We start from the raw sequence: 49,524 nt of genomic DNA on the forward strand, positions 1-49,524 counted from the left end.
GCGGCATGGCGGTGCAGCAGGCCACGGCGCGGCTGTGGCTGGAGAAGACGGGCTGTCCCATCGTCGAAGGCTACGGGCTGTCGGAGACCTCGCCGTCCGTGTCCTGCAACCCGGTCAACAGCACGCAGTTCAACGGCACGATTGGCCTGCCGCTGCCCAACACCGAGCTGGCGCTGCTGGACGACGCCGGCCAGCCCGTGCCGGCGGGCCAGCCCGGGGAAATCGCCATACGCGGCCCGCAGCTCATGGCCGGCTACTGGCAGCGCCCGGACGAGACCGTCAAGGCCATGACGGCCGACGGCTTCTTCCGCACCGGCGACATCGGCACCATGGACGAGCGCGGCTACTTCCGCATCGTGGACCGCAAGAAGGACATGATTCTGGTGAGCGGCTTCAACGTCTATCCGAACGAGGTCGAGGACGTGCTCACCCAGTTGCCCGGCGTGCTGGAGTGCGCCGCGGTGGGCGTGCCCGACGGCCGCGCGGGCGAGGCGGTGAAGGTGTTCATCGTGAAGAAGGACCCGGCCCTCACCGAGGAGCAGGTGCGCGGCTTCTGCGAGGCCAACCTCACCGGCTACAAGCGGCCCAAGGTGGTGGAGTTCCGCAGCGACCTGCCCAAGTCGCCCGTGGGCAAGGTGCTGCGCCGCGAGCTGCGGGACGTGCAGCCGCCGCAAAAAGTCGGTTCCTGACGGCGATTGCGCCGGACCGGCTCAATGCATCAGCATCTTCACGCCCACGAGCACCAGCACGATTGAAATCGCGCCCTGCACGAATTTCATCGGCAGCCGCGTGCCCACCAGCGAGCCCAGCAGCACGCCGGGGACGGAGCCCAGCAGCAGATTGGTCATCAGCGTGGTGTCCACGTTGCCTATGAGCAGGTGGCCCAGGCCCGCGATCAGCGCCAGCGGGATGGCGTGCGCCAGGTCCGTGCCCACCAGCTTGTGCGAGTTCATGCGCAGCGGGTAGAGGTGGACCATCATCACCGTGCCCAGGGCGCCGGCGCCAATGGAGGTCAGCGTCACCAGCACGCCCAGCACGGCGCCGGCCACTGAGGTCAGCCAGCGCTGCAGCCGCCGGAACCACTGCGGCCGCTTGATGCGCTCGCGCTTGCCCACCTGGTGCAGCCAGGACTTCAGCAGCATGCCCACGGCCGTGATCATGAGCGCCACGGCCACGGCCTTGATGATCAGCCCGTCGCCCACGCGCTCCGCGCCGGACCACTGCATCCACGCCAGCGTCAGCGCCGCCGCGGGCAGGCTGCCTAAGGCCAGGCGGCGAACGATCTGCCAGTCCACCGTGCCGTGTCGCTGGTGCACGGCCACGCCGAAGAGCTTGGTGACGGCGGCCACCAGCAGGTCCGTGCCCACGGCCGTCTGCGGCGCGATGCCGAAGACCAGCACCAGGATGGGCGTCATCAGCGCGCCGCCGCCCACACCGGTGAGGCCAACCACGACGCCCACCAGCAGACCGGACAGGGTCGTCGGTGCATCCAAACTCATGCGCATCCTCCGGGTCATTGCTTCTGGACAAGGGCCGTCATGCTAGGGCCGGGATTGGCGTGCCCGGCCCCGCGACTGGGGCACACTTGCGCCGCGATGAATCCTCGAATGCATGTGGCGCTGGCGATCTCGGCCGGTGCGGAAATCGATTTGCCCGACAGCGCGGCCCGGCACGTTCAAGTGCTGCGGCTGCAGCCGGGCGCGGAAGTGACCCTCTTTGACGGCCGCGGCGGCCAGTGGCGCGCGCAGGTGCTGCACATGGGCAAGCGCTCGGTGAGCGTGCAGGTGCTGCAGCACGTGGCGCTGGAGCGCGAGCTGCCCATGGCGGTGACGCTGGCGATGGGCGTGCCGGCCAACGACCGCATGGACTCCCTCGTCGAGAAGGCCACCGAGCTGGGCGTGGCCGCCATACAGCCGCTGCTCATGGAGCGCTCCGTGCTGCGCCTGGCCGACGAGCGCGCCGCGCGCAAGGTGGCGCACTGGCAGGCCGTGGCCGAGGCCGCGTGCGAGCAGTGCGGCCGCAACCGCGTGCCCGTGCTGCTGCCCATGCGCACGCTGCACGAGTGGCTGCAGCTCGACCCCGAGCCCGCCCAGCGCCTTGTGCTCAGCCTGGGCCCGGACACGCAGCCCCTGCCCCGCGTGGTGACGCAGCCCGCGGCGCAGCCGCTGACGCTGCTCAGCGGCCCGGAAGGCGGCCTCTCCGCGGTGGAGGAAGCCACCGTGCGCGACCACGGCTTCCAGCCCGTGACGCTGGGCAGCCGCGTGCTGCGCGCCGACACGGCGCCGCTGGCCGCCCTGTCCTGGCTGGGCGTGGCCGCCGTCGCCGCGGGCTGAGCCGGCGGGCAGCAAGGCCTTCTACAAATCGCGCGCAGAACCGCGGCGGGGTCCGACCGTCTTGCAGGGTGCATCGTTCAGAAATCTGAACAATGCCGCCCATTCAATGGGGCCCCAACGGGCACGTGAGTGAACAGTCGGCAAACGGTGGGCTGCGGCTTATTCGCCTGAGGGCGGATTGGCGTCCGCCTCGCGCCGCGCCGAGCCGGCCACGAGGTCAAACCGGAACAGCCGGCACTCGATGGGGCCGTTCCACATGGGCACGCGGCGGCTTTCCTTCAGCCGCATGAGCGAGGGCAGCTTCATGTCCGGCGTGAGCACCCAGGCGGTCCAGCCGGCGTACTGGCGCTTCCAGTGCGAGGCCAGCCCGGAGAAGAAGGCCGAAGAGGAGCCGCCGCCTTCGAAACTCTCGCGCGCCGCGGCCGGTGCCTGGCCTTGGCCCTTGGGCGCCAGACGCTCGCCGTAGGGCGGGTTGAGCATGAGCACGCCCGCATCGGCCGGCGCCGGGCGCTGCAGCGCGTCGGCGGTCTTGAACTGGATGGCGTGGGCCACGCCGGCCCGCTCGGCGTTGCGGGTGGCGAAGTCCGTCATGCGGAAGGCCACGTCGCCGGCGAACACCTCGACTTTCGGCGCGTGCACCGCCGCGCGCGCGGCCTGCTGCAGCTCGCGCCACTGCGGCAGCAGCTCGTGGAAAGGTCCAAGGCGCTCAAAGGCAAAACGGCGCAGCGAGCCCGGCGCCACGCCGCAGGCCAGCTGCGCCGCCTCGATGGCGATGGTGCCCGCACCGCAGCACGGGTCCAGCAGCGGCGCGTCGCCCTCGAGGCCCTGCCAGCCGGCGGCGGCCAGCATGGCCGCGGCCAGCGTCTCCTTCAGCGGCGCCTCGCCCTGCACCTCGCGCCAGCCGCGCTTGAAAAGCGCCTCGCCGGAGAGGTCCACGTACAGCATGGCCTGCTCGGGGCCCAGGTGCAGGGCCAGCGGCAGGTCGGGGAATCGCGTGTCCACGCTTGGGCGCTCGCCCGCGTGCTCGCGCATCACGTCGCACACGGCGTCCTTGATGCGCAGGTTGGCGAAGTTCAGGCTGCGCAGCGGCGAGCGCTGCGCCGTGCTGTCCACGCGCAGCGTCTGGCGCGGCGTGATCCATTCCTCCCACGGCACGCTGCGCGCCATGTCGTAGAGGTCTTGCTCGTCGTGATAGGGGCCCCAGACGAGCTCCAGCAGCACGCGCTGCGCCAGGCGGCTGTGCAGGTTGAGCTGCATGGCCACGCGCAGGTCGCCGTGCACGCGCACGCCGCCGCGGAGCGTCTCGATGTCGCGCTCGTCCAGCGCGGTGATGCGCCGCACCTCGTCGGCCAGCAGCGGCTCCACGCCGGCGGCGCAGGGCAGGAAAAGAACAGCAGCGGCGGTCATGCGGCAAACCTCGGCAACAGCGCCCGGCCACGCCTGCGGCCGGGATGGGCTGCCTCGGCAGCCCGGGAAATGATCAGGGCCGGCAGGCCACCCGCGGCGCGGGCGGCCGGGCCGGCGGCAAACGGCAATGCGCGCGGCCGCGGATTCGCGGCGCACGCCCGGGGGCTTACAGCTCCTTGCGCAGGTTGGCCGGCGCGATCTTGAGCGCTTCGCGGTACTTGGCCACCGTGCGCCGTGCCACCTGGATGCCCTGCTCCTCCAGCATGGCGCTGAGCTGGCTGTCGGAGAGAGGCTTCTTGGTGTCCTCGGCGCTGATGAACTGCTTGATCAGCGCCCGCACCGCCGTGCTGGAGGCGTTGCCGCCGGCATCGGTGTTGAGCGAGGAGCCGAAGAAGTACTTGAGCTCGAAAGTGCCGTAGGGCGTGGCCATGTACTTGGCCGTGGTCACGCGCGAGATGGTGGACTCGTGCAGGCCCAGCTCGTCGGCGATCTCGCGCAGCACCAGCGGCTTCATGGCGATCTCGCCGTGGGTGAAGAAGGCCTTTTGCCGCTCCACGATGGCGGTGGACACGCGCAGGATGGTGTCGAAGCGCTGCATGATGTTTTTCATGAACCAGCGCGCCTCCTGCAGCCGCGCCGACAGCCCCGAGCCCGACCCGTTGCGCTGCCCGCGTATGGCTTGGGCGTAGAGGTCGTTGATGCGCAGCTTGGGCATCACGTCCGGGTTGAGCACCACCTTCCAGCCGCGGCCGGCCTTCTGGATGATGACGTCGGGAACGACGATGTTGGCCTCGGCCCGCGTGAAGGGCCGCCCCGGCTTGGGCTCGCAGCCGCGGATGAGCGACTGCGCCTCGCGCAGCGTGTCCTCGTCGGCATGGGTGAGCGCCATGAGGCGGCGCGTGTCGCGCCGCGCCAGCAGCTCCAGGTGGTCGCGGCACACGGCCAGCGCCACGGCCTGCGCCGCGCAGGGCTGCCGCGTCTGCAACTGCAGCACCAGGCACTCGGAGAGGCCGCGCGCGCCCACGCCGGTGGGCTCCATGCTCTGCAGCCAGCGCAGCGCGCAGCGCAGACGGCCCAGCAGGTCCTCGCGCTGCTCCTCCAGCTCCTCGCCCTCGCCGGGGACGAGCTGCGCGGCGATCTCCTCCAGCGGGTCGGCGAGGTAGCCGTCCTCGTCCAGCGACTCGATGAGCACGTGCACCGCGGCGGCGTCCTCGGCGGAGAGCCGCATGCCCAGCAGTTGCGCGCGCAGGTGTTCCTGCAGCGACAGCCCGCCGCCGCCGCGCTCCTGGGGCTCGAAATCCTCGTCGCCGCTGGCACCGGCGCTGGCCGGCGTTTCGCGGATGCCGTCGAAGTCGTCGCGCTCGGTGCCGTTTTCCCAGTCCTCGCGCTCGGTGGCGCCGAACTCGGCGCTGTCCACGCCGCCCACGTCGGCGTCGTCGCGGCCGTCGGTGTCGTCGCGCTCGGCGCGTTCGGTGGCGGCGTCGCTGCTGGTGCGCTCAGGCGCGGCGGCGCGGTCCAGTGCCTGCTCGTAGGCCGGCACGCCGTCGTCGTCGGTTTCCAGGAAGGGGTTTTGTTCGAGCATCTGCTCGACTTCCTGGTGCAGCTCCAGAGTGGAGAGCTGCAGCAGCCGTATGGACTGCTGGAGCTGGGGTGTGAGCGCCAGGTGCTGCGACAGCCGGACTTGCAAGGACGGTTTCATGGCTTCCCCAACTGCATGGCGTTGATTTCGTTCACATCCGGAAGTGCTCGCCGAGGTAGACCTTGCGCACGTCGGCGTTCTCGACGATCTCCAGCGGCGTGCCTTCGGCCAGCACCCGCCCCTCGCTGATGATGTAGGCGCGGTCGCAGATGCCTAGCGTCTCGCGCACGTTGTGGTCGGTGATGAGCACGCCAATGCCGCGTGCCTTGAGAAATCCGATGATTCGCTGGATCTCGATCACGGCAATGGGGTCCACGCCGGCAAAGGGCTCGTCCAGCAGGATGAAGCGCGGCTGCGTGGCCAGCGCGCGGGCGATCTCCACGCGGCGGCGCTCGCCGCCGGAGAGCGCTGGCGCCGGGCTGTGGCGCAGCTTTTCTATGCTCAGCTCGTCCAGCAGCGACTCCAGCTTCTCGCTGATGGCCGCGGGCTTGAGCGGGCGGCCCTGCGCGTCGAGCTGCAGCTCCAGCACGGCGCGCACGTTCTCTTCCACCGTGAGCTTGCGGAAGATGGACGCCTCCTGCGGCAGGTAGGACAGGCCCAGCCGCGAGCGCTGGTGGATGGGGCGCTCCTGCACCTCCTGCCCGTCTATGAGGATGCGCCCGGCATCCGCGCGCACCAGGCCCACCACCATGTAGAAGGTCGTGGTCTTGCCCGCGCCGTTTGGGCCCAGCAGCCCAACCACTTCGCCCGCACCCACGGCCAGGTGCACTTCCTTGACGACCTGGCGCGCTCCGTAGCGCTTTTGCAGCCCGTGGGCTTCAAGCCGGCTGTCGGCGGGCTGCGTGTCCGCCACGGCGTTGATGGCGGCGTTCATCAGCGCGAGCCGCCGGCGGCGGCGCCGGACGCGGCCGGGGGCGGCGGGGTCAGCACTGCGCGCACGCGGCCACCGGCGGCGTTGTCGCCGGCCACGTTGAAAAGCTCGGCGCGGTTGTCGTAGGTGATGAGGTTGCCGGTGATCTCGTCGGCGGTGGTGCTGCCGCGCAGGCGGCGCACCTTGGCGTTGCCGGTGAGCTTGACCAGGTCGCTGCGGCTGTCGTAGTCGATGCGGTCGGCGTTGCCTTCGATGAACTCGTCCAGCCCTTCGCGCTTCTGGCGGAAGTAGGCCTGCGTGCTCGGCACGCCCAGGGCGACGGCGGTGCGGTGGCCCTCGCCCACCTCGCGCAGCTCCATGCGCTCGGCCGTGATGCGCATGGTGCCCTGCGTCACCACCACGTTGCCGTTGAAGACCACGACCTGCTTTTGCATGTCCACCGTGCCCGGCTTGTTGGCCTCGATGACCAGGGGCTGGTTGCGGTCGGCCTTGTCGGCCTGGGCAGCGCCGCCGGCCAGGGCCAGCGCGGCGCTCATGCAAAGGGTAAGAAGGCGGTATGGGCTCATAAGGGCACGAAACTTGCAGGCCATTCTAGCCACAGTTCGTGCCCCGCGTGTCGCTCACGCGCGGCTTGGTCGGGAAAAGCCCGCAGCCGGCAGCTTGTCACGGCCGGGGCTGGTAAGTGCTCAACCGGTCTTGCGCACGACGCCAATGAGGTATTCGGTCGCGGCCAGGGCCCGCTCGTTGGAGCCGGCCAGCGACCCGGAGGTGAAGAAGCGGCCCTGCACGCCCAGGGAGGGCACGCCGTCAATCTTGTAAGCCTCGGACAGCGCCTTGGCTTGGCGCACCTTGGTGGCCACGCCGAAGGACTTGAAGGTTTCCGCGAACTTGGCGCCGTCCAGGCCGTTCTCGGTGGCGAAGGCGACGATGTCGGCCTCCTTGTCCAGGCGCTTGTGCTGCTGGTGGATGGCGGCAAAGACCTTGCGGTGCATGGCCTCGACCTGCTGCATGGCCTCCAGCGCGTAGAACAGCTTGGCGTGCGTTTCGTGCAGCGCCGTGAAGGCCACGGGCACCCGGCGGAAGGCCACGTCGGCGGGCACCTTCTTGCTCCACGCGTCGAGCTGGGGCTCGAAGGCGTTGCAGTGCGGGCAGCCGTACCAGAAGAACTCGACCACTTCGATCTTGCCCGGCGTGCCGGCGGGCACCGGGGTGGCCAGCTTCACGAAGTCCTTGCCTTCGACGAAGCCGCCCTGCGCCCGCGCGGCGGGCGTGGCGCCCAGGGCCAGACCGGCCAGAACGAGGGCGGAGCTGAATTCACGACGTTTCATGTGCGGGTATTCCTCGATTCAGCGGCCGCAGCGGGGGATGCGGCCCGCGCGGCCGGGATGTATGCCGGTTGTCTCCTGGCGCTCAACGCTCCACGCGCACCAGGGCCGATTCGATGGTGCTGCCGCGCAGGCGGTCCTGCGTCATCTCGGCCTCTTCCTTGCGTTCATAGGGGCCCAGGCGCACGCGGAAGACGGTGCGGCCGGACTGCTCGCGCTCGGTGACGCGGGCCGTGTAGCCCAGCATCGCCAGCCGCGCGCGCTGCTGTTCCGCGTCTTCCACGCGGGAGAAGGCGCCCACCTGAACGAAATACGTGAACGCATCAGCCTCGGCGCGGGTGGACCGCGACGACGAAGAAGTTGAAGGATTGGTCACCGACGGCGGCGTGGCCGTGTCGCCGCCGGAGAGGATGGCCGCGGGGTCGCGCGTGGACTTGGCCGCCGGCGGCTGCGCGGGCGTGGCCGGCGTCGTGGAAGCGCGCGGGCGCTCGGCGGGGGTGGCCGGAGCCTGCGGCGCGGGCGGCACGGCCGGGGCCGTGGCCGTGCCGCGAGGGGGCTCGGCCGGCGTCGTCGGCGTGGAAGGCAGCGGCGCGACGCCGCCGTTGTCCGGCGCCGGCGGCGTGGCCGGCTGCTCCACCGGCGGCACGGGCGGGCGCTTGCCGGCCAGCGGGGCGTTCGGGTCCCAGCGCTTGTTGCGTTCGGCCTCGGCGGCCTCCTGCTCCGGCGTGCGCTGCGGCACCTTGTCCACGAAGGGCACGGGCACCTTGGTCACGTACAGCGCCACGCCCAGCGCCAGCCCAAGGCCGACCAGCAGCCCAATGATGATGCCCAGGCCGAAGCCGCCCTTCTGGTAGCGCTTCATGGCTGCTCGGCAGCGGCCTCTTCACCGCGCTGCATGGACTGCGGCGCCGACACGCCCAACAGCGCCAGCGCATTGCGCAGCACCTGGCGCGTGGCCGACAGCAGCGCCATGCGCGCGCCGGCCAGCGCGACGTCATCGACCAGGAAGCGCTCGGCCGCGTAGTAGCTGTGGAAGGCGGCGGCCACGTCGCGCAGGTAGAAGGCGATGTCGTGCGGCGCGAGGTCGGCCGCGGCGCGCTCCAGCACCTGCGGGAGCTCGGCGAGCTTCATCATCAGCGCCAGCTCCGTGGGAGCGGCCAGCAGCGAGAGGTCGGCATCGGCGGGCACGTCCCGGCCGAACTGCGCCAGCACCGAGCAGATGCGCGCATGGGCGTACTGCACGTAGAAGACGGGGTTCTCGTCGCTGTGCTTGAGCGCGAGGTCCACGTCGAAGACGAACTCGGTGTCGGCCTTGCGGCTGATGAGGAAGAAGCGCACCGCGTCGCGGCTGGTCCAGTCGATGAGGTCGCGCAGCGTCACGTAGCTGCCGGCGCGCTTGGAGATCTTGACCTCCTGGCCGCCCTTCATGACCGTGACCATCTTGTGCAGCACGTAGTCGGGGAAGCCTTGCGGAATGCCCACGCCCGCGGCCTGCAGCCCGGCGCGCACGCGCGCGATGGTGCCGTGGTGGTCGCTGCCCTGGATGTTCACGACCTTGGTGAAGCCCCGTCCCCACTTGTTGATGTGGTACGCGACGTCGGGCACGAAGTACGTGAAGGTGCCGTCGGACTTGCGCATGACGCGGTCCTTGTCGTCACCGTAGTCCGTGGAGCGCAGCCACAGCGCGCCGCCCTCTTCGAAGGTCTTGCCGGCGTCGATGAGCTTTTGCACCGCTTCTTGCACCTTGCCCGTCGTGTACAGGCTCGATTCCAGGAAGTAGTTGTCGAAGCGCACCCCGAAGGCTTGCAGATCCAGATCCTGCTCGTGGCGCAGGTAGGCCACGGCGAACTGGCGGATGCTGTCGAGGTCCGCGGGGTCGCCAGAGGCGGTGAAGGCGCGGTCGTCGGCGGTGACGGTCTTGCCGGCCTGGAAGTCGGCGGCGATGTCGGCGATGTAGTCGCCGTTGTAGGCGGCATCGGGCCACTGTTCGTCGCCGGGCTTCAAGCCCTGCAGCCGCGCCTGCGTGGAGGCGGCCAGGGTGCCGATCTGCACGCCGGCGTCGTTGTAATAGAACTCGCGCGTGACGTCCCAGCCCTGCGCCTCGAACAGGTTGCAGATGGAGTCGCCCAGCGCCGCCTGGCGGCCATGGCCCACGTGCAGCGGGCCGGTGGGGTTGGCGGAGACGAACTCCACCATCACGCGCTGGCCGTTGGCGGCCTTGCGGCCGAAGCCCTCGCCACCGTCCCGTATCTCAGCCACGACCTGCTGCTTGGCCGCGGGCGCCAGGCGCAGGTTGATGAAGCCCGGCCCGGCAATTTCCACCGCCTGCACCCAGCGCTGCACGGCCGGCTGGGCCTGCAGCGCCTGGACGAGCTGTTGGGCGAGCTCGCGCGGGTTCTTCTTGAGCGACTTGGCCAGCGCCATGGCGGCGGTGACGGCCAGGTCGCCGTGCGAGGCCTGCTTGGGAGACTCGAAACTGAGTTGCGCGGGCACGTCGGCCCCGAGTTCTGCGACGGCTGCGCGCAGCGCGGCGAGCAGCTCCTGCTTGGCTTGGATCATCGGCCGATTCTACGAGGCGGGGTCCGCACCCCCGCCGCGCAGCGCCACAATGGCCCGGCCATGTCCGCCCAAGCTCCCGTCGCCCCCTCGGCCGCGCCGCTGCCCGCGGCCATAGGCAAATACCGCGTGCTGGCCCGCTTGGGCGAAGGCGCCACCAGCGAGGTGTTCCTCGCCCGCGACGACTTCCAGGGCCGCGACGTCGCCATCAAGCGCGTGCACCCGGCCACGCTGTTGGGCGCCGACGCCGCCTCGCCGCAGTTGCAGGCGCGCTACTTCGCCGCCGAGGCGGCGCTGGTGGGCAAGCTGCAGCATCCCAACGTGGTGCAGATCCTGGACGCGGTGCCGGACCCGGTCTCGCCCTACTTGGTGATGGAGTACGTCAGCGGCACCACGCTGCGCCACTTCTGCAGCCCGCACCGGCTGCTGTCGCTGGAGCAGATCGTGGAGATCGGCTTCAAGTGCGCCATGGCGCTGGGCTACGTCTACCGCCAGGGCTTCATCCATCGCGACGTCAAGCCGGCCAACGTGCTGGCGCAACTGCAGCGCGATCAGGTGGTGGACATCAAGCTCAGCGACTTCGGCAGCGCGCTGCAGCTCGAATCGGACCGCACGCAGGTGTTCCGCGTGGGGTCGCTGTCCTACGTGTCGCCCGAGCAGCTCGACGGCGTGGCGCTGGACGCGCGCGCGGACATGTACTCGTTGGGCGCCGTGCTCTACCACCTCATCAGCGGCCGCCCACCCTTCGAGGCGCCCACGCAGGCGGCGCTGATGGCGCAGATCTACACGGCCGAGCCGCCGCCGCTGGCCTCGCTGCGCGAGGGCGTGCCTGCGGCGCTGGAGTCGCTGGTGCGCGACGCGCTGGCCAAGCGGCCGCAGCAGCGCCCGGCCGACTGGGACGCCTTCGCGCAGCGCCTGGCCGAGCTGGTGTCCCAGCGGCTCATCCCGCTTGGGCGGCTGCAGGGACCGCTGGATTCCGAGCGCTTCAACCTGCTGCGCACGCTGGAGTTCTTCGGCGAGTTCGACGACGTGGCGCTGTGGGAAGTGGTGCACCGCGCGCGCTGGCAGCGCTTCCCGGCCGGGCACGCGCTCTACCGCAAGGGGCAGCAGGGAACGAGCTTTCACATCCTGGCCCAGGGCGAGGTGGACGTGCTGCGCGACGGCGAGGTCACGGCGCGGCTGGGCGCGGGCACTTCGGTGGGCGAGATGGCCTACCTCGCTCCCAGCCCCGAGCTGCGCACCTACAGCTCCGACGTGCTGGTGACGCAGCCCAGCGTCACCGTGAGCTTCACGCCGGACACGCTGCAGCAGCTCAGCGCCAGCACGCGGCAGCTTTTCGATGCGGCTTTCATCCGCGTGCTGGTGCGGCGGCTGCATGCCGCGCACGAGGCGCTGGCCCACCCGCGGCGCATCGTCTGAGGGAAATCGCCTGCGGACTTGTGCCCAGTGGCGGCGCGGCGCCAGCGTGCTTCAATGCCCCGCGGCCCGTCGCCGCGCACCGAGGAAGGAGAGCCCAATGACCAAAGCCCCGCTGGCCTGGCTGCTGGCCGCCTGCGCCTTCGCCGCCCACGCGGCCGACCCCGCGGCTGATCCCGCGGCCAAGACCGACAAGGCCGCCGAGAAGGCACCCACGACGCAGCAAAGCAAGATGAAGGCATGCAACGCCCAAGCCGATGGCAAGAAGGGCGACGAGCGCAAGGCCTTCATGAAGGAATGCCTCTCTGCCAAGTCGGACGCCTCCACCGCCCAGCAAAGCAAGATGAAGGCATGCAACGCCCAGGCCGATGGCAAGAAGGGCGACGAGCGCAAGGCCTTCATGAAGGAGTGCCTGAGCAAGAAGGCGTGACGGCCGCCGCCGTCGCCCAACCGACAGCCCGGCACCGCCGGGCTTTTTCATGGCCGCCGCAGGCCGCCGGGCCGCCGCGGCTTCAGCCCGCGGCCGATTGCCAGTACTGCGGGTCGCCCCAGCTGTGCTTGAGGAAGTCGATCCACAGCCGCACGCGCAGCGGCAGGTGGCGGCGCTGCGGGAACACGGCGTAGATGCCGTTGGGCGGCGCGGCGAATTCGTCCAGCACGCTCACCAGCGTGCCGCGCGCCATCTCCGCCTCCACTTCCCAGGTGCTGCGCCAGGCCAGGCCCAGGCCGGCCAGGCACCACTGGTGCAGCACCTGGCCGTCGCTGCAGTCCAGCCGCCCGCTTGGGCGCAGGTGCAGCAGCGCGCCGTCCACCACGAAGGCCCAGCCGCGCGTCTGGCTGGCCTCGGAGCTCAGCGTCAGGCACTCGTGGCGCTGCAGCTCCGAGGGGTGCTGCGGAACGCCCGCGCGGCGCAGGTACTGCGGCGCGGCCACGCAGCGGCGGCGGTTGTCGGCCAGGCGCACGCTCACCAGGCTGGAGTCGGGCAGGTCACCCACGCGCACGGCGCAGTCGTAGCCTTCGTTGACGATGTCCACCACCCGGTCGCTGAGGTTGAGCGACAGGCTCACCTCCGGGTGCTGGGCCAGGAAGCGTGGCACCAGCGGCGCGACGTGGCGTCGGCCAAAGCCCGCCGGCGCCGTGATGCGCAGGTGGCCGCTGGCCTTGACGCCCCCGGCGCTCACGCTGGCCTCGGCGTTGGCCAGGTCCACCAGCAGCCGCTGCGCGTCCTCCAGGAAGGCGCTGCCTTCGTGCGTGAGCGTGATGCGCCGCGTGGTGCGCAACAGCAGCTTGACGCCCAAGCGCTCCTCCAGCGCATCGATGCGCCGGCCGATGACGGCCGGGGCCACGCCTTCAGCCTGCGCTGCCGCGGTGAGGCTGCCCTTGGTGGCCACGGCGACGAAGGATTCGATCTGCTTGAGACGGTCCATGGTCAAAACTGGTGCATGCCAGCGGCGTAATAAACGCAAGTTAGGCAGTCACTCATGATTGAAACAGAAGCAATGGTGAGGAGCGTACCGCAGTGTCGGCAGCATCTTTGCGTGGAAGTCACGAATCTTTAGCAAATTCAGTTCTTAATGTATTCAATCTGATGGAATAAATTTCAGGCATGGATGCCTCCGTCACGCCGCGCGCGGTGCTTTTCGATGCCTACGGGACGCTGTTCGACGTCTACAGCGTCTCGCTGGCGGCCGAGCAGCTCTTCGCCGGCCGCGGCGAGGCGCTGGCGCAGTTGTGGCGCGACAAGCAGATCGAGTACACGCGGCTGCTGACCATGAGCGGGCGCTATCAGCCCTTCTGGGACCTCACCCGCGCCGGCTTGCGCTTCGCGGCGCAGCGCCTGGGCCTGCCGCTGTCGGCGGCCGACGAGGAGCGGCTGATGAACCAGTACCGCCACCTCAGCGCCTTCCCCGAGAACATGGAAGTGCTGCGCACGCTGCGCGAGCGCGGCATACGCGCGGGCATCCTGAGCAACGGCGATCCGGAGATGCTGGGCGTGGCGTTGCGCAGCGCGGGCTTCAGCGACCTGATAGATCCGCTGCTGTCCGTGCACGCGGTGCGCCGCTTCAAGACCGATCCGGCCGCCTACGCGCTGGGCCCGCAGGCCCTGCAGTTGCCCGCGCGCCAGATTCTTTTCGTATCCAGCAACGGCTGGGACGCCATCGGCGCCACCTGGTACGGCTACACCACGCTGTGGGTCAACCGTGCCGGGTTGCCGCTGGACCCGCTGGACACCGAGCCCACGCGTCGCGGCAGCAGCCTGCGCGACGTGCTGGCCTTCTTTCCCGAGTGATTTCTCTTTCCTACTGCGAGCCCAACATGACTGCACGCACCAACGTTCATCGCCTCCAGGTTGCCACCGAGCTGTACCGCTTCGTCGAGGAGCAGGTCCTGCCCGGCACCGGCATAGACAGCGCGCGCTTTTGGGCCGGCTTCGACGCCATCGTGGCCGATCTGGCCCCGCGCAATGCCGCCTTGCTGGCCGAACGTGACCGCCTGCAGACCGAGCTCGACAACTGGCACCGTGCCAACCCGGGCCCCATCCAGGACATGGCCGCCTACCGCGGCTTCCTGGAGTCCATCGGCTACCTGCTGCCCCAGCCCGCGGGCGCCAAGGCCACCACCACCAACGTGGACGCCGAGCTGGCCCTGCAGGCCGGCCCGCAGCTGGTGGTGCCCATCCTCAACGCCCGCTACGCCCTCAACGCCGCCAACGCCCGCTGGGGCTCGCTGTACGACGCCCTCTACGGCACGGACGCGCTGCCCGAGACCGACGGCGCCGAGAAGGGCAAGGGCTACAACCCGGTGCGCGGCCAGCGCGTGATCGAGTTCGCCCGCAACTTCCTGGACCAGGCCGCCCCGCTGGCGCAGGGCTCGCACCGCGACGCCACGGCCTACCGCATCGAAGGCGGCGCCCTGGCCGTCACGCTCCAGGACGGCACCCGCGCCGCGCTGGCCGACCCCGCGCAACTGGTGGGCTGGCAGGGCGAGGCCGCCGAGCCCTCCTCCGTGCTGCTGGTGCACAACGGGCTGCACGTGGACATCCGCATCGACCGCTCCACGACCATCGGCGCCTCCGACGCCGCCGGCGTGAGCGACCTGGTGCTCGAAGCCGCGCTGTCCACCATCCTGGACCTGGAAGACTCCGTCGCCGCGGTGGACGCCGCCGACAAGACCCTGGGCTACAGCAACTGGCTGGGCATCATCAAGGGCACGCTCACCGAGGAAGTCGCCAAGGGCGGCAAGACCTTCACCCGCGGCCTGAACGCGGACCGCATCTACAACGGTCCCAACGGCGAAGTTCGCCTGCACGGCCGCTCGCTGATGTTCCTGCGCAACGTCGGCCACCTGATGACCAACCCGGCCATCCTGTGGGGCGACGAGGGCCGCGAGATCCCCGAAGGGATCATGGATGCCGTCATCACCACCGCCATCGCGCTGCACGACCTGCAGGGCCACGGCGCCAACGGCCTGCGCAACTCGCGCACGGGCTCGGTCTACATCGTCAAGCCCAAGATGCACGGCCCGGTGGAAGTGGGCTTCGCCGACGAGCTGTTCGGCCGCGTCGAGGAGCTTCTGGGCCTGCCCAAGCACACGGTCAAGCTGGGCATCATGGACGAGGAGCGCCGCACCAGCGTGAACCTGCAGGCCTGCATCGCCGCGGCCGCCTCGCGCGTGGCCTTCATCAACACCGGCTTCCTGGACCGCACCGGCGACGAGATGCACACCGCCATGCAGGCCGGCCCCATGCTGCGCAAGGGCGACATGAAGACCAGCGCCTGGATCCAGTCCTACGAGCGCAACAACGTGCTGGTGGGCCTGGCCTGCGGGCTGCGCGGCCGCGCCCAAATCGGCAAGGGCATGTGGGCCATGCCCGACCTGATGGCCGCCATGCTGGAGCAGAAGATCGCCCACCCCAAGGCCGGCGCCAACACCGCCTGGGTGCCCTCGCCCACGGCCGCCACGCTGCACGCCCTGCACTACCACCAGGTCAAGGTTTCGGACGTGCAGCAGGCGCTGGAGAAGATCGACGCCGCCGCCGAGCGCGACACCATCCTCGCCGGGCTGCTGACCATCCCCGTGGTGGCCGAGGCCCAGTGGAGCGCCGCCGAGATCCAGCAGGAGCTGGACAACAACTGCCAGGGCATCCTGGGCTACGTCGTGCGCTGGGTGGACCAGGGCGTGGGCTGCTCCAAGGTGCCTGACATCCACAACGTCGGCCTGATGGAAGACCGCGCCACGCTGCGCATCTCCAGCCAGCACATCGCCAACTGGCTGCACCACGGCGTGACCAGCCGCGAGCAGGTCATGGAAACGCTGCAGCGCATGGCCCGCGTGGTGGACGAGCAAAACGCCGGCGACGCGCTCTACAAGCCCATGGCCGGCAACTTCGACACCAGCGCCGCCTTCAAGGCCGCCTGCGACCTGGTGTTCGAAGGCCTGTCGCAGCCCAGCGGCTATACCGAGCCGCTGCTGCACGCCTGGCGCCTGAAGGTCAAGGCCGGCACGGCCTGATCCTCAAGGCCGAGCCCGCGTCGCCCGCCGTGACAACGCGCGGGCGGCCGGGTTGACCGGAAAAGCAAAGAGGCCGCGTCAGCGGCCTCTTTGTCTTTGCGGGGGACGGTTCATCCGTCCTGCCCGGGCGCCGTGCCGGCGCCACTGCGCCAGCGCTGGCGCAGCCACCACAGCGCGCTCACGAGCACGTAGGCGGCCAGCCCCGTGAGCGTGGCCATGAGCGCCAGGCCCAGCAGCAGCGGCTTGCCCACGCTGCGCAGCCGCTCCCACAGGCTGCTCCACCAGGAGCCGCCGGGGGCAGCCTCGGCTTGCGGCGCGGGCCCCGTGGCGAGCACGGCCGGCGCGGCGGCCAGCGGCTCGTCCAGCACCGTGGCGCCCAAGCGCCAGGCGGCGTAGTACAGCGGCGCCACGGTGACCGGATTGGTCACCAGTGTGCTCACCACCGCCGTGGGCAGATTGGCACGCAGCAGCACCGCGGCGGCCGCCGACAGCGGCATCTGCGCAATGGGAATGAGCAGGCCGAAGAAGAGGCCTATGGCCAGGCCCAGCGCGATGGCATGGCGGTTGACGCTCCAGAGGACTGGATGCGTGATCGACGGCCCAAGCCAGCGCAGCCATCGGTGCCGCTGCAGCGTTTGCGGCGTGGGCCGCCAGCGGCCAAAACGGGCTGCGGCCTTGAGGGCAAGGCGATCGACGGGCAGGTGCAGGCGCATGGGTTCAAGCATGTCACCAAGCGATGAGCCGTGCTTCGCCCATTGGTGCCCCGCGGCAGGGGGAATTCACAGTTCCGCCATCGCTTGGCGGCCCGCTGCTGGAGGCGCGACAGGCAGCGGCGGGTAGGGACGGCTGCCTAGAATCCCCGCCACCATGGAGAACATTCCCCAAACCTGCGAGGTGTTGGTAGTAGGTGCCGGACCGGCTGGCAGTGCCTGTGCGCAGATGCTCGCGCGCACGGGGCTGGACGTGCTGCTGGTGGACGAACACGACTTCCCGCGCGACAAGGTGTGCGGCGACGGCCTGATCCCGGACGCGCTGGCGGCGCTGCGCCGCTTGGGCGTGTACGAGGAGGTGTTGGCGCGGGCGCAGCGCGTGTCGCACGTGGCCTGCATCGGCTCGCGCGGCGGCCGCGTGGACGTGCCCGGCACGCTGGCCGTGCTGCCGCGGCGCGAGCTGGACATGATCCTGTGCACGGCGGCGCGCCGCGCGGGCGCGCGCTGGCTGGCGCCGGCGCGCTTCGAGGCGCCGCTGCTCGACGGCGAGCGCGTCATCGGCGCGCGCTTGCAGGTGGGCGGCCAGGCGCTGGAGGTGTCGGCGCGCTGGGTGGTGCTGGCCACGGGGGCGCGAGCGCAGGCGCTCATCGCCTCGGGGCTGTGCGAGCGCCACACTCCCTCCGGCGTGGCGCTGCGCGCCCACGTGCGCCATGCGTCGCTGGCGCAGCGGCTGCACGCCATGGAGGTGGTGTGGCACCGCCGGCTGCGCGGCGGCTACGGCTGGATATTCCCGGGGCCTGACGGCGTATTCAACATCGGCACCGGCCTGCTGGGCAGCCACCAGGCCGACGCACAGGGCCACGGCCACAAGCAGCCCATGAACCTGCGCCGGCTCTTCGACGACTTCTGCGAGGTCTACGCGCCTGCGCGCGAGCTCATGGCGGGCGGCCAGATCGTGGGCGAGATCAAGGGCGCGCCGCTGCGCTGCTCGCTCACCGGCGCACGCTGGTCGCGCCCGGGCATGCTGGCCTGCGGCGAGGCCGCGGGCAGCACCTACGCCTTCACCGGCGAAGGCATTGGCAAGGCCATGGAGACGGGACTGCTGGCGGCGCAGGCGCTGCAGTCACAGCAACCGGAGTCGCTCACCGACGCGCAAGTGCGCCAGCGCTACGAGGAGTCGCTGCGCGCGCTGCACCCGCGCTTTGCGCTCTACGAGAAGGCCAACCGCGTCAACAACCATCCCTGGCTGGCCGACCTGGTCATCTGGCGCGCGCAGCGCAGCCCGGCCATCCTCAAGCGCCTGAGCGGCGTGCTGGAGGAGCGCACCAACCCCGGCCACCTGCTGAGCGTGCGCGGGCTCATGAAGCTGCTCGTGGCCAGCCAGTAGACGGACCCCACTCAAGGAGCAGGCCCGCAGCCTGCTCCACAATTCGTCGCCATGTGCCAGCTCCTGGGGATGAATGCCAATACGCCGACCGACGTGATGTTCAGCTTCACCGGGCTGGCCACGCGTGCGCACGAGCACAAGGACGGTTTTGGCATCGCGTTTTTCGAAGACCGCGGCGTGCGGCTGTTCGTGGACCACTACGGCGCGCGCCAGTCGCCGGTGGCCGAGCTGCTGCAGCGCTGTCCCATACGCAGCCGCAACGTCATCGCCCACATCCGCAAGGCCACGCAGGGGCGCATCGCGCTGGAGAACACGCACCCCTTCATGCGCGAGCTCTGGGGCCGCTACTGGGTGTTCGCCCACAACGGCGACCTGAAGCAGTTCGAGCCGCGGCTGCACGGCGCCTTCCGCCCCGTGGGCGACACGGACAGCGAGCGCGCCTTCTGCTGGCTGATGCAGGAGCTGGCCAAGGCCCATGCCAGCGTGCCGGCGCTGCCGGAGCTCACGCGCACGCTGTCGGAGCTGGTGCCGCAGCTCAACGCGCAGGGCAGCTTCAACTTTTTGCTTTCCAACGGGCAGGCGCTGTGGGCGCACGGCTCGACGCGGCTGTTCTGGCTGCAGCGCCGCCACCCCTTCCGCCCAACGCGGCTGCGCGACGAGGATTTGACCGTGGACTTCGCCCAGCTCACCACGCCGCAGGACCGCGTGGCCGTGATCGCCACCGAGCCGCTGACCGCCGACGAGGAGTGGACGGCTTTCGAGCCGGGCGAGCTGCGCCTGTTCATCGACGGCGCGCCGGCCTGAAGCGGCGCGTCCGGCGCTGCGCGGGCATACGCTCAGAGGCTGCCGTAACCCTGCCGCGCGTCTTGCAGCTTCTCCTGCACGCGGTGAGCCATCTCCAGCAATTTCTCGGGCTGCAGGCCTATGGGAGCGGCCACGCGCTGCACGGTGGGTTTCAGGGCGGCGGGATCCTGCATCAGGCAGTACGCCAGCGCCGACAGGGCCAGCACCGTCGCGCGTTGAGACCCATCGGGCAACGCCGCCCCCTGCTGCACCGCCACGTGGTGGCGCACGCTGGCCACGGCAGGACCGGCCAGGCCCCAGCTCTCGCATAGGGCCGCGCCCAACGCGGCATGGCTCACGCCGAAGCGGTCGCGCTCCAGCTTGACCAGCGTCACGTCGTCCTGGCCGGCGGCCTGCAACATGGCCCGGTAAGGCGCACAGGCATGGCGGAACAGCACGGCCTTGCCGCATTCCTCGAACAGCCCGGCCGAATGCGCGGCCCAAGCGTCGACCAGACCCAGGCGCTGCGCCATGCGGCCCATGATCAACCCGCGCCGCACCGCGCGGCGCCACACCGGCTCCAGCTCGTGCGCGGCCGGGAAAACGGCGCGCAAGCCGATCTCGAAAGTGATGGCCGCCACCTCGCGCAGGCCCAGGTAGGTAAGCGCCTGGTGCACCGTCTGCACGCGCCCACGCAGCCCGTACAACGATGAATTGACCGCGCGCAGCACGGCCGCGGCCAACGCCATGTCGGTTTCTATGAGGGCCGAAACGGCCGGCAACGCCACTTCCTCCTGGGCCAGCAGCGGCGTGAGCTGGGCCAGGGCGTGGGGTTGGGTAGGAATGTCGATGTCGAGGCGACGCAATGCAGGATCGACGGGCATGTCACGACTCTGCTGTGCAATGTAAGCATGGTAAGCGGGCCGGCGCTCGTGCCAATGCCCGCGCGGCTTAAAGCCGTAACGCGTCCAGGCCGGTCTTGAGGATGAGCACGCTCACCACGGCGATGAAGGCCACCCGCACGAAGCCCGCGCCGTGGCGCAGCGCCAGCCGCGTGCCCAACAGGCTGCCGCCCACGTTGGCCACTGCCAGCACCGGCGCCACGTGCCACCAGACGTGCCCCTTGGGCGCAAACAGCGCCAGCGCCGCGACGTTGGTGGCCAGATTGAGCAACTTGGCGCTGGCCGAGGCGTGCAGGAAGTCGTAGCCCAGCACGCGGACGAACAGAAACACGAAAAAGCTGCCCGTGCCCGGTCCGAAGAAGCCGTCGTAAAAACCCACCACCGCGCCCACCGCCGCGGCGGCCAGCGCCTCATGGTGGCCCACGAAGCGCGGCTTGTGCGTGCGGCCCAAGTCCTTGCGCATGAGCGTGTAGGCCAGCACCGCCACCAGCACCAGCGGCAGCGCACGCTTGAGGCCCGTCGGGTCCACCTGCGTGACGGCCCAAGCACCGGTGAAGGCCGCCAGCAGCGCCGCCGCCACGGCCGGCCACAGCGCACGCATGTTGAGCTTCACGCGGCGCGCGTACTGGCTGTAGGCCCAGGCCGTGCCCCACACCGAAGCGCTCTTGTTGGTACCCAGCAGCGTTGCGGGCACCGCCTGCGGATAAACCGCGAACAGCGAAGGCGTGAGCACCAAGCCGCCGCCGCCCACGATGGCGTCAATGAAACCAGCCAAGGCCGACGCCATGGCAACCAACAGCAAATCAGACATCGGGAACAACCACTGCCGCGGCGCAAAGCGCACCGCGGTGAGACGGGGAAGAGAAACGACAGGGACGAAAAAAAGGCGCCGGATGAACCGGCGCCTTTGAATTGTGACAGCGGGCCGCCTTCCGGGCGGCGCTTCGCTCACTTGATTGAGTCGTTCTGAAAAGTCTCCTCGGCCTCCGTCCAGACAGCGCCTGCCAAGGGGGCGGCGCTGCTGCGAGTGGGTGCACTGTAATCATTGCCTGTGATGCCAACATCGGTATTTACCCGATTCGCTGTGTCGTCAGACGTCGCATCACGTATCCATTGCGCGGCGCGCTCGGCAATCATGAGCGTGGGCGAGTTGGTGTTGCCGCTGGTGATGATGGGCATCACGCTGGCATCGGCCACGCGCAGTCCGCGCATGCCGCGCAGGCGCAGCCGGCTGTCGACCACCGCCATTGCGTCGTCGACGCGTCCCATGCGGCAGGTGCCCACGGGGTGGAAGATGGTGGTGCCTATGTCGCCGGCCAGGCGCGCAAGCTCCTCGTCGCTCTGGAACTGCACGCCGGGGCGGAACTCCTGCGGCGCATGGGGCGCCAGCGCCGGCATGCCGACGATGCGCCGCGTCAGGCGCAGCGACTCGGCGGCGATGCGGCGGTCCCGCTCGGTGCTGAGGTAGTTGGCGCGAATGGAGGGCGCCTGCGCAGGGTCGGTGGAGACGATATGCACGTGACCGCGCGAGCTGGGATTGAGGTTGCAGACGCTGGCGGTGAAGGCATCGAATGCGTGCAGCGGCTCGCCGAAGGCGTCCAGCGACAGCGGCTGCACGTGGTACTGCAGGTCCGGCCAGGGCTGCGACGGGTCCGAGCGCGTGAAGGCGCCCAACTGCGAGGGCGCCATGCTCATTGGGCCGCTGCGCTTGAGCAGGTATTCCAGGCCGATGCGCGCCTTGCCCGCGAGCGAGCCGGCCAGCGTGTTGAGCGTGCGCACGCCACGCACCTTGAACACGGCGCGGATCTGCAAGTGGTCCTGCAGGTTGCCGCCCACGCCAGGCAGTTCGTGACGCACCTCCAGACCCAGACCGTGCAGCAGCGGCGCCGGACCTATGCCGGAGTGCTGCAGCAGTGCCGGCGTGCCAATGGCGCCGCTGCAAAGCACCACTTCACGCGCGGCGCGCACGCGCAGCGGCGCACTGCCACCGCCCAGCCGCATCTCAATACCGGTGGCGCGCTGCACGCCGTCGCCATCGCGCTCCAGCAGCACGTGCGTGACGGTGGCGCCGGTCTGCACGTGCAGGTTGGGGCGGCGCCGTGCCGGCTTCAGGAAAGCTTTGGCCGCGTTCCAGCGCACACCGCCACGCTGGTTGACCTCGAAATAGCCCACACCTTCGTTATTGCCGCGGTTGAAATCCGCCGTGGCCGGGATACCGGCCTGCTGCGCCGCCCGTGCGAAGGCATCCAGGATGTCCCAGCGCAGCCGCTGACGCTCCACGCGCCACTCGCCGCCTGCGCGCGCGCCGCTGGAGTCCAGTCCCGGCGCGGCGTGCATGTCGTCGGCGCCGCGCCAGTGATCCTCGTGGCGCAGGAAGTAGGGCAGGCACTGCTCCCAGGCCCAGGCCGAGTCGCCGCAGTCCTGCGCCCATTGGGCGTAGTCGCGGGCCTGGCCGCGCATGTAGATCATCCCGTTGATGCTGGAGCAGCCGCCCAGTACCTTGCCGCGCGGGTAGCGCAGCCGGCGACCGTTGAGCCCAGGGTCGGCCTCGGTGTGGAAAAGCCAGTCCGTGCGCGGGTTGCCTATGCAGTAGAGGTAGCCCACGGGGATGTGGATCCACAGGTAGTTGTCGCGTCCGCCCGCCTCCACCAGCAGCACGCGCCGTGCGGGGTCGGCACTGAGCCGGTTGGCCAGCAGGCAGCCGGCCGTACCGGCGCCCACGACGATGTAGTCGTAGAGGGAGCTTGTCTCGCCGCTCATGATTTTTATTGATGGAAACCCGGCGCGCGTTTAGTGCGCCGAGAAGGAGCATGCCTTGTTTCCGTGCACTGAAACAGGAATCCGGTAGGCGTAGGAAAATTGGCTCAACAGCGATGGGAAGGCCGTGGACAAAGGATTTTTTGGCTTTTTTGCCGCGGGCGATCAAGGGTGAGTTGCTCTCGCTACCTGTCGTTTTTGGAGCGCCGGGGCTAGAGCTATTGAGGGTCTCCCGAGGCTGCTACGGGTTTTCACTCAACCCGCAATACAACATTTAACTTCCGCAGGGCGTGTGGCGCGAAAAGATTCCTTGATAATGGTTCGCCTGTGTCTGGATGCGGCGCCTTCGGTTGAGTGGTTCACGATGGGTTGAAGCTCCACATGGTATTGAGTGAGTGATTGGAAAGGGGCTTCCCCATGGGAAATAAGCTGTATGTAGGCAACTTGGCCTACAGCGTCCGTGATGATTCGTTGCACGAGGCGTTCTCTCAATTCGGTGCTGTGACCTCCGCAAAGGTCATGATGGACCGTGAAACCGGCCGTTCGAAGGGCTTCGGCTTTGTCGAAATGGGCTCGGATGCCGAGGCGCAAGCCGCCATCAACGGCATGAATGGTCAAGCCCTGGAAGGCCGGGCGATCGTCGTCAATGAAGCCCGTCCGCGTGAAGAGCGCCCGGGTGGCTTCGGCGGCGGCGGTGGCCGTGGCGGCTTCGGCGGCGGCGGTGGCGGCAGCTACGGTGGTGGCGGCGGTGGCTACGGCGGCGGCGGCGGCGGTGGTGGCTACGGTGGCGGCGGCGGTAGCCGTGGCGGCTACGGCGGCGGTGGTGGCGGCGGTGGCCGCAGCCCCTACGGTGGCGGCGGCGGCGGTGGCCGTGGCGGCTACGGCGGCGGTGGCCGCGGTGGCTACGGTGGCGGCAGCAGCGGCTACTGATCCCGGTTGAATTGCAGGCCGGTCCTCTCTCGGATCGGCCTTCAGCCCAAGGGCGCTGGTGGAAACACCAGCGCCCTTTTGCTTTTCGCCATGCTGTTTCGTGCACGCCGACGGCAGGGCTGCGCCGTCCGCACAGGGTGCTGAAGGTTTGTGCGTGAAAGCGCTACTGCGCCCGCCGCGGCTTGCGCGGCCGGCCGGCGAAGAGGCGGTCGAACAGCGCGTTGGGCAGCAGCCGCAGCAGCTTGGCCACCAGCGCCATCGGCCAGGGAATGACACGGTAGCTGTCGCCCGCGTTGATGGCACGCCAGGCGCTGGCGGCAAAGGCCTCAGGCGTCATCAGAAACGGCATGGGGTAGGGATTGCCCTGCGTCAGCGGCGTGTCCACATAACCCGGGCTGACGGTGAGCACGCGCACGCCGTGCGGGCGGCACTCGCCACGCAAGCTTTCGCAGTACGCCACCGCCGCGGCCTTGCTGGCGCAGTAGGCACCGTGGCCGGGCAGCCCGCGTAGGGCCGCCACGCTGCCCATGCCCACCAGCGTGCCGGCACGGCGCTCGCGCATGGCGGCGATGAAGGGGTGAAATGTCGCCGCCAGGCCCAGCACGTTGATCTCCAAGGTGTCCTGCAGCACCTGCAGATCCTCAAAATCGGCGCTGTCCATGCCCACGCTGATGCCGGCGTTGGCGATGACCACGTCCGGCACCCCGTGCGCCGCGATGCAGGCGCGTCCCATCTCGGCCATGGCCCGCGTGTCGCGCACGTCCGTGCCATAGAGGGCGATACGCCCGCGCGCCTGCGGCAGGCTCTCGGCCCAGGCCCGCAACAGCTCCACGCGGCGGGCCACCAGGACGACCCGGTCACCCGCCTCCAGCGCATGCGCCGCCAGCGCCTGTCCAATGCCGCTGGAAGCCCCTGTGACGAGAACGAGCCGGCTCACGGACACACGGATGTTGGCTCTTCAGCGCCGGCGGGCCGGCGGGTCCAGCCGGGCGCGCATCGGTCCTGTGAGCTGCGCCAGGCCGCTGCGGTGGTCGTAGTCCACGCCGGCGGCGCGCATGTCATTGCTGCCCTGCAGGACCTGCACGGGCTGGTCGGTGACCACGCGCTTGGTCTCGGTAAAGAAGGTCAGCAGCTCGCTGCGGATTTCCAGCGGCGGCTGGCCGTCCAGCGCCTCGCGCACCACCACCGCGTTGCCCATGAGCTGCACCTGCGTGCCCTTGCCGTTGCTCAGGGCGCGGCGCGCCGTGGCACGCATCACGGTGCCGTCCTCGCCCAAGGAGCGGATGCGCACCTCGTCCACCTCGAACGTGTCGTTGTCCGGGTAGTGGCGCATCTGCGTGCCCTCGATCTGCACCTGCAGCGCCCCCTGCGGCGTGAAGCGCTGCGTTTTGAAGCCCTGCATGGTGTAGTCCGGCACGTGCCGAACGGCCGCTTCGCTGCCGGGCTCCGGTGCGTTGGGCGTGCTCTTGACCAGCCACCAGGTGGCCAGCGCCAGCAGCGCCATGAGCAGCAGCGGCAGGTAGCCCAGCACGCACTCGCGCAGGCGCAGCGGCCAGGGCATGCGCACGGCCGGGCGCGCCGGCGGCGTGGGAAGGCTCAGCGGATCGTCGTCCAGTGCCAGCACGTTCGGCGACCCTTCAGCGCGCGTCCAGCGTGGTGAGATGGCCGTCCAGCAGCGCCGCGTAGCGGCCGCTGGCCACCAGCAGCAGGTCGCAGAACTCCCGCGCCGCACCCTCGCCGCCGCGCGCGGCCGTGACGTGATGCGCCCGCGCGCGCGCCTCGGCATGGGCATTGGCCGGCGCGCAGGCAAAGCCCGCACGCGCCAGCAGCGGCAGGTCCGGCCAGTCGTCGCCCATGACGGCCAGCTCGTCCCAGCCCACGCCCAGGCCGTCGAGCAGTTGCTGCGCCACCGCCAGCTTGTCCTTGACGCCGTAGTGCGCGTGCTGCAGCCCCAGGTCGGCCACACGGCGGCGCACGGCCGCCGAGTCGCGCCCGGTGATGACCACCGGGACGATGCCGCCCTGCGCCAGCAGCTTGAGCCCCTGCCCGTCCAGCACGCTGAAGGCCTTGAACGTCTCGCCGGACTCGCCGATGTAGAGGCTGCCGTCGGTGAGCACGCCGTCCACGTCGAAGATGGCCACGCGCATGCCCAGCCCCGGGCCCTGGGCCTTGAGCAGCAGCTCAGGCGCGAAAGTGAGTGCGGGCTGCATCAGATGACCTTGGCCCGCATCAGATCGTTGCTGTTGAGCGCGCCGGCCAGGCGGCCGCCGGCGTCCACCACCAGCACGCTGGTGACGCGGTGCTGCTCCATCAGGTCGGCGGCTTCCACGGCCAGGGCGTCCTCGCGCACGCGCTTGGGATTCCCATGCATGACGTCGGCCGCGGTGAGCGCGCGCAGCTCGGCGCCGCGCTCTATGAGGCGGCGCAGGTCGCCGTCGGTGAAGATGCCCAGGATGCCGCCGTGCTCATCGGTCACGGCGGTGAAGCCCAGGCCCTTGCCCGTCATCTCGCGCAGCAGGGTGTTGAAGTCGGCCTGCGGCCCAACGCGCGGCACGGCGTCGCCGCTGCGCATGAGGTCGCTCACCAGGACGAGCAGCTTGCGGCCCAGCGCGCCGCCGGGGTGGGAGCGGGCGAAGTCCGCCTCCTTGAAGCCGCGCGCGTCCAGCAGCGCCACGGCCAGCGCGTCGCCGTAGGCCATTTGCGCCGTGGTGCTGGCCGTGGGGGCCAGGTTGAGCGGGCAGGCTTCGAGCTCCACGCCGCTGTCCAGCACCACGTCGGCAAAGCGCGCCAGCGTGGAGCCGGCCCGCCCGGTGAGCGCCACCAGCGGCACCAGCAGCCGCTTGAGCACGGGCAGGATGACGTTGAACTCGTCGCTCTCGCCGGAGTTGGAGATGGCCAGCACCACGTCGCTGGCCGTGACCATGCCCAAGTCGCCGTGGCTGGCCTCGGCCGGGTGGACGAACATGGCCGGCGTGCCGGTGGAGGCCAGGGTGGCGGCGATCTTGCGGCCCACGTGGCCACTCTTGCCCATGCCCATCACCACCACGCGGCCGCGGCAGTCCAGCATCAGGCGCGCGGCGCGGGCAAAGGCATCGTCGCGCTGCACGCGCTCCTTGAGCGCCAGCAGCGCGCGCGCCTCGATGTCGAAGGTCTGCGCGGCCAGGGCCAGCGCGCGTTGGTTGTCCAGGGCTTTCACTTGCGGGGGGTCCGATAGAGTGCGGGATTCTAGGTGGCAGGCCGCTTGTGCTTGCGCGCCGTGCCGCCGTCTCCCGTTGCTGTCCATGGCCTCCACTCTCGAAGTCGTCCTTCTCTATCTCGTCGCCGCCGTGCTCGGCGTGGTGCTGTGCCGCTCCATGAAGCTGCCGCCCATGCTGGGCTACCTGGCCGTGGGCGTGCTCATTGGGCCCAACGCCCTGGCCCTGGCCAAGGACAGCGCGGGCGTGAAGTACCTGGCCGAGTTCGGCGTGGTCTTCCTGATGTTCGCCATCGGCCTGGAATTCAACCTGCCCAAGCTGCGCAGCATGCGCACCCTGGTGTTCGGCCTGGGGATGTCGCAGGTGGTGCTGACCATGGTCGGCGCCGTGCTGGGCCATTTCCTGCTGCTGTTCGCCTTCTCGTTCACGGCGCAGGCCTGGGAGCTGTCGTGGCAAGGCGCGGTGGCGCTGGGCGGCGCCATCGCCATGTCCAGCACCGCCATCGTCGTGAAGCTCATGGCCGAGCGGCTGGAGCTGGAGAGCGAGCACGGGCGCCGGGTGCTGGGCATCCTGCTGTTCCAGGACTTGGCCGTGGTGCCGCTGCTGGTGCTCATCCCGGCGCTGGGCGACAGCGGCGGCGAGCTGTGGCGCTCGCTGGGCTTGGCGCTGCTCAAGGCGGCGGCGCTGCTTGGGCTGCTGCTGTCGGGCGGCCAGAAGCTCATGCGCTGGTGGCTCACGCTGGTGGCACGGCGCAAGAGCGAGGAGCTCTTCGTCCTGAACCTGCTGCTGGTGACGCTGGGCCTGGCCTGGCTCACCGAGCACGCCGGGCTGTCGCTGGCGCTGGGCGCCTTCGTGGCGGGCATGCTCATCGCCGAGACCGAATACAAGCACCAGGTGGAGACGGACATCCGCCCCTTCCACGACGTGCTGCTGGGCCTGTTCTTCATCACGATAGGCATGAAGCTCGACGGCCGCCCCATGCTCACCCAGTGGCCGCTGGTGCTGCTGCTGTCCACGCTGCCGCTGCTGGCCAAGTTCGTCCTGGTGGCGGGGCTGGCGCGCGTCTTCCGCGCACCGCCCGGCGTGGCGCTGCGCACGGGCCTGTACCTGGCGCAGGCGGGCGAGTTCGGCTTCGTGCTGCTGACGCTGAGCACGGAGCACGGGCTGATCGATCCCAAGTGGGTGAGCCCGGTGCTGGCCAGCATGGTGCTGTCCATGCTGGTGACGCCCTTCGTGATCATGCATGCCGACCGCATCGTGATGCGGCTCTCCGCCACGGACTGGATGATGCAGTCGGTGCAGCTGACCACCATCGCCAAGAAGTCCATGCGCAACGAGGCGCACGTGATCATCTGCGGCTACGGGCGCAGCGGGCAGACGCTGGCGCGGCTGCTGGAGGCCGAGCACATCCCCTACATGGCGCTGGACCTGGACCCCGACCGCGTGCGCCAGGCCGCGGCCGCCGGCCAGAGCGTGGTCTTTGGCGACGCGGCGCGGCTGCGCAGCCTCATGGCCGCGGGCCTGGCCCGCGCCAGCGCCGTGGTGGTGAGCTACCACGACACGCCCTCGGCGCTGCGGGTCTTGAGCCTCGTGCACGAGCACGCGCCGCACGTGCCGGTGGTGGTGCGCACGGTGGACGACAGCGACCTGGAAACGCTGCGCGCCGCCGGCGCCACCGAGGTGGTGCCGGAGTCGCTGGAAGGCTCCCTCATGCTGGCCAGCCACGCGCTGGCGCTGGTGGGCGTGCCCGTGCGCCGCGTCATCCGCCTCACGCGCGACGCGCGCGATGCGCGCTACGGCCTGCTGCGCGGCTTCTTCCACGGCGCCGACGACGACCAGACGCTGGAGGAGCGCCAGCAGGCGCGGCTGGCCACGGTCAACCTGCCCGCGGCCGCCGCCAGCCTGGACCAGACCCTGGGCGACCTGGCGCTGCACGCGCTGGGCGTGCGCACGCTCTCCATCCGCCGCGCCGCCGGCCAGGTGGTGCCCGCCAACGACGCCATCGTCCTGCACTCCGGCGACACGCTGGTGCTTTCCGGCATGCCGGAAGCCCTGGCCCTGGCCGAGGACAAGCTGCTGCGCGGCTGACGCGCACGGCCAGCCGCTCGCGCGCCCTGCGGGCGCCGGCCTTGCCGGTAGCCGCATCCGTTGCCGTCCCCAACAATGCCGCCCGCCATGCCCCCTGCCCCGGTTTTTCATCCCCGCCCCATGGAAGACGGCAGGCCCGTGCCGCTGCACCACCCCAGCGCGCCCACGCCGCTGGCCACCTGGCTGGACGCGCAGGCCATTGCCACCGCCGTCCCCGACGGCCCGCTGCCGGCGCTGCTCAACGGCGTGCCGCTGGCGCCCGCCACGGCACTGCCCACCGACGCGGCCGGCTGGGAAGCGCTGGCCGCCGCCTCGCCCGCCTTCGACGAGCCGCCCTACCCCGCCGTGTCCACCTTGCAAGCCGCCGCCGGCGTGGCCATTGAGGAAAGCGATGGCCGCCTCTGGCTGGTGGCGCCCAGCAACGCGTACGGCGGCTACGCCTGCACGCTGCCCAAGGGCCGCGTCGATCCGGGCTTGTCGCTGCGCGCCACGGCGGTGAAGGAGGCGCTGGAGGAAGCCGGGTTGCTGGTGCAACTCCACGGTTTCCTGGCCGATTGCCGCCGCACCCAGACGCTCACCCGCTACTACCTCGCCCGCCGCATCGCCGGCCACCCCGGCGCCATGTGCTGGGAATCCCAGGCCGTGCACCTGGTGCCGCGCGCGCGGCTGGACGACTTCCTCACCCACCCCAGCGACGCGCCGCTGCTGCAGCTGCTGGGATCGGCCGGCTGACCACCGGTCCGCCCCAGGCGGTGCCGCACCCAAATGAACAAGGCTGTGGACAGTCGCGTGGACAACTTTCGCTTGTCCACAAGCCCCATGGCATCGCCCCAAGTTGTTGTATCGGCGGCATGCGCCAAGGCGCTGTTCAACACACAGGCTTGTGCTCGCCGCAAGCGGTTGACAACTCAGGGAATAAACAGGTTATCCACAGAAAGGGGGGAGCCTCTACCACGACCACCAATTCAAATTTCATTCATCAGGAAAGAGAAATCAACGTTCCCTTCAAGCTCACCAGAACAAGGCAACTGCGCAAGACGAAAACCGCATGAATTCTCGTTTTACAGGGTATTGGAAGAACTAACCACCAACAAAAGGCTGTTGAGAACGTGTGAATTACTACTTTGAATGTGAATAATCCGTAGAAAATTCGGAGTTGGTTTCCGCCCTCAAGCTCAACTGGACACAAAAAAGCCCGCGCAAGGCGGGCCAGGAAAGCTCGTGAAGGATTTCACGGTGACGAGGCCGTTCGGCGCCCGGGCCAGGAGGCCCTGCCGTGGCGCCGCAGCCACGTCACTTGCCGATACAGAAGCGGCTGAAGATTTCGCCGAGTAAATCGTCGGCGGAGAAGGCGCCCGTGATCTCGCCCAACGCGTTGTGCGCCAGGCGCAGCTCCTCGGCGAAGAGGTCCAGCGGCGGTTGCGGCGAGTCGATGTGCGCCGCGGCGTACTCCAGGTGCTCGCGCGTGCGGCGCAGCGCCTGCACGTGGCGTGTGCGGGCGATGAAGACCCCTTCCGGGCTCGCGTGCCAGCCCGCGCGCTCCAGCAAGGCGGCGCGCAGGGCGTCCAGGCCCTGCCCGCTCTTGGCGCACAGGGCGAGGCTGCCGGCGGGCGCGCTGCCCAGGTCGGCCTTGTTGTAGACGTGCAGCACGCGCTCGGCGCCGGCTTGGGCGCTGTCCAGCCCCAGGCGCTGGGCGATCTGGGCCTCCGCCGCGTCGTAGTCCGCCTCGCCCAGGCGGGAGAGGTCGTGCAGGAAGATCACCGCGTCGGCCTCCTGGATGGCCTGCCAGCTGCGCTCTATGCCTATGCGCTCCACCTCGTCGGCGTGCTCCTCGCGCAGGCCGGCGGTGTCTATGACGTGCAGCGGCACGCCCTGGATCTGTATCGTCTCGCGCACCCGGTCGCGTGTGGTGCCCGCAATCGGCGTGACGATGGCCAGCTCCGCCCCCGCCAGCGCGTTGAGCAGGGAGCTCTTGCCCACGTTGGGCTGACCGGCCAGCACCACCTTGATGCCCTCGCGCAGCAGCGCACCCTGGCGCGCGCGGTCCAGCACGCCGTCCAGCGTGGCGGTGATGCGCGTGAGCTGCCCGCGCGCGTCGGCCTGCTGCAGGAAGTCGATCTCCTCCTCCGGGAAGTCCAGCGTCGCCTCCACCAGCATGCGCAGCTTTACAACCCGCTCGCGCAGCGTCTCGATCTCCACGGAGAAGGCGCCGCTCAGGGACCGGCCCGCCGAGCGCGCCGCGGCCTCGGTGCTGGCGTCTATGAGGTCGGCCACGGCCTCGGCCTGGGCCAGGTCCAGCTTGCCGTTGAGGAAGGCCCGCTCGGTGAACTCGCCCGGCTCGGCCAGGCGCAGCCGCGGCAGCAGGGCGCGGCCGTCGGCACCGGGCCCGGCGGCCACTTGCAGGCAGCGCGCCAGCAGCAGTTGCAGCAGCACGGGGCCGCCGTGCGCCTGCAGCTCCAGCACGTCCTCGCCGGTGTAGGACTGGGGGCCGGGGAAGAACAGGGCCAGGCCCTGGTCGATGGGCTGGCCGTCCTCGGCCAGGAAAGGGCCGTAGGCGGCGTGGCGCGGCTTCAGCGCGCGGCCGCAGAGCGTCTCGGCCAGGGGCGCGAGGCCGCGGCCGGAGACGCGGACGATGCCCACGGCGCCGCGCCCGGGCGCGGTGGCGATGGCGACGATGGGGTCCTGGTGGCGGGCAAGCATGGTTCGGATTGTGGAGCGCCAAAGAAAACGCCCCGCGGTGGGCGGGGCGTCGGAGTCAGGGCGTGAAGGCTGGAGGCCTTACTTGGTCACGCCCAATCGCTTGTTGATCACGTACTGCTGCGCGATGGACAGCAGGTTGTTGGTCAGCCAGTACAGCACCAGGCCGGCCGGGAAGGTGAAGAACATCACCGAGAACACCAGCGGCATGATCCACATCATCTTGGCCTGCGTGGGGTCCGGTGGCGTGGGGTTCAGCCAGGTCTGCAGCAGCGTGGAGGCCGTCATCAGCAGCGGCAGGATGTAGAACGGGTCCTTGGCCGAGAGGTCGGTGATCCAGCCCAGCCAGGGCGCGTTGCGCATCTCCACCGAGCTCAGCAGCACCCAGTACAGGGCGATGAAGAAGGGCATCTGGATGAAGATGGGCAGGCAGCCGCCCAGCGGGTTGACCTTCTCCTCGCGGTAGATGCGCATCATCTCGGTCTGCATCTTCTGCGGGTCGCTCTTGTAGCGCTCGCGCAGTTCCTGCACCCGCGGGTTGACCGCCTTCATCTTCGCCATCGACTTGTAGGCGTTGGCGTTGAGCCAGTAGAAGGCGATCTTGAGCAGGACGACCAGGGCGATGATGGACCAGCCCCAGTTCTTCAGCACGCTGTGCAGCTTGTCCAGCAGCCAGAACAGCGGCTTGGACAGGATGGCGAAGTAGCCGTAGTCCTTGACCAGCTCCAGGCCCGGGGCGATGGCTTCCAGGCGCTTTTCCTCCTGCGGGCCGGCGAAGAGCTGCGTGTCCTGGGCCTTGGTGGCGCCGGGGGCGACTTCGCCCAGCGGCAGCACCATGGCGATGGAGTACAGGTCCTCGGCGAGCTTGGCGCTGCGGAACTCGCGCGGCTGCGGCTGGTTCACCAGCCAGGCCGAGGCGTAGTAGTGCTGGACCATGGCGACCCAGCCGCTGTCGGCGCGCTTCTCGAAATCGGCCGTGCCCTTGGCGAGGTCCTTGAAGTCCACCTTCTGGTACTTCTTGGTGTCGGTGTAGACGGCCGGGCCGGTGAAGGTCGAGTAGAACGACGAGCCGCCGGGCAGCGCCTTGTTGTCGCGCACCAGTTGCAGGTAGAGCTGCGGCGCCACGGGAGCGGCGGAGCGGTTGATGACCTCGTGGCGCACGCCCACCGTGTACTCGCCGCGGCGGAAGGTGTAGGTCTTGACCAGCTGCACACCATTGACCTCGGCGGACTCGAAGCGAACCTGCAGCTCGTTGCCGTCCTTGAGCTCACGCGCGCCCGGGGCCACCGTCATGGGCGTGAGGTGGGTGGGCAGTGGCGCGCCGGTGGCCGAGACCAGGCCGGTCTGGGCCAGGTAGGTGCGCTCGGCGCTGCGGTCGAACAGGACGACGCGCTTGTTCGGGTCGTGGTCGTCCGCTTGCGTGAGCAGCTCCAGGCGCACGAGGTCGCCGCCCAAGCTGCTGAGCGTGGCCTTGACCACGTCGGTGGTGATGGTCACGTTCTCGGCCGCGGCCGGTGCGGCTGCGGCCGCCACCGGGGCGGCGCCCGGCGCGGCGGCCGTGGCCGTGGCGGCGGGTGCGGGCACGCTGGCCGGCGGGGCCGAGCCGGCGCCCGCGGCCGGGGCCGTGGCGGTGGTGCGCGGGCCGAAGAACGAGGGCTGGCCGTTGTGCTTGTTCCACGCGTCCCACAGGAGGACGAGCGACATCGTGAACACCACCCACAGCAGGGTGCGGCGTATATCGGTCATGGAGATTTCCGGGTCGGAAGGGAATCGGCGGACGACGGCATCGAGGCCGTCGCCGGCGTGCGCAGCAGCCGCGTGAACAGGCGCGGCGGCTGTGCCGGCACGGGGTCGTGGCCACCGGCGCACCAGGGGTGGCAGCGCAGGAGGCGGGCGGTGGTCATGTAGGCGCCGGCGGCGGCGCCGTGGCGCTCCAGCGCTTGCAGCGCGTAGGCCGAGCAGGTGGGCTCGAAGCGGCAGGCGCTGCCCAGCCAGGGGCTCAGCAGCAGCCGGTAGCCGCGCACCAGGCCGATGAGCAGTCGCTGCGGCAGTTGGGCGAGGGGCGCGGCCATGGCGTCTTGCTCAGGCGTGAAGGTGCGGCTGGCGGCTGCGGTGGGCGCGAAACGGCGGCGCGCGCCGTTCAGGGCCGGATGCGGCCCAGCAGTTGCTCCATCTCCGCGCGTACTTGGACGCGCAGCGCGTCGGAGGCTGCGGAGGGGAAGCGCTTGAGGTCTATGGGCGCGCGCAAGCGCAGCACCCACTGCCCCGGAGGCAGGTGCTGTTGATGGCGCCGCAGGGCTTCTCGCATCTGGCGCTTGATGAGGCTGCGCGTGACGGCACGGCGGGCGTGGCGCTTGGGCACCACCAGTCCCAGCCACCAGCCGGCAACCAAGTCATCCACAGGGGCCTTGGGCATGTCGCCCTGGGCTGTTGACAACTCGGCCGCCGCGGGTGCAGGGCCGGGGCGCTGGCGCAGATGGTGCACCGCGAAAAGCGGGCTGCGCGAGAGCTGCCGGGTCTGCAGCACGCGCTGGAAGTCGGCCGCGCTGGTGAGGCGGCCGATCACCGTGCGCTGGTCCGCGCTCAGACGGCCAGGCGCTTGCGGCCCTTGGCGCGGCGGGCGTTGATGACGGCGCGGCCGCCGCGGGTCTTCATGCGCACCAGGAAACCGTGGGTACGGGCGCGGCGGGTCTTGGAAGGCTGGTAGGTACGTTTCATGGCCATGGCGAAATCCTCGGCAGTGTTCTCGGGAAGGGGCCCGGGTCAGGGTCGCTCCCGGAAGCCCGTGCAGTTCTTGGAAAGTTCTGCACAAGGCGGCCGCGTCGCGACGGCGCGCAAGGGTATCGGCTGTTGCGGCCCGTGCCCGCACTGGACTTGGCCCAGGTTTGTCCTGGAGCAAGTGCGTGAAGCAGGAGTTAGTTCTCCGCCGCGCGGGCCCGGCGCAAAGGCTCGATGGGCTCGGGTGGACGCAAGGCCGCACCCGAAATCTCGCGCATCCGGGAAACCCGCGATTACAGCAGAAGCGAGGCGCACGGTCAACGTGGCGAGCAACATCCCCTGTTGACGACTTGAGCCGATCTGTGGATAACCACCGCCTCGCACCGCGGCGGACCCGTACAATCCCGCCGCTCATGAAAGAGTTTTCCACAATGAGCAACGACCTCTGGCAACAGGGCTGCGCGCGTCTTGCAGCCGAGTTGCCCGAACAGCAGTTCAACACCTGGATCCGTCCCCTGCCGCCGGCCGACGTGGCCGAGGAGGGGGATACGGCCGTGGTGAGCCTGCGCGTGCCCAACCGCTTCAAGCTCGACTGGATACGTTCGCAGTACGCCGCCCGCATCGAGCAGGTGCTCTCCGACGTGGCCGGCAAGTCCGTGCGCCTGGAGCTGACCCTGGCCGCCCGCCCCGCCGCCCCCATCGAGCGCCCTGCCCCGCGCAGCACCAGCACCGCCGACCTCTTCAACGGCACGCCGCACGCGCCCAGCACGCCCACCCCCGTGGCCGCCCCCGCGCGGCTCGCGCCGGCGCAAGGCGCGCTCAACCGCCTCAACCCGGCGCTGACGTTTGACACCCTCGTGCCCGGCCGCGCCAACCAGATGGCGCGCACCGCCGCGCTGCACGTGGCCGGCGCCCCCGGCCACATGTACAACCCGCTGTTCATCTACGGCGGCGTGGGACTGGGCAAGACGCACCTGATCCACGCCGTGGGCAACGCGCTGCTCAAGGACAACCCCGAGGCCCGCATCCTGTACCTGCACGCCGAGCAGTTCATCACCGACGTGGTGAAGAACTACCAGCGCAAGACCTTCGACGAGCTCAAGGCCAAGTACCACTCGCTGGACCTGCTGCTCATCGACGACGTGCAGTTCTTCGCCGGCAAGGAGCGCACGCAGGAGGAGTTCTTCAACGCCTTCGAGGCGCTGCTGGCCAAGCGCGCGCACATCATCATGACCAGCGACACCTACCCGAAAGGGCTGGTGGACATCGACGAGCGCCTCACCAGCCGCTTCGACGCCGGCCTGACGGTGGCCATCGAGCCGCCGGAGCTGGAGATGCGCGTGGCCATCCTCATGAAGAAGTCCGACGCCGAGGGCACCGCCATGCCCGAGGACGTGGCCTTCTTCATCGCCAAGAACGTGCGTGCCAACGTGCGCGAGCTCGAAGGCGCGCTGCGCAAGGTGCTGGCCTACTCGCGCTTCAGCCAGAAGGAAATCAACATCAACCTGGCGCGCGAGGCGTTGAAAGACCTGCTCTCCATCCAGAACCGCCAGATCGGCGTGGAGAACATCCAGAAGACGGTGGCCGACTTCTACAAGATCAAGGTCGCCGACATGTACTCCAAGAAGCGCCCGGCCAGCATCGCCCGCCCGCGCCAGATCGCCATGTACCTGGCCAAGGAAATGACGCAAAAGAGCCTGCCCGAGATCGGCGAGCTCTTCGGCGGCCGCGACCACACCACCGTGCTGCACGCCGTGCGCAAGATCGGCGGCGAGCGCCAGAAGAACACCGAGCTGAACCAGCAGCTCCACGTGCTGGAGCAGACGCTCAAGGGTTGAGGCGCCACGGTTGCAGCGGGCCGTTTTGCCCCCATCTGCAAACGCTTCGACAACTAACGCCGGGTGCTGCGCGGTGGGCCTGAAGCCGCTGCGCGCCGGGCGAAAATAACGGGATTTCCCAGTTCAAACGACAAAGAGGACGACATGATTGTTCTGAAGGCTCCCCAGGAACAACTGCTGGGGGCGCTGCAGGCGGTCTCCGGCATCGTGGAGCGTCGCCACACGTTGCCCATCCTCGCCAACGTGCTGCTGCGCAAGAACGGCGACGACATCGAGCTGACCACCAGCGACCTCGAAATCCAGGTCCGCACCAGCGCCACCTTGGGCGGCGACGCGGGCAGCTTTGCCACCACCGTGGGCGCGCGCAAGCTGATCGACATCCTGCGCACCCTGCCGGCCGACCAGATCGTCTCCCTGTCCGCCAGCCAGAACAAGCTCACGCTGCAAGGCGGCAAGAGCCGCTTCACGCTGCAGACGCTGCCGGCCGAGGACTTCCCGCTGGTGCAGGAAGCCGCCGACTACGGCCCGTCGTTTTCCGTGCCGCAGAAGACGCTGCGCGGGCTGATCGACCAGGTGCACTTCGCCATGGCGGTGCACGACATCCGCTACTACCTCAACGGCATCCTGTTCGTGGCCGAGGGCAAGAAGCTCACGCTGGTGGCCACCGACGGCCACCGCCTGGCGCTGGCCCAGGCCACGCTGGAAGAGGAAATTCCTAAGCAGGAAGTGATCCTCCCGCGCAAGACGGTGCTGGAGCTGATGCGGCTGCTCAAGGACGGCAAGGACGACGCCGCCATCGAGATGCGTTTCGCGGGCAACCAGGCCAAGTTCTCGTTCTCGGGCATGGAGTTCGTCACCAAGCTGGTCGAGGGCAAGTTCCCCGACTACAACCGCGTCATCCCCAAGAACCACCGCAACAGCGTGACGCTGGGCCGGGCTCCGCTGCTGGCCAGCCTGCAGCGCGCGGCCATCATGACCAGCGACAAGTTCAAGGGCGTGCGCGTGAACATCGAGCCGGGGCTGCTGCGCATCGCCTCCAGCAACGCCGAGCAGGAAGAGGCCAAGGAGGAGCTGGAAATCGACTACGGCGGCGACACCATCGAGATCGGCTTCAACGTGACGTACCTGATGGACGCGCTGGCGAACATGGACCAGGACATGGTCAAGGTCGAGCTGCAGGACGCCAACGCCAGCGCGCTGATCACGCTGCCCGACCGGGACGACTTCAAGTACGTCGTGATGCCCATGCGAATCTGAGGCGGCACACACCACCACAGCGGGCCCCGAGCCCGCTTCGGCATTTTTATGGGCCGGCGTGAGTGACGCGCCGCGCCTTGCGAAAGAAGCACATGAGCGACCAAAACACTCCCCAACCCCAGGGCGACGGCGGCTACGGCGAAGGCAGCATCCAGATCCTCGAAGGCCTGGAGGCGGTGCGCAAGCGCCCCGGCATGTACATCGGCGACACCTCCGACGGCACCGGCCTGCACCACCTGGTGTTCGAAGTCGTGGACAACTCCATCGACGAGGCGCTGGCCGGCTACTGCGACGACATCATCGTCACCATCCACTCCGACAACTCCATCAGCGTCATCGACAACGGCCGCGGCATCCCCACGGGCGTGAAGATGGACGACAAGCACGAGCCCAAGCGCTCGGCCGCGGAGATCGCGCTCACCGAGCTGCACGCCGGCGGCAAGTTCAACCAGAACAGCTACAAGGTCTCCGGCGGCCTGCACGGCGTGGGCGTGTCGTGCGTGAACGCGCTGTCCAAGTCGCTGCGCCTGACGGTGCGCCGCGACGGCAAGACGCACTTCCTGGAGTTCAAGAAGGGCGTGCCGCAGGACCGGCAGATCGAAGTGCGCGACGGCTTCGAGATCAGCCCCATGAAGATCATCGGCGAGACGGAGAAGCGCGGCACCGAGGTGCACTTCCTGCCCGACGACACCATCTTCAACAACGTCGACTTTCACTACGACGTGCTGGCCAAGCGGCTGCGCGAGCTCTCCTTCCTAAACAACGGCGTGAAGATCAAGCTCGTCGATGAGCGCAACGCCAAGGAAGACGACTTTGCCTACGCCGGCGGCGTGCGCGGCTTCGTGGAGTTCATCAACACCGGCAAGCGCACGCTGCACCCCAACGTCTTCCACGCCACCGGCGAGAAGATGAGCGACAACGCCACCAACATCGCCGTCGAGGTGGCGATGCAGTGGAACGAGGGCTACAGCGAGCAGGTCCTGTGCTTCACCAACAACATCCCGCAGCGCGACGGCGGCACGCACTTGACGGGCCTGCGCGCGGCGATGACGCGCGTGATCAACAAGTACATCGAGGACAACGAGCTGGCCAAGAAGGCCAAGGTCGAAATCTCGGGCGACGACATGCGCGAGGGCCTGGCCTGCGTCATCAGCGTCAAGGTGCCTGAGCCCAAGTTCTCCAGCCAGACCAAGGACAAGCTGGTCAGCTCCGAAGTGCGCGGCCCGGTGGAAGACATCGTGGCCAACAAGCTCAACGACTGGCTGCTGGAGAACCCCACCGACGCCAAGATCGTGTGCGGCAAGATCGTCGAAGCCGCCCGTGCCCGCGAAGCCGCGCGCAAGGCGCGCGAGATGACGCGCCGCAAGGGCGTGCTCGACGGCCTGGGCCTGCCCGGCAAGCTCGCGGACTGCCAGGAAAAAGACCCGGCGCTGTGCGAGATCTACATCGTGGAGGGCGACTCCGCCGGCGGCTCGGCCAAGCAGGGCCGGGACCGCAAGTTCCAGGCGATCCTGCCGCTGCGCGGCAAGATCCTGAACGTGGAGCGGGCGCGCTACGAGAAGCTGCTGTCCTCCAACGAGATCCTGACGCTGATCACGGCGCTGGGCACGGGCATTGGCAAGGGCATGGGCGGGGACGACTTCAACCCCGACAAGCTGCGCTACCACCGCATCATCATCATGACCGACGCGGACGTGGACGGCGCCCACATCCGCACGCTGCTGCTGACCTTCTTCTACCGGCAGATGCCGGACCTCGTGGAGCGCGGGCACATCTACATCGCGCAGCCGCCGCTCTACAAGGTCAAGCACGGCAAGCAGGAGCAGTACCTGAAGGACGCGGCCGAGCTGGACGTGTACCTGATGCGCGTGGCGCTGGACGGCGCGGCCATCACCCCGGGCGAAGGCCGCGAGCCCATCAGCGGCAGCGCGCTGGAGGAGCTGGCGCGCAGCTACGTGCAGGCCAGCAACGTGATCGAGCGCCTGTCCAACTGGATGGACGCCGAGGCCCTGCGCGCCATCGCCGACGGCCTGACGCTGGACCTGGACACCCCGGCCGCCGCCGAGGCCAGCGCCGCCGCCCTGAAGGCCGCGCTGCATGACGCCGAGGTGTCCGCCGAGGTGGACGAGCGCACCGACAAGCAGCAACTGCGCATCAGCCGCCGCCACCACGGCAACTTGAAGAGCAGCGTGATCACGCAGGACTTCGTCCACGGCGCCGACTACGAGGCGCTGAGCAAGGCGGGCGTGACCTTCAAGGGCCTGCTCTCCGGCGACGCCGTGGTCAAGCGCGGCGAGGGCGACCGTGCCAAGGAGCAGAAGGTGGCCGACTTCCGCGCCGCGATGGCCTGGCTGATGGGCCAGGCCGAAAACAGCGTGGGCCGCCAGCGCTACAAGGGCCTGGGCGAAATGAACCCCGAACAGCTCTGGGAAACCACCATGGACCCGACCGTGCGGCGCCTGCTGCGCGTGCAGATCGAGGACGCGATCGAGGCCGACCGCGTGTTCACGATGCTGATGGGGGACGAGGTGGAGCCGCGGCGGGACTTCATCGAGACCAACGCGCTGCGGGCGGCGAATATTGATGCTTGACGGTTGATATGAAACGGCTCCGAAAGGAGCCGTTTTTACATGGGTGTATTGGATAAGTGAAACGCAGTCTTCTTTCAAGTCTCACCAGCCGGGCTGCCGTTCAATCAGCCCTGAAGGAATTCACTGAAGTTGGACGTGAAGCCTTTTTGAGAAAATATGGGTTCAGGCCTGCGCGCGACTATTTCGTAGTTGATCCTGATACCGGGATCAAAGCGGATTCAAAAGCCATTGTGGGTGCAGCGTTCAAATACCTGCCGCCGGATTTTGAAGCGCTCAGGCCAGAGGATTTTTCCGGCGGAGATGCCACCATTGTTCCGCTGCTGACTTCCCTGGGATTTGTTGTCAAGCACATGGGCGCAGCCAACGCAGGCGAAGATTGGACCCGGTACGAAGTCGAATTGATCGTCGCCGATTATCTCTCCATGCTGACCTCGGAATTGACGGGGCAGCGCTACAACAAAACCGAGCACCGCAACGATCTGCTGAAACATCTGCCCGGCCGCTCCAAGGGCTCCGTCGAATTCAAGCATGCCAACATCAGCGCCGTGATGGTGGAGCTGGGCTTCCCCTATTTGAAAGGCTACAAGCCCCGTGTGAATTTCCAGCGCAAACTGCTGACGGAAATCGTGGCCGAGCAGGTGATACGCCACTGCATATTGGACCAAGCCGCGCTTTCAGCCGTCGAAATGCCGGCGCAGCCGGTGCCCGTCAAGGACTTCTCCAAAGTCCTCACCGCCGCGCCGAAAGCCGAGTTGGCTGCGAGGGAGGAAAAGGCTGAATACAAGCCGCGCCCGCCCATCAAGCGCGACTATCTGGAGCGCGAATCCCACAACCGCTCCTTGGGCCAGGCCGGCGAGGAATTCGCCCTGAATTTCGAGCGCTGGCGGCTGGTGCAGTTGGGCGTCGGCCAACTGGCGGAGAAAGTGGAGCATGTGTCGAAAACTCAGGGCGACGGCCTGGGCTACGACATTCTTTCGTTCGAAACGGATGGGTCCGAGAAATTCATCGAAGTGAAAACCACGGCCTTTGGCGAGCGCACGCCGTTTTTCGTGTCGGCCAATGAGTTGAAATTCGCGCGCAGCCGTCCGGATGAATTCAGGCTTTACCGCCTGTTTGATTTCAAGCAGGTGCCAAAGCTCTTTGAATTGGCCGGCCCCATCGAACGGCATTGTGCGCTCGATGCTTCCACGTATCGGGCCAGTTTCGGCTGATCAACAAGGTTCGCGCGCCGCTGCGTAAGAATTTATTCTGACTTCTGCACGCAAATCACGCGCATCACAAGAAAAGCACCAGCAAAGCATTGATGGCGACAATAAGAAAACAAGTGCCAAATACAATTTTCTCGCTTCTCTTCCTGGCCTGCTCCCAGTCACTGTTTGAGGGAGCTCCTTCATATGCGCTTCTCATAGAGGCCACCTTCGCGTCTATTGCATTGGTGCAGTGCAACATGAAAGTTGAGAGTCGTAAAGTAGTGGGGGTTTTTAGTTGAGATGGTTCAAGGGAAAAGATCATCTTGCCGCAACAAGTTACTATTTTGGAAATTAATTCATTACTTTGATATTGCTCGGATTCCACTGCGCACCACTTACTGAAAATGCTTCATGCCGGGAAAAATTCTCCATGCGTATTTCATGCATGAAGAAGCGGCGCGGCACCTTGCCATGTGCTCATGTGCTCCAGCAGTCCGTTGGATGTCTTGTGCTTACAAATTGATGCAATAAAGAGCGCAATTTGTTACATTCGCCGCTCCACGTCCAGGGAGAAGCGCATGGCGAAGCAATGGAGATCCGCCCCGGCCAGCGGCGGCATGGAGGGCTGCGGTGGCGGCTCGCGGCGCCTGAACGGCGATGCCGGCCGCCGGCAAGCCTTGATGGCCGGCAGCGGCACGGCCGTGGCCGGGGCCACGCTGGCCATCACCGCCAGCCAGCTTCAAGCCCTCTTCCCCAAGGCCCAGGCCAGCTACGTCCAGCAGGTCGCCGACGACCTCAACCCCCGCCTGGCTGCCTGCGGGCTCGACACGCCGCTGCGCCTGGCCCATTTCTTCGCCCAAATCCGCGAAGAGGCCGGCCCCTCCATGCAGGCCACCGTCGAAAACCTCAACTACTCGCCGGACGCGCTCAAGAGCCTCTTCAGCTACTACAAGCAGCACGCCGACGAGGCCGCCGCGGACGGCTATGCCAAGGACGCCAGCGGCAGGATCACCAAGGGCGCCAACCAGGAAGTCATCGCCAACAAGATCTACGCCAACCGCATCGGCAACGGCGACATTGCCAGCGGCGACGGCTGGAGGTTCCGCGGCCGCGGCTTCATCCAGGTCACCGGGCGCGACAACTACGACGCCATCGGCACCCAGTACGCCAAGGTCTACGGCTCGGCCGGCGCGGACTTCACGGCCAAGGCCGACGCCATGGCGCAGTTCCCGGACACCCTGCGCTCCGCGGTGTGCTTCTGGCTGCGCAACGGCCTGCCCAAGGTCGCCGACCAGGGCGACACCGACGCCGACGTGGACGCCGTCACCCGGGTGGTCAACCTCCACACCAACAGCTACGCTGCGCGCCGCGAAAATTTCAAGGTCGCCCGCAGTGTCTTCAAGTAATCCCCGGGGTTTGCCCCTCGCTCGCCGCGCCGCATGGGCAGCCGCGGTGGCCGCCACGGCCGCCGTGGCCGGCTGCGCCGCGCCGGTGGCCGTGTCCGCGGCGCCCGGTGCGCGCGCGTCGCTGTGCGAGGCCGGCGAGTCGGCCGTTTTCTCCTGCGGCGTGGGCGGCGGCAAGCTCGTTTCGCTGTGCGCCAGCGCCGACTTGAGCGAGCACGCCGGCACGCTCGCCTACCGCTTCGGCCGCCCCGGCCTGCTGGAGCTGGCCTTCCCCGAGACGCCTGCACATCCCAAGGCGCTGTTTCGCCGCGGCAGCATCGCCTCGGCCGGCGGCAGCGGCGACTTCGTGAGCTTCCACCGCGACGCCCACACCTACACGCTGTGGGCCGACGTGGGCCCAGGCGGCGAGCACGCCGGCGTGGCCGTGCTCCAGGAGGGGAGGGCCATCGCCAGCCTCGCCTGCCTCACCCCGGCGCTGGACCCGGACGAGAACTGGGCCCGCGTCTACAAGGCCCGCCTGCCGCGCGAGGACGAGCCCTTCACGCCGCCGCCATCACCGCCGCGCTGAAGCCGGGAAACGCCATGCGCATGAGGCGCGCAAGGCCGCCACGCCGCGGCAGGCCAGCCGCTGTAACCGGCTTGAAACCGGCATGAAACCGCGCTGTAACTCAGCCCGTAACTCTTCGCTCAACTGCCGCGTCCAGGGAACGTTCCCGGGCCGGCCAGCGGCTCCATGGCCCAGTGCAGATTTCACGTCCCCCGCGCCTTCCGCCGCCGGGCGTGGACGCTGTACGGGGCCCGGCGGCGCGGGCAGTGTCAAATCCGCCCCGCCGGGCCGGCGCGCATGCCGGGTCCGCATCACGCCAGAACGACAGGGGACTCCATGAAGAAGATCGCCATCGCCTGCCAGGGCGGGGGCTCGCACTGCGCCTTCACCGGCGGCGTGCTGGCCGCGCTGCTGCGCCGCGTGCAGGTGGACCACGCACAGCGCCTGGTGCTCGACGGCCACGAGATCGTGGGCCTGAGCGGCACGTCCGGCGGCGCCGTCAGCGCCTACCTGGCCTGGCTGGACCTGCTGCGCCTGCGCGAAGGCCAGCGCTTTGCCGACGACGAGCCCCTGGCCGTCGAGCGCTTCTGGAAGGACAACGCCGCGCAGCTCTTCGGCCGCTTCCCCTACGACCTGATCACGAACCTGACCATGGTCGGCATCGCCAGCATGGAAAGCGCCATGCCGGCCCTGGGCGCCACGCCCAACGCGGCCACGCGCGCCATCCAGGCGCACATGCGCTCGCAGATCGAGAAGGCCGCCGGCGACCTGGGCTTCCTGCAGGGCGAGGCCGGGTCCGCGGGCGGGCTGCACCCGGCGCGGCTCAAGGGCCTGCACAAGGCACCGGGCAATTTTCCATTGCTGCTCATTGGGGCGGCCAACGTGAACCAGGGCGTGTTCGAGCCTTTCATCGGCACGCCGGAACATCCGCCGCTGCTGGACCAGGTGGTGGCCTCCACGGCGCTGCCGGACGTGTTCCCCTCCGTGGGCATCGCCACGCCCATGAAGGCCCCGCGCCACGCCCAGGGCACGGCGCCGGACGAGGGCGAGGAGCCGCCCACGGCGTACTACTGGGACGGGCTGCTGTCGCAAAACCCGCCCCTGAGCGACTTCCTGGGCTTCCAGGACCGCGAGGCCAAGGCCGACGAGATCTGGATCGTGCGCATCAACCCCGTGGTGCGGCGCAACGGCGCGGGCCGCGTGGCCATCGAGCCGCCCTCGCGCGCCACCGAGATCGCCGACCGCCGCAACGAGCTGGCCGGCAACCTCTCGCTGGAGCAGGAAAAGCGCTTCATCCGCCGCGTCAACGCCATGCACGACGGCGGCGCGCTCTCGGAGCAGGGGCGCCGGCGCTACAAGAAGGTGGCGCTGTGGGGCATCTCGCTGGACGGCTGGTCCGACGTGCCGGAGCACCCGGCCGCGCCGGACGGCGGCTGGCGCGAGGTCAAGTACAAGACGCCGCGCGTGCACACCCAGGTGCTGGACTACGCCACCAAGCTGCTGCGCAGCCCCGCCTTCCTCATCGAGCTCGACGCGCTTGGGCGCGAGGCGGCGCTGGAATTCCTGGAGCACCGCAAGGCGGTGGGGTAAGCGGGTAGGGCGGTTGGAAGGTGGACTGAGGCAGCGAGGCAGGGCAGTCGGTGGGCAAGGCATCTGGGCGCCAGCCGTAAGCTGCCCAGCCACGCTGACTACTTCGCATCCCAGCGCAGGCCGGCGCTCTGCCCTGCCGCCTTTTGCATCCCGTGAGCCCAGGCGCTTCGCACCCCACTTCGTCATCCCCGCGAAGGCGGGGACCCAGGCGGTCCCCAAGTCGGCCGCCAGTGCATGAGCCGGCGTCACAAGGCCCAAACCGCGGCTTGCCTGCGTTGCCCCTTCGCTGCGGCGTGGGGCCGCCTGGATTCCCGCCTTCGCGGGAATGACGAAGCAAAGAGCGAAGCGCCCGGGCTCTCGGGATGCCACAGCCAACCGGGCCGCATCCTCTCTACGCCGTCATGCCCGCGAAAGCGGGCATCCACGAGCGCAGAGGTAGGACCTTCGAACTGCGTTGCCCCGGGCCAGTGCCTGCACGCCAGCACCGCGGCAGGCGTGGATACCCGCTTTCGCGGGTATGGCGGATGAGGGTGCGAAACGCTCTTGCCACAGGGCTGACGGGGCGTCACCACTTTCCCCGAACAGCAGTGCGCGAAAGCCGGCATGACGGGTCTGGGTGCGGGGCGCCCTGCGTCACTTCACCAGCGGCCGCACCGAAGTGAACCCGCCGTCCACCGCGATCACCTGCCCCGTCACCCGCCCGGCGCCGGGCGAGAGCAGCCAGCAGATGGCGTCGGCCACCTCTTGCGGCCGCTGCACGCCGCCCAGCGGGTACTGGCGCGCCGCGCCCTCGCGCAGGGCGGGGACGCTGAGCATGCCGGCCGTCATGGGCGTGGCCGTCATGCCCGGGGCCACGGCGTTGATGCGCAGGCCCTGCGGGGCGTAGGTCGCCGCGGCGCCGCGCACCAGCGCCTCCACGCCGCCCTTGGCCGCGGCAATCGCCTCGTGGTTGGCCACGCCCACGCGCGCCACCACGCTGGACACCAGCACGGCCGCGCCCGGCCGCCCCGCGCCGCGCAGCGGCTCTATCCACGCCTGCAGCATGAACAGGGCGCTCTCCAGGTTCACCCGCAGCAGCTCGCGCACCTGCTCGGCCGGGCTGCGGTGCAGCGGCGCGATCAGCGTGCTGCCCACGCAGTGCGCCAGCAGCGTGGGCGCACCGCCCAAGGTGCTCCAGCACTCGGCCACCGCGGCGGCGGCGCCTTCCGGCGTGGTGGTGTCGGCGGCGATGTGGGCGTGCGCCTCCACCTCCGCCAGCCCCGCCGCGTCGCGGCCCACCGCCGCCACGCGGTGGCCCTGCGCGCGCAACTGCGCCACCACCGCGCGCCCTATGCCGCCGCGCGCACCCGTCACCAGCGCCACCTGCGGTGCGCCGTCAGCCACCCATGCGTCCTTGCTCAGTTCCATCGCTTGCCTCCGTGGGGTCCGGTTCGAGTTGTCGCGGCACGGCGTCGCCGCAGCGTGGCGATGGCCTCGCGCTGCACCGCGTCCAGCCGCGCCGGGTTGCGCAACGACAGCGCCATGCGCGCGTTGCCGCTGCCCGTGGCGCGACAGGAAATCCCAGTACAGGGTGGCGAAGGGGCAAACCGCGTCCCTGGTGGCCTGCGCGGGGCGGACGCGGCTTGCGCTGCGCTCACCGCCCGCACCCCCACAGGCGGACACCCATGCCGGCTGGGCCGTCGGCCTCGCAACCCCTGTCCATCTTCGATGCACCGGCGAAGCGTCCAGGCGGAGGCGCATGGGTGTCCGCCTGTGCGGGCGCGGCGCCGTGAGCGCGCGGCCGCGGCAGGGCGGGCCCTGGTGCTCTGGAGGCCGGTGCAGGGCCCAAGGTTCCGCCGTCACGGCAGGCGGCGCGCCCACGGCGCGGGCCCTGAGCCCGCAGGGCCCCGGGGCGGCGCTCAGCCGCCATGGCCGGCGGCTTGCGGCGCGGCGCGCCGGCGGCGGCAGCGCTCGGAGCAGTGGCGCACCTCGTCCCAGCAGCGGGCCCAGGCGCGGCGCCAGCTCATCTCGCGCCCGCAGGTGGCGCAGGCCTTGCGCGGCAGCGCCTGCTTGTGGCCCTTGAACCCTGGGCGCGCGTCCATGGCTGTTTCAGGCCGCCGGGTCCGGGACGATGGCCGCCGCCAGCGCCCGCCCCGAGAGCCACGCCCCTTCCACCCCCGCGCCGCTGAAGAAGTCGCCGCACACCCCCAAGCCCAGTGCCGGGTCCCACCAGCAGGGCTGGTGGGCGGACGCCGTGCGCGGCGCCAGCGCGTAGCGCCAGCGGTGCACGGCCACGTGGGTCCACCGCACGCTGCGGCCCAGGGCGCGCTCCAGCGCCGCGTGCAGTTGCGCCTGCACCGCGTCGGCGGGGCTTTCCAAGAAGGTGGCGGTCCAGGCCGCGGTGGCGTGCACCACCCAGCGGTTGAGGCCGTCGCTGTCCGCCGCCCGGCCGGGCTTGGACGCGTTGCGCACCACCCAGGCCAGCGGGCCGCGCTCGGGCCAGGCGGCGTCCCAGGCCGGGGCGGGTCCGGCCTCGGCGCCCAGGAGCGTCCAGCAGGGCTGCATGGGCACGGCGCGGGCGTGGCGGGCCCAGTCGTCGCGGTGCGGGGCCAGCAGCGCGGCGGCTTGGGCCGGGGGCATGGCCAGCACCACGGCGTCGAACACGCCGTCGCCCAGCAGCTCGCCCTGGGCCAGCAGCCGCCAGCCGCCGTCGCCGGACCGCGCGATCTCGTCCACGGCGCGGCTGCGCGACAGCGGCAGCTCGCCGGCCAGGCGGCGGCACAGCGCGGGCATGTCCGGCGTGGCCACCCAGAGGGCGAGGCCGTCGAGGCTCCTGTGGCTGCCGGGCGCCATGACGGGCTCCCAGCGCGCCAGGACGCCCTCCCTGGCGGCCTCATCGATGAAGGCCTGGAATGCCGCGGAGCGCGCGCTGAAGGCCGGCGCGCCGTGGTCGAAGGCGGCGCGGTGCACGGCGCCGTCGGCGTCTATCCACTCGGCGCGGCGCGTGGCCATGCGTCCGCCCAAGCCGCGCGACTTGTCGAAGAGAAACACCGCGCAGCCGGCGTCCGCCAGGCGGCGCGCGCATGTGGTGCCGGCCAGGCCGGCGCCGACCACCGCCACGCGCGGAGGACGGCCGGAAATGAGCTCGGAGGAAGACATGGGAGTACTCTACTCAGGCTGACTTCAATAGTGATTCACATGCTGCAATGGCTGACACTGCAGCGCACATAATCCGATTCAACATTGACTCACCCGGAAAGGACGGCCATGGCGAAGGAGCAGGCGGGCGCGGCGGACGCGATGGACCTGGGCGACGGCGGCGACGACGCCGTTCCCCGCTACCGCAGCGGCGCGGTGGCGCGCATGTTGCGCATGCCGGTGGCGACGCTGCGCATCTGGGAGCGCCGCTACCGCGTGGCCGCGCCGGCGACTTCGCCCACCGGGCACAGGCTTTATTCGGCGTCGGACGTGAAGCGCCTGGCCCTGCTGCGCCAGCTCACCGCGCTGGGCCACGCCATCGGCTCGCTGGCGCCGCTGGACCTGCAGGCGCTGCGCCAGGTGGCCTCCACGCACGCGGGCGTGCTGGCCGCGCCGCGGCGGGCGGCCATGGCGATGGATGCAATACCGATTCAAGCTTCGCTCCTGAACAGTGAATCGGTTGAATCGGATTCAAGCGTTTCAGAGGGCGGCGAATCCGATTCAAGCCCTGCCGCACCGGTCCCGGCGCAGGACGCGACGCGTGGCGCGCGGCGCGGGCGCCGGCCGGCCACGGCGACGTTGCCCGCTGCGCCGTCGCCCGCCTCCGTGCCGCCACCCGTGGCGGTCGTGGACAAGGCGCAGGCGACACCGGTTGCGGCGGCGGGTGCTGCGGCGGGTGCACGGGCCGGCGTGGCGCAGGGTGGCGGCGCCCTCGCGCCACAAGCCGCGCCGCCGGGCGATGCGGTGAAGGCGCCGGCCGCGCCCGTGGGCGCGTGGCGGGTGATCGTGGTGGGCTCCATGCTGGCGCGGCGGCTGGAGCGGCCGCTGTTGCGCGACCGCTTGGGCCGCCGTCCGTTGCCGGTGCAGGTGTTCGAGACGCTGGACGAGGCCATGGCCGCGCTGGAGGCCGGCGGCGTGCCGGCGGCCGAGGCCGTCCTGCTGCAGTGCGCGACGCTGCGCGCGGCCGAGCTGCCGCGGCTGCAGGCGCTGGCGCAAGGCAGCGGCGCGCGGCGCGTGCACGTGCTCTACGGCTTTGCGACCTCGGCGCTGAGCGCGGCGTTCGAGTCGGCGGGCTTGCTGCTGCTGCGCTCGCCGCAGGACGACCGCTCGCTGGCGGCCTGGCTGCAGGCCTCGTGCAGCCCGCTGCCGCTGCCGCTGGTGGTGTCGCCGCGGCGCTGGGACGACGCGGCGCTGGCCGACTTCGCGGGGCTATCCAGCACCATCGCCTGCGAGTGCCCGCGCCACGTGGCCGAGTTGCTGATGCAGCTCTCCAGCTTCGAGGCCTACAGCGCCGAGTGCGCCCACCGCGACCCGGCCGACGCCGCGCTGCACGCCTACTTGGGCCAGGTCGCCGGCACCGCGCGCGCGCTGTTCGAGCAGGCGCTGGAGCGGCTGGCGGTGCAGGAGGGGCTGATGCTGCCGGGGGAGGGGGTGTGACGACGGCGAGCGGAAGGTGAAGGACAAGCCCCAGCCTGGAACGACTGCCGGCGCGACGTGTAAGGCGCAGCCGCCCGCAGCCGCCCGCAGCCCGCAGCCCGCAGCCCGCAGCCCGCAGCCCGCAGCCCGCAAGTGGATCGGTTGCGCCTGCTACTTCGTGATGCCCGCGCCGGCGCACTGGTGTCCGGAGAAAGTCGGCTGTCGTTGGCATCCGTCCGGAGAAAGTCGGCCGTCGTTGGCATCCCGTGAGCCCAGGCGCTTCGCACCCC

At 69.6% G+C, this 49,524-nt stretch carries 44 protein-coding genes; 19 read left to right on the forward strand and 25 right to left on the reverse strand.

The window, feature by feature from the left end; genetic code table 11:
• Window positions 1-689: AMP-binding protein (locus tag ALA01S_RS15840; protein WP_157119040.1), on the forward strand; the 689-nt coding region annotated here is incomplete at its 5' end.
• 21 nt (window positions 690-710) lie between these two features.
• On the opposite strand, the gene ALA01S_RS15845 is transcribed toward ALA01S_RS15840, so the two are convergent.
• Window positions 711-1,499: a sulfite exporter TauE/SafE family protein gene (locus ALA01S_RS15845; protein ID WP_066338043.1), complete on the reverse strand. Its 789-nt coding sequence runs from the start codon at window positions 1,497-1,499 to the stop codon at window positions 711-713.
• 108 nt (window positions 1,500-1,607) lie between these two features.
• On the opposite strand from ALA01S_RS15845, the gene ALA01S_RS15850 reads away from it, so the two are divergent.
• Window positions 1,608-2,333 (forward strand): 16S rRNA (uracil(1498)-N(3))-methyltransferase, encoded by a 726-nt coding sequence (locus ALA01S_RS15850; RefSeq protein ID WP_238455824.1) that lies wholly within the window; start codon window positions 1,608-1,610, stop codon window positions 2,331-2,333.
• A 159-nt stretch (window positions 2,334-2,492) separates the two neighbouring features.
• Here the strand turns inward: ALA01S_RS15850 and ALA01S_RS15855 are convergent, their stop codons facing one another.
• From ALA01S_RS15855 to argS, 7 genes are all read right to left on the reverse strand, one after another.
• Window positions 2,493-3,740, reverse strand: a complete 1,248-nt coding sequence (locus ALA01S_RS15855; RefSeq protein WP_066337999.1) for a THUMP domain-containing class I SAM-dependent RNA methyltransferase — start codon at window positions 3,738-3,740, stop codon at window positions 2,493-2,495.
• A 166-nt stretch (window positions 3,741-3,906) separates the two neighbouring features.
• On the reverse strand, window positions 3,907-5,439 hold the full coding sequence (locus ALA01S_RS15860; RefSeq protein WP_066338001.1) for an RNA polymerase factor sigma-54: 1,533 nt from the start codon (window positions 5,437-5,439) through the stop codon (window positions 3,907-3,909).
• 31 nt (window positions 5,440-5,470) lie between these two features.
• The gene (lptB, locus tag ALA01S_RS15865; protein WP_066338002.1) at window positions 5,471-6,253 is read right to left on the reverse strand and encodes an LPS export ABC transporter ATP-binding protein; all 783 of its coding nucleotides are present in this window, start codon (window positions 6,251-6,253) and stop codon (window positions 5,471-5,473) included.
• Entirely contained in the window at window positions 6,253-6,786 is a 534-nt protein-coding gene (gene lptA / locus ALA01S_RS15870) for a lipopolysaccharide transport periplasmic protein LptA (RefSeq protein ID WP_169805938.1), read from the reverse strand. Before lptA ends, lptB begins: the two co-directional genes overlap by 1 nt.
• Before the next feature lie 150 nt (window positions 6,787-6,936).
• Complete coding sequence (locus ALA01S_RS15875; RefSeq protein WP_066338004.1) at window positions 6,937-7,578, reverse strand: thiol:disulfide interchange protein DsbA/DsbL; 642 nt, start codon at window positions 7,576-7,578, stop codon at window positions 6,937-6,939.
• Between the two features lie 82 nt (window positions 7,579-7,660).
• Window positions 7,661-8,437, reverse strand: coding sequence for an SPOR domain-containing protein (locus tag ALA01S_RS15880; protein ID WP_066338005.1), 777 nt, complete (start codon window positions 8,435-8,437; stop codon window positions 7,661-7,663).
• Window positions 8,434-10,134: an arginine--tRNA ligase gene (gene argS, locus ALA01S_RS15885; RefSeq protein WP_066338007.1), complete on the reverse strand. Its 1,701-nt coding sequence runs from the start codon at window positions 10,132-10,134 to the stop codon at window positions 8,434-8,436. The genes ALA01S_RS15880 and argS overlap by 4 nt, the downstream gene beginning before the upstream one ends.
• A 60-nt stretch (window positions 10,135-10,194) precedes the next feature.
• Between argS and ALA01S_RS15890 the strand changes: the two genes are divergently transcribed.
• Entirely contained in the window at window positions 10,195-11,550 is a 1,356-nt protein-coding gene (locus ALA01S_RS15890; RefSeq protein WP_066338008.1) for a serine/threonine-protein kinase, read from the forward strand.
• A 97-nt stretch (window positions 11,551-11,647) separates the two neighbouring features.
• Window positions 11,648-11,977 carry a PsiF family protein gene (locus ALA01S_RS15895; protein ID WP_066338009.1) on the forward strand — a complete coding sequence of 110 codons (330 nt, stop codon included), beginning with the start codon at window positions 11,648-11,650 and terminating at the stop codon, window positions 11,975-11,977.
• Between the two features lie 82 nt (window positions 11,978-12,059).
• On the opposite strand, the gene ALA01S_RS15900 is transcribed toward ALA01S_RS15895, so the two are convergent.
• Window positions 12,060-12,974 carry a LysR family transcriptional regulator gene (locus ALA01S_RS15900; RefSeq protein ID WP_066338010.1) on the reverse strand — a complete coding sequence of 305 codons (915 nt, stop codon included), beginning with the start codon at window positions 12,972-12,974 and terminating at the stop codon, window positions 12,060-12,062.
• Between the two features lie 179 nt (window positions 12,975-13,153).
• On the opposite strand from ALA01S_RS15900, the gene ALA01S_RS15905 reads away from it, so the two are divergent.
• Window positions 13,154-13,837, forward strand: coding sequence for a haloacid dehalogenase type II (locus ALA01S_RS15905; RefSeq protein WP_066338011.1), 684 nt, complete (start codon window positions 13,154-13,156; stop codon window positions 13,835-13,837).
• Between the two features lie 26 nt (window positions 13,838-13,863).
• Entirely contained in the window at window positions 13,864-16,059 is a 2,196-nt protein-coding gene (locus ALA01S_RS15910; RefSeq protein ID WP_066338013.1) for a malate synthase G, read from the forward strand.
• A gap of 110 nt (window positions 16,060-16,169) precedes the next feature.
• Here ALA01S_RS15910 and ALA01S_RS15915 read toward each other — a convergent pair whose 3' ends face one another.
• Window positions 16,170-16,784 carry a DUF2062 domain-containing protein gene (locus ALA01S_RS15915; RefSeq protein ID WP_238455825.1) on the reverse strand — a complete coding sequence of 205 codons (615 nt, stop codon included), beginning with the start codon at window positions 16,782-16,784 and terminating at the stop codon, window positions 16,170-16,172.
• A gap of 142 nt (window positions 16,785-16,926) precedes the next feature.
• On the opposite strand from ALA01S_RS15915, the gene ALA01S_RS15920 reads away from it, so the two are divergent.
• Both ALA01S_RS15920 and ALA01S_RS15925 read left to right on the forward strand, forming a co-directional pair.
• Complete coding sequence (locus ALA01S_RS15920; protein ID WP_066338014.1) at window positions 16,927-18,156, forward strand: NAD(P)/FAD-dependent oxidoreductase; 1,230 nt, start codon at window positions 16,927-16,929, stop codon at window positions 18,154-18,156.
• Between the two features lie 51 nt (window positions 18,157-18,207).
• Window positions 18,208-18,960 carry a class II glutamine amidotransferase gene (locus ALA01S_RS15925; protein WP_066338015.1) on the forward strand — a complete coding sequence of 251 codons (753 nt, stop codon included), beginning with the start codon at window positions 18,208-18,210 and terminating at the stop codon, window positions 18,958-18,960.
• Window positions 18,961-18,992: 32 nt separating this feature from the next.
• Here ALA01S_RS15925 and ALA01S_RS15930 read toward each other — a convergent pair whose 3' ends face one another.
• The 3 genes from ALA01S_RS15930 to ALA01S_RS15940 form a co-directional block, all read right to left on the reverse strand.
• On the reverse strand, window positions 18,993-19,823 hold the full coding sequence (locus ALA01S_RS15930) for an HDOD domain-containing protein (RefSeq protein ID WP_066338016.1): 831 nt from the start codon (window positions 19,821-19,823) through the stop codon (window positions 18,993-18,995).
• Between the two features lie 67 nt (window positions 19,824-19,890).
• Window positions 19,891-20,652 carry a sulfite exporter TauE/SafE family protein gene (locus tag ALA01S_RS15935; RefSeq protein ID WP_066338017.1) on the reverse strand — a complete coding sequence of 254 codons (762 nt, stop codon included), beginning with the start codon at window positions 20,650-20,652 and terminating at the stop codon, window positions 19,891-19,893.
• A 137-nt stretch (window positions 20,653-20,789) separates the two neighbouring features.
• Window positions 20,790-22,601: a GMC family oxidoreductase gene (locus ALA01S_RS15940; protein ID WP_084267620.1), complete on the reverse strand. Its 1,812-nt coding sequence runs from the start codon at window positions 22,599-22,601 to the stop codon at window positions 20,790-20,792.
• A 414-nt stretch (window positions 22,602-23,015) separates the two neighbouring features.
• On the opposite strand from ALA01S_RS15940, the gene rbp reads away from it, so the two are divergent.
• The gene (gene rbp / locus ALA01S_RS15945) at window positions 23,016-23,528 is read left to right on the forward strand and encodes an RNA-binding regulator (RefSeq protein WP_066338018.1); all 513 of its coding nucleotides are present in this window, start codon (window positions 23,016-23,018) and stop codon (window positions 23,526-23,528) included.
• 163 nt (window positions 23,529-23,691) lie between these two features.
• On the opposite strand, the gene ALA01S_RS15950 is transcribed toward rbp, so the two are convergent.
• Genes ALA01S_RS15950 through ALA01S_RS15965 form a run of 4 tightly spaced genes read right to left on the reverse strand, consistent with a single transcriptional unit; the run spans window position 23,692 to window position 26,724 of the window.
• Window positions 23,692-24,465 carry an SDR family oxidoreductase gene (locus ALA01S_RS15950; protein ID WP_066338046.1) on the reverse strand — a complete coding sequence of 258 codons (774 nt, stop codon included), beginning with the start codon at window positions 24,463-24,465 and terminating at the stop codon, window positions 23,692-23,694.
• Between the two features lie 21 nt (window positions 24,466-24,486).
• A complete protein-coding gene (lptC, locus tag ALA01S_RS15955; RefSeq protein WP_238455826.1) occupies window positions 24,487-25,152 on the reverse strand; it encodes an LPS export ABC transporter periplasmic protein LptC in 666 nt (221 codons plus the stop codon).
• Between the two features lie 13 nt (window positions 25,153-25,165).
• Window positions 25,166-25,738 (reverse strand): KdsC family phosphatase, encoded by a 573-nt coding sequence (locus ALA01S_RS15960; RefSeq protein WP_066338019.1) that lies wholly within the window; start codon window positions 25,736-25,738, stop codon window positions 25,166-25,168.
• Entirely contained in the window at window positions 25,738-26,724 is a 987-nt protein-coding gene (locus tag ALA01S_RS15965; protein WP_066338020.1) for a KpsF/GutQ family sugar-phosphate isomerase, read from the reverse strand. The genes ALA01S_RS15960 and ALA01S_RS15965 overlap by 1 nt, the downstream gene beginning before the upstream one ends.
• A gap of 85 nt (window positions 26,725-26,809) precedes the next feature.
• Here ALA01S_RS15965 and ALA01S_RS15970 point away from each other — a divergent pair, with 85 nt between their 5' ends.
• Both ALA01S_RS15970 and ALA01S_RS15975 read left to right on the forward strand, forming a co-directional pair.
• On the forward strand, window positions 26,810-28,810 hold the full coding sequence (locus ALA01S_RS15970) for a cation:proton antiporter domain-containing protein (protein WP_066338049.1): 2,001 nt from the start codon (window positions 26,810-26,812) through the stop codon (window positions 28,808-28,810).
• Window positions 28,811-28,930: 120 nt separating this feature from the next.
• On the forward strand, window positions 28,931-29,542 hold the full coding sequence (locus tag ALA01S_RS15975) for an NUDIX hydrolase (protein ID WP_238455827.1): 612 nt from the start codon (window positions 28,931-28,933) through the stop codon (window positions 29,540-29,542).
• Window positions 29,543-30,103: 561 nt separating this feature from the next.
• On the opposite strand, the gene mnmE is transcribed toward ALA01S_RS15975, so the two are convergent.
• The 5 genes from mnmE to rpmH all read right to left on the reverse strand — a co-directional run bounded on the left by mnmE (window position 30,104) and on the right by rpmH (window position 34,225).
• Window positions 30,104-31,510, reverse strand: a complete 1,407-nt coding sequence (gene mnmE / locus ALA01S_RS15980; protein ID WP_066338022.1) for a tRNA uridine-5-carboxymethylaminomethyl(34) synthesis GTPase MnmE — start codon at window positions 31,508-31,510, stop codon at window positions 30,104-30,106.
• Window positions 31,511-31,588: 78 nt separating this feature from the next.
• Window positions 31,589-33,253: a membrane protein insertase YidC gene (gene yidC, locus ALA01S_RS15985; protein WP_066338023.1), complete on the reverse strand. Its 1,665-nt coding sequence runs from the start codon at window positions 33,251-33,253 to the stop codon at window positions 31,589-31,591.
• On the reverse strand, window positions 33,250-33,579 hold the full coding sequence (gene yidD / locus ALA01S_RS15990; RefSeq protein WP_084267622.1) for a membrane protein insertion efficiency factor YidD: 330 nt from the start codon (window positions 33,577-33,579) through the stop codon (window positions 33,250-33,252). Before yidD ends, yidC begins: the two co-directional genes overlap by 4 nt.
• Before the next feature lie 68 nt (window positions 33,580-33,647).
• Window positions 33,648-34,073, reverse strand: a complete 426-nt coding sequence (rnpA, locus tag ALA01S_RS15995; protein ID WP_238455828.1) for a ribonuclease P protein component — start codon at window positions 34,071-34,073, stop codon at window positions 33,648-33,650.
• 17 nt (window positions 34,074-34,090) lie between these two features.
• Entirely contained in the window at window positions 34,091-34,225 is a 135-nt protein-coding gene (gene rpmH / locus ALA01S_RS16000) for a 50S ribosomal protein L34 (RefSeq protein WP_005798102.1), read from the reverse strand.
• Between the two features lie 431 nt (window positions 34,226-34,656).
• On the opposite strand from rpmH, the gene dnaA reads away from it, so the two are divergent.
• From dnaA to ALA01S_RS16035, 7 genes are all read left to right on the forward strand, one after another.
• Window positions 34,657-36,063 (forward strand): chromosomal replication initiator protein DnaA, encoded by a 1,407-nt coding sequence (dnaA, locus tag ALA01S_RS16005; protein WP_066338028.1) that lies wholly within the window; start codon window positions 34,657-34,659, stop codon window positions 36,061-36,063.
• Window positions 36,064-36,207: 144 nt separating this feature from the next.
• On the forward strand, window positions 36,208-37,320 hold the full coding sequence (gene dnaN, locus ALA01S_RS16010; RefSeq protein WP_066338029.1) for a DNA polymerase III subunit beta: 1,113 nt from the start codon (window positions 36,208-36,210) through the stop codon (window positions 37,318-37,320).
• A gap of 92 nt (window positions 37,321-37,412) precedes the next feature.
• Complete coding sequence (gyrB, locus tag ALA01S_RS16015; protein ID WP_066338030.1) at window positions 37,413-39,911, forward strand: DNA topoisomerase (ATP-hydrolyzing) subunit B; 2,499 nt, start codon at window positions 37,413-37,415, stop codon at window positions 39,909-39,911.
• 56 nt (window positions 39,912-39,967) lie between these two features.
• Window positions 39,968-41,122, forward strand: coding sequence for a protein NO VEIN domain-containing protein (locus tag ALA01S_RS16020; RefSeq protein ID WP_238455829.1), 1,155 nt, complete (start codon window positions 39,968-39,970; stop codon window positions 41,120-41,122).
• Between the two features lie 557 nt (window positions 41,123-41,679).
• Window positions 41,680-42,507 (forward strand): glycoside hydrolase family 19 protein, encoded by an 828-nt coding sequence (locus ALA01S_RS16025; RefSeq protein WP_157119042.1) that lies wholly within the window; start codon window positions 41,680-41,682, stop codon window positions 42,505-42,507.
• 46 nt (window positions 42,508-42,553) lie between these two features.
• Entirely contained in the window at window positions 42,554-43,072 is a 519-nt protein-coding gene (locus ALA01S_RS16030) for a hypothetical protein (protein ID WP_066338034.1), read from the forward strand.
• Window positions 43,073-43,387: 315 nt separating this feature from the next.
• Window positions 43,388-44,641, forward strand: a complete 1,254-nt coding sequence (locus ALA01S_RS16035) for a patatin-like phospholipase family protein (protein ID WP_066338036.1) — start codon at window positions 43,388-43,390, stop codon at window positions 44,639-44,641.
• 633 nt (window positions 44,642-45,274) lie between these two features.
• Here the strand turns inward: ALA01S_RS16035 and ALA01S_RS16040 are convergent.
• The 3 genes from ALA01S_RS16040 to ALA01S_RS16050 form a co-directional block, all read right to left on the reverse strand.
• Complete coding sequence (locus tag ALA01S_RS16040) at window positions 45,275-46,048, reverse strand: SDR family NAD(P)-dependent oxidoreductase (RefSeq protein ID WP_066338038.1); 774 nt, start codon at window positions 46,046-46,048, stop codon at window positions 45,275-45,277.
• A 491-nt stretch (window positions 46,049-46,539) separates the two neighbouring features.
• On the reverse strand, window positions 46,540-46,722 hold the full coding sequence (locus ALA01S_RS16045) for a DUF2256 domain-containing protein (protein ID WP_066338039.1): 183 nt from the start codon (window positions 46,720-46,722) through the stop codon (window positions 46,540-46,542).
• Between the two features lie 7 nt (window positions 46,723-46,729).
• Window positions 46,730-47,779 carry an NAD(P)/FAD-dependent oxidoreductase gene (locus tag ALA01S_RS16050; protein ID WP_066338040.1) on the reverse strand — a complete coding sequence of 350 codons (1,050 nt, stop codon included), beginning with the start codon at window positions 47,777-47,779 and terminating at the stop codon, window positions 46,730-46,732.
• A 108-nt stretch (window positions 47,780-47,887) separates the two neighbouring features.
• Here ALA01S_RS16050 and ALA01S_RS35470 point away from each other — a divergent pair, with 108 nt between their 5' ends.
• A complete protein-coding gene (locus ALA01S_RS35470; protein WP_066338041.1) occupies window positions 47,888-49,255 on the forward strand; it encodes a MerR family transcriptional regulator in 1,368 nt (455 codons plus the stop codon).
• Window positions 49,256-49,524 lie beyond the last annotated feature (269 nt).

It is taken from the genome of Azohydromonas lata NBRC 102462 (assembly GCF_001571085.1).
Lineage (GTDB): Bacteria > Pseudomonadota > Gammaproteobacteria > Burkholderiales > Burkholderiaceae_C > Azohydromonas > Azohydromonas lata.

Excerpts from the sequence above, each read along its gene's own strand:
- ALA01S_RS16025 (WP_157119042.1), top strand. The coding sequence starts at position 41,680 with ATGGCGAAGCAATGGAGATCCGCCCCGGCCAGCGGCGGCATGGAGGGC.
- mnmE (WP_066338022.1), bottom strand. The coding sequence starts at position 31,510 with ATGCTTGCCCGCCACCAGGACCCCATCGTCGCCATCGCCACCGCGCCC.
- ALA01S_RS15880 (WP_066338005.1), bottom strand. The coding sequence starts at position 8,437 with ATGAAGCGCTACCAGAAGGGCGGCTTCGGCCTGGGCATCATCATTGGG.
- ALA01S_RS15940 (WP_084267620.1), bottom strand. The coding sequence starts at position 22,601 with ATGAGCGGCGAGACAAGCTCCCTCTACGACTACATCGTCGTGGGCGCC.
- ALA01S_RS15925 (WP_066338015.1), top strand. The coding sequence starts at position 18,208 with ATGTGCCAGCTCCTGGGGATGAATGCCAATACGCCGACCGACGTGATG.
- argS (WP_066338007.1), bottom strand. The coding sequence starts at position 10,134 with ATGATCCAAGCCAAGCAGGAGCTGCTCGCCGCGCTGCGCGCAGCCGTC.
- ALA01S_RS15860 (WP_066338001.1), bottom strand. The coding sequence starts at position 5,439 with ATGAAACCGTCCTTGCAAGTCCGGCTGTCGCAGCACCTGGCGCTCACA.
- yidC (WP_066338023.1), bottom strand. The coding sequence starts at position 33,253 with ATGACCGATATACGCCGCACCCTGCTGTGGGTGGTGTTCACGATGTCG.
- ALA01S_RS16050 (WP_066338040.1), bottom strand. The coding sequence starts at position 47,779 with ATGTCTTCCTCCGAGCTCATTTCCGGCCGTCCTCCGCGCGTGGCGGTG.
- ALA01S_RS16040 (WP_066338038.1), bottom strand. The coding sequence starts at position 46,048 with ATGGAACTGAGCAAGGACGCATGGGTGGCTGACGGCGCACCGCAGGTG.
- ALA01S_RS35470 (WP_066338041.1), top strand. The coding sequence starts at position 47,888 with ATGGCGAAGGAGCAGGCGGGCGCGGCGGACGCGATGGACCTGGGCGAC.
- lptA (WP_169805938.1), bottom strand. The coding sequence starts at position 6,786 with ATGAGCGCCGCGCTGGCCCTGGCCGGCGGCGCTGCCCAGGCCGACAAG.
- ALA01S_RS15915 (WP_238455825.1), bottom strand. The coding sequence starts at position 16,784 with ATGCTTGAACCCATGCGCCTGCACCTGCCCGTCGATCGCCTTGCCCTC.
- ALA01S_RS15895 (WP_066338009.1), top strand. The coding sequence starts at position 11,648 with ATGACCAAAGCCCCGCTGGCCTGGCTGCTGGCCGCCTGCGCCTTCGCC.
- ALA01S_RS15845 (WP_066338043.1), bottom strand. The coding sequence starts at position 1,499 with ATGAGTTTGGATGCACCGACGACCCTGTCCGGTCTGCTGGTGGGCGTC.
- ALA01S_RS15970 (WP_066338049.1), top strand. The coding sequence starts at position 26,810 with ATGGCCTCCACTCTCGAAGTCGTCCTTCTCTATCTCGTCGCCGCCGTG.
- ALA01S_RS15975 (WP_238455827.1), top strand. The coding sequence starts at position 28,931 with ATGGAAGACGGCAGGCCCGTGCCGCTGCACCACCCCAGCGCGCCCACG.
- dnaN (WP_066338029.1), top strand. The coding sequence starts at position 36,208 with ATGATTGTTCTGAAGGCTCCCCAGGAACAACTGCTGGGGGCGCTGCAG.
- ALA01S_RS15875 (WP_066338004.1), bottom strand. The coding sequence starts at position 7,578 with ATGAAACGTCGTGAATTCAGCTCCGCCCTCGTTCTGGCCGGTCTGGCC.
- ALA01S_RS15900 (WP_066338010.1), bottom strand. The coding sequence starts at position 12,974 with ATGGACCGTCTCAAGCAGATCGAATCCTTCGTCGCCGTGGCCACCAAG.
- ALA01S_RS15850 (WP_238455824.1), top strand. The coding sequence starts at position 1,608 with ATGCATGTGGCGCTGGCGATCTCGGCCGGTGCGGAAATCGATTTGCCC.
- lptB (WP_066338002.1), bottom strand. The coding sequence starts at position 6,253 with ATGAACGCCGCCATCAACGCCGTGGCGGACACGCAGCCCGCCGACAGC.
- ALA01S_RS15905 (WP_066338011.1), top strand. The coding sequence starts at position 13,154 with ATGGATGCCTCCGTCACGCCGCGCGCGGTGCTTTTCGATGCCTACGGG.
- yidD (WP_084267622.1), bottom strand. The coding sequence starts at position 33,579 with ATGGCCGCGCCCCTCGCCCAACTGCCGCAGCGACTGCTCATCGGCCTG.
- ALA01S_RS15855 (WP_066337999.1), bottom strand. The coding sequence starts at position 3,740 with ATGACCGCCGCTGCTGTTCTTTTCCTGCCCTGCGCCGCCGGCGTGGAG.
- gyrB (WP_066338030.1), top strand. The coding sequence starts at position 37,413 with ATGAGCGACCAAAACACTCCCCAACCCCAGGGCGACGGCGGCTACGGC.
- ALA01S_RS15935 (WP_066338017.1), bottom strand. The coding sequence starts at position 20,652 with ATGTCTGATTTGCTGTTGGTTGCCATGGCGTCGGCCTTGGCTGGTTTC.
- ALA01S_RS15910 (WP_066338013.1), top strand. The coding sequence starts at position 13,864 with ATGACTGCACGCACCAACGTTCATCGCCTCCAGGTTGCCACCGAGCTG.
- rbp (WP_066338018.1), top strand. The coding sequence starts at position 23,016 with ATGGGAAATAAGCTGTATGTAGGCAACTTGGCCTACAGCGTCCGTGAT.
- ALA01S_RS15930 (WP_066338016.1), bottom strand. The coding sequence starts at position 19,823 with ATGCCCGTCGATCCTGCATTGCGTCGCCTCGACATCGACATTCCTACC.
- ALA01S_RS16035 (WP_066338036.1), top strand. The coding sequence starts at position 43,388 with ATGAAGAAGATCGCCATCGCCTGCCAGGGCGGGGGCTCGCACTGCGCC.
- rpmH (WP_005798102.1), bottom strand. The coding sequence starts at position 34,225 with ATGAAACGTACCTACCAGCCTTCCAAGACCCGCCGCGCCCGTACCCAC.
- ALA01S_RS16045 (WP_066338039.1), bottom strand. The coding sequence starts at position 46,722 with ATGGACGCGCGCCCAGGGTTCAAGGGCCACAAGCAGGCGCTGCCGCGC.
- ALA01S_RS15890 (WP_066338008.1), top strand. The coding sequence starts at position 10,195 with ATGTCCGCCCAAGCTCCCGTCGCCCCCTCGGCCGCGCCGCTGCCCGCG.
- dnaA (WP_066338028.1), top strand. The coding sequence starts at position 34,657 with ATGAGCAACGACCTCTGGCAACAGGGCTGCGCGCGTCTTGCAGCCGAG.
- ALA01S_RS15960 (WP_066338019.1), bottom strand. The coding sequence starts at position 25,738 with ATGCAGCCCGCACTCACTTTCGCGCCTGAGCTGCTGCTCAAGGCCCAG.
- ALA01S_RS15920 (WP_066338014.1), top strand. The coding sequence starts at position 16,927 with ATGGAGAACATTCCCCAAACCTGCGAGGTGTTGGTAGTAGGTGCCGGA.